A 56,029-nucleotide genomic window follows, 5' to 3' on the forward strand; every position below is an offset into this window, starting at 1 on the left:
GCGGTCCCAGCCCGTCACCACCTCGGCCATCACATTGCCTCCCGCTTGCGCACGGTGCGCTGTTCGATGCGTTTCTCGTGGTCGCCCTGGATCAGCCGGTGCACGTAGATCCCGGGCAGATGGATCAGGTCGGGGTCGAGCGCGCCGGTCGGCACGATCTCCTCGACCTCCATCACGCAGACCCGCCCGCACATCGCCGCCGGCGGGTTGAAGTTGCGCGCGGTCTTGCGGAAGATCGCGTTGCCGCTCTCGTCCGCCTTCCAGGCCTTGACGATCGAGACATCGGCGACGATGCCACGCTCGAGGATATAGGTCACGCCGTCGAAGTCCTTGTGCTCCTTGCCCTCGGCGACCACCGTGCCGACGCCGGTCTTGGTGTAGAAGCCCGGGATCCCCGCGCCGCCGGCCCGCATCCGCTCGGCGAGCGTGCCTTGCGGGTTGAACTCGAGCTCGAGCTCGCCCGACAGATATTGCCGCATGAATTCCGCGTTCTCGCCGACATAGGACGAGATCATCTTGCGGATCTGCCGGGTGTCGAGCAGCTTGCCGAGGCCGAAGCCGTCGACGCCGCAGTTGTTCGAGGCGATGGTGAGGTCCCTGACCTCGCTTGCCACCAGCGCGTCGATCAAGAGTTCCGGAATGCCGCACAGGCCGAACCCGCCCGCCGCAATCGTCATCCCGTCGAACAGAAGCCCGTCCAGAGCCTCCGACGCCGAGCCGTAGATCTTTCTCATGAAGTCCGTCCTCCCTTTCCTCTGTCGCGGGCCGGCGGAATCCCCGCCCGGGCCCGATGATTGGCCACTGCGCGGCGCGAGAGCGCGATGCCGCGCCGGGCCAAGGCCGCGACGAGTGCCTCGTCGTCGAGTGGCGCCGCAGCCGGTTCGGCCGCGACCAGCTCGGCCAGCAGGGCACGCAGCGCCGGGGCCGGCACCCGGCCCTGCCCGCGCGAACCGGTGCGCGCGAAGAAGGCCTCCATCGGCAGCATGCCGCGCGGGGTCTGCAGCAAGAGCCCGCTGCGCACCCGGCTGATCGTGCTGTCGTGATAGCCGAGCGCGCGCGCCACCTCGGTGCAGGTCAGCGGCACGAGCGCCGCCGGCCCGGTCTCGAGAAAGGCCTGTTGCCGCGCGACAACATGGGCCGCCACCTCGAGCACCATCCGGTTGCGGCGCGAGAGCGTGCGTTCGATCCATTTCGCGGCGGCAAGCGCGCCGGGCCCCGCCCCCTGTTCCGTGACCGAAATTGCCGGCAGGGCCTCGCGGTTGAGCGCGACCCGCCAGCCGCCCCCGGCCCCGCGTTCCACGATCAGGTCGGGGGCGCGGCGCAGCTCGGGCGCATCGCCGAAATGGGCGCCGGGCTTCGGATCGAGCCGGCGCAGCTGCGCGACGAGCGCGGCGAGGTCCCCGGCGCCGACGCCGCAGCGTTCCTGCAATTTGGCCGCCTCGCCGCGCGCGAGCAGCGGCAGGTTCTCGAGCAGCCGCCGCATCGGCGCGCTCAGCGCGCCCAGATCGGCAAGCTGCAGCGTGAGGCATTCGGCAAGCGAGCGGGCGAAAAGCCCCGCGGGCTCCATCTGCTGCAGCCGGGCAAGCACCGCCTCGGCCTCGGCGGGCGTGCAGCCCGCCCGCGCCGCAAGCCCCGCGATCGGCGCGCCGAGCCAGCCGCTCGGCTCGAGCGCCTCGGCGAACACGGCGGCGATTGCCGCCTCGCGCGGGGTGCGGAACAGCAGGCCGATCTGGCGCGCAACATGGCCATGCAACCCGGGCGCGGGGGCAGCGAACCGTTCCGCCTCGCCGCCGTCGCCGCCCGCCTGCGGCCGCCAGATCGGCAGCGCCCGGCCCGGGCGGGCGCCGGGGTCTGGGCCTGAGTAGGTGTCGGGGTCGGGGCGGGCATCGGGAACGGCGGTCTCGGGGTCGGGCAGGGCGACCTGCAGGCAGGGATTTTCGGCCGCAGCCGCGACCAGCATGCCGCACAGCCCGGCACTGTCCATCTGCAGATACTCGAGCGCCTGCCGCATCGCCTGCGACATCTGCACTGACATCTTCTGTCCGAGCCCGAGCCCCGTCACTGCGCGCATCTGCCCCTCCCCCACCATCGGGCAGAGTAGCGCGTGCCGGCCGCGCGGCAATCGCGCACGTCAGCCATGGCGGCGGATCTCGCCCAGAAAACGCGGCTGGATCGTGAAGGCCTCGGAGGCGAGGCCCTGCCGCGGGGTCAGCGGCACCCGCTCGGCCAGCCAGCTGCGGGTGGGCAGCCCCGGACAGATCGCGGCGCGGCGCAGCGCCTCGCGGTCGCCCGGGCTTGCGGCGAGACGGGCGCGGATTTCGGCCTCATCCGCCGCGCTCAGGTCCTCGCCGATGAAGACGAGCCGGCCGCGCCGGTCGGCGAGCACGCCGCCCTCGGGCCAGGCGGGCAGGTGCACCGGCAGGCAGGCGGTGCCGTCGACGCATTGCACCACCACCGGCACCTCGAGCCCGGGCACCGCCATCAGCCCCTTCACCCGCAGCAGCCGGCCGTTCCAGCCGTCGAGGATCTGCCCGAGCGCAAGCGCAAAGCCGCGCCAGCCCGGCGCCTCGGGGAAGGTGACGACGAAGCTGCGCACCCGGCCGGAATGCGAGGGCGCGGGCCCCGCCGGCAGGAGCGGCGCGGGCGGCGGCGCGCGCAGCGAGGTCACCGCGCCAAGCCAGTCGGTCGCATCGGCCGGCACCGCCTCGGCGGCATAGAGCCCGGCACCGAAGATCGCCCCGGGCTCGGCAGCGCCGGGGGCGAGCAGGATCTGCGCCGCCGCAGGGTTGAGCGCGGACAGCTCGCGCCGGACCGCGGCGGTCTCGGCCTGCCCCGCGAGCTCGGACTTCGACAGCAGCAGCCGGTCGGCAAGGCTGATCTGCACCCGTGCCTCGCGGTGGCGCGGCAGCTGCGCGCGGGCGCGCTCGCAATCGACCACGGTCAGCACCCCGTCGCAGCGGAACCGTGCCGAGACGAGGCGGTCCTCCATCAGCGCGCGCAGCACCGGCGCCGGATCGGCAAGCCCCGTCGTCTCGATCAGCACCCGCGTCACCGGCGCGATCTCGCGCCGCGACATGCGCTCGTGCAGGCGCATCAGCGCGCGCATCAGGTCGCCCTGCACGGTGCAGCACAGGCAGCCCGAATCAAGGATGACGAGGCTGTCGTCGATTCGCTCGACAAGGTGGTGGTCGATGCCGATCTCGCCCAGCTCGTTGATGAAAACCGCCGCGCCGGCCATCTCGGGCCGGGCCGTCAGCGCATTCAGAAGCGTCGTCTTGCCGGCGCCAAGAAAGCCCGTGAGCACCGTCACCGGCACCCGTCCCACTGCTTTTGCCGCAACCGCGAAGGGCGCTGACCTGCCTTTGTCCATCGGTGTTTCTCCCTCTCCCCGGTCATCAGGAAGCAGGTTTCTTGCCAGATGACCGTGCGTCAACGATGACCGGGGCTTACCGCGGCCCGGACCGCCCCGGGCGGCGCGGATGCGACGGAATGCCGGACGGTGGCGGCGCGGCCCCCGTCCGGTTTCCGGACGGCACCCCCAAGCCCACCCCGCCGCCCGCCATGCCCCTGCCCGCCCGCCTTGCCGCGACGCAGCGGCAAGACACGCCTGGCCGGCCCCCCCCGCGATCGGCCCGCCCCGGAAGGAACCCGCGCCGGGATCAAGAGAATTTCCCCATTCACGCGGGAGAATGCTAAACTGTGCGCGAGGAGAGGAGACAGGCCCGGCACCGACGGGCGCCTGCAGCGGACGTCTCGGGGAGGAGACGGGAGCTGCAGGGCCCCGCCGGCCCATGTCTCCCAGGGAGGAGATTTCAACATGCCACAGACGAGCCTGCGTCAGCGGTTCTCGTATCCGGAGAACGATGGTCAGATCATGACCTCGTGGAACCGATTCATGGAGGGGCAGGAGCCGGGATCGGATGCGCTGCGGCGCCTGATCGACGATTCCTGGCGGCGCTGTCACGGCGCGGTCGACCCGGCGCGCGACCGCGCCCCGCCCCCGGCCATGGGCGACGCGCTGCATGACCTGCTGGCCGACAGAGAGGACCTGATGCAGGCCGGCGCACCGGTGATCGCCTCGGCCCGCGACTTCCTGTTCGAGACCGGCACGGTGATGGTGCTGACCGACTGCGCCGGCAAGGTGCTGAGCGTCGAGGGCGACAATTCCCTGCGCGACCCGAGCGAGGCGATTCACCTGATGCCCGGCGCCGACTGGAGCGAGGCCGCCTGTGGCACCAATGCGATCGGCACCACGCTGCAGATCGGCCAGCCGATCCAGATCCACGCCGCCGAGCATTACTGCTCGGGGATCAAGCACTGGTCGTGCTCGGCTGCGGTGATCCGCGAGCCGGTGAGCGGCACCACGCTCGGCGCGATCGACATCTCGGGGCTGAACGAAAGCTACAGCCGGCACAGCCTCGCGCTCGCCATCGCCGCGGCGGGGCGGATCGAGAACCGCCTGGTGCAGCGCGAGCTGAAGCTGCGCTATCAGCTGCTCGACCAGTGCCTCGAACGGCTGCGCGGCCCCGGCCGCGACGGGCTGATCGTCTTCGACCGCTCGGGCCGGCCGATCAAGACCAACGAGCGGGCGGCGGCGCTGATGGCGGAACTGGCGAAGACCGGGGCGGAGGATGCGCAGTCGATCCGCAACCTGATGCTGCCCTGGAAGAAGGGCCGCGTCGCGCCCGAGAACATGCCCGGCTGGATCGACCATGACTGGATCGAGCCGGTGCTTCAGGACGGCGAGCGGCTCGGCGCGGTGCTGGTGCTGCCCGACCGCTCGGCGACAGTGCGGCGCGCCGGGCTGCGCACCGTCGCACCCCGCCCGGGCGTCGATCCCTTCGACCGGCTGTCGGGCTCGGCACCGGCCTATCTCGAGGCGATCCGCCGCGCCCGGCTTTTGGCGAAAAGCCCCGCCCCGGTGCTGCTGCTGGGCGAGACCGGGGTCGGCAAGGACGCCTTCGCCCAGGCCCTGCACGAGGCGGGCCCGCGCGCGAAGGGCCCCTTCGTCGCGATCAACTGCGGCGGCTTCTCGCGCGAGCTGCTGACCTCGGAGCTGTTCGGCTATGCCGACGGCGCCTTCACCGGCGCGCGGCGCGGCGGCATGATCGGCAAGATCGAGGCGGCCGACGGCGGCACGCTGTTCCTCGACGAAATCGGCGAGATGCCGCTCGACCTGCAACCGCATCTGCTGCGCGTGCTGGAATCGGGCGAGGTCTACCGCATCGGCGAGAACCAGCCGCGCAAGGTAAAGCTGCGGCTGATCGCGGCCACCAACCGTGACCTGAAGGCCGAGGCCGGCGCGGGCCGGTTCCGGCTGGATCTGTTCTACCGCATCGCCGTGACCTCGCTGAAGCTGCCGGCGCTGCGCGAGCGGATGTCGGACCTGCCCGGGCTTGCCGCGCATCTGATGACGCAGATCGCGGCGCGCTACGAAAGCCCGGTGCCGGCGATCGTGCCCGAGGTGTTCGACGCGCTGGCCGGCCACGACTGGCCCGGCAACATCCGCGAGCTGCGCAACGTGCTCGAGGGGATGTTCCTCGAATGCGAAGGCGGGACGCTGTGGCCCGGGGCGCTGCCGCCCGAGCTGCACCCCGCGCCGCGGCTGATCGGCATGGCCGAGGCGCTGTCGCCGCTCGACCGCGCCGAACGCGACGCGATCGCCGCCGCGATCCGGCGCCATCAGGGCAACATGACCTCGGCCGCGCGCGAGCTCGGCATCGCCAAGAGCACGCTCTATGTGCGGCTCGACAAGCTCGGGCTGAAGGACCAGATCGCGCAGCTGCGCGAGGGCTGAAACGGGAAACGGCACCCGGATTCCGGGTGCCGTCCCTGCAGCGCGCCCCCTTGGAGGAGGAATGGCAGGCGCCGCAAAGCGCATGCGGTTTCAGGCCGGCCCGCTCAGGCCGGCACTCTCAGACCGGCACGGTGCCGCGCAGGCGCGCGACGGCCTCGAGCACCGCCTCGGGCGCATGGGCAACCGGCACCTCGGCGAAAAGGAACTGCCCCGCGCCGGTTTCGGGCAGCGGCTCGCCGGCGAAGAGCGCCGCCGTCACGTCGCGCCCGGTCGCTGCCGGATCGGCGCCGATCACCGCATCGAAGCCGCCCTGCCCCGGCGCCGCACCGCGTCCGACCACCGCCCAGCGGTAATGCCGCGCGGCATTCAGGATCGGCGCGTAACGGTCGGCCGGCCCCGGTTCGGCCCCTTCCTCGAGCAGCAGCCCGCCCACCGGCCGGCTTGCCACGCAGCGGATGAAATCGGCCATGTACATCGCCGCATCCTCGACCGCGTCGGCATCGACCTCGGCCTCACGTCCGGCCGCGATCTGCGCCTCGGCAAGCCAGGCACCCGGCGCCGGCATCGCCAGCACCAGCGGCACCTGGCCCTGCAGATGCGCACCGACCGCCACCGTCACCTCGTCGAGAAGGGCCCGCGGCCCCTCTTCCTCGAGCATCCGGCGCAAGGGATAGGGGACGCGTTTCTTCGCCCCCATCTCGGCCGCAAGCTCCGGGTGGCGCGCCCGCCAGGAGCGGAACATGTCGCCGACGTCGACCACCGCCACATCGCCGCGCAGCAACCCGCGGGCCTGGGTGAACCACGACAGATACTTCGCCGCGCCCTCGGCCCAGGGGTCGCCCGCCTCGCCCAGCAGAAGCCGCCGGGCATAGCCCGACGACTCCAGCCAGACCCGCAGCGCCTTCGTGCCCGAAGCTCCGGGCAGATCTTCTGCGAGAGACTGGCTCATTGCTTCTCGTCCCCCATCGCGCCGGCTGCGGCGAGACGCGCTTCGAGTTCGGCAATGCGCACATCCTTGGGGTGCATCATGTAGTTCGGCTTCGGCTCGTCGCCGCGGCGGGTCTTGTCGGGCGAGCCCATGTAGAGGGTCTCGACATCATCGCCCCAGCAGCCGAAATAGGGCAGATGCGCCGGGGGTTTGGGCTGGTTCCAGCCCTTGACGAACTCGGCATAGGGCAGCGAGCGGGCGATGCGCGCCTTGCGCTCGTCGGCGCGCGCCTTCTCGGTCGCCTCGAAGTCGATCGCCAGCGTCGCCAGGTCGAACACCACCTTGTAGAGCCGCGCCGCCACCTCGGCCGACATCAGCCCCTCCTCGATGTCCTTCACCACGCCCACCGGGTCGCGTTCGAGCAGGTCGCCATAGCCCGCGCCCGCGCCCTGGCTGATCATGTAGAGCTCGCCCCGCTTCGAGATGTCGAAGCCCATGCCCATGTGATGGGTGGTGTAGCGCGCGCCCTCGAAGGGCTGCTCGTTCATGATCTCCTCGATCGAGTGGCGGAACTTCTCCGGCTCGTTCAGCATCACGTCATAGACGTCGACGCCCTGCACCTTCGACAGCGGATAGGTGCCGCAGGCATAGCCGCCGAAGAGGCCCTGGATCGGCGGGATCTTCGCCCCCTGCGCGGTGGTCATGAAGCCCCACTGCTCGCTGTCCTTCGTCGCCACCATCATCGTGTAGCCCTGGCCGCCGCGATACTTGCCCGGCGCGATGGCGTCGCGCGTCATCTTCTTCGAGACGAGCTGCAGGAACGGCACGTCTTCCTCGTTCACCTCCTGCTCGCCGATGTCGGCCATGGTGGCGAAGATCGGCGCCAGCGCATGTTCGCCATCGCGGTTCGAGGTCGCCCCCGCCCCCATGCCGTTCAGGTCGGCGCAGAGGTTGCCGAGCGTCTCGCCATGCTGGCTGACCCCACCCCAGATGAAGGTGTTGATCATGTTGAAGGCCGGTGCGTGGACCTTGGTGAACTTCTCCGGGCAGGAGTAGAGGAACTTCGCCACCGCGTGCTGGCCCGCGGTGAAGCCGGTGAAGATCGACATCAGCGACTGCGAGTTTGGCGCGTCATAGGAACAGTTCAGGATCGAGTGCGGATCGGTGATCACCTCGATCGGCGCCATCGCCGCCTGACCGCGCGGCAGGTCGGGCCAGATGTAGCACAGGAAGAGCTGCGACAGCATCCCCTTCAGCCCGCCGAGGATGGTGTTCGTCGCCCGGTTGGTGAACTCGGGGCTCGAGCCGCGGAAGTCGAAGGTCAGCTGGTCGCCCTTCTTCGTCAGCGTGCAGTTCACCTTGACCACGCAGTTCTCGCGCAGCGTCGAGTCCTGGATGATGTAGGTGCGCACCGACATGTCCGGCCATTCCGAGACCCGGCGCTTCACCTCGGCGCGCACGTCCTCCATGGTCAGCCGCAGGGTCGAGATCAGCGCGTCGGCGCCGTCGGTCTTCAACGTCTCCTCGATGCGCTGCTTGATGCGCAGGCAGGCGAAGAGCTTCACCTTCATGTCCTCGAGCTGCAGCTTCGGCTCGCGCACCGAGTTCTGCAGGAAGGTCAGCAGGTCGCGCTTGATCTGATAGTTCTCGACCACCTTGAAGGGCGACATCTTCAGCCCCTCGTCGGAGGGGCTTTCCGCCATCGAGGGCATGCCGCCCGGCTCGATCGCGCCGTTCTCGCCCTCGTGCACGGTCGAGGCGACCCAGCACACCAGCCGGCCTTCGTGGAAGATCGGCAGGATCATCGACTGGTCGGTGTTGTGCACGTTGCCATAGCGGCTGTCGTTGTGGATGAAGCCGTCGCCGTCGCGCACGCCCACGGTGGGCTCGTTCATCCAGTTCTTGACGATGAACTTGATCGGGTGGTGCACGACCGAGGAGAACAGCAGCACGCCGCCCGCCGAGGCGATGGCGAGGTCGCCCGAGGCCGAGTAGATGCCGGTGATGACATCGCCCCATTTCGCGCCGGGCGCCGCCCCCATCTGCTCGACCATCTCATAGCCCTCGTCGCAGCCGGCCTGCAGCCGGTCGCGGATCTTGGCGATGGTATGGCTGTCGGGGACATTGGCGATGGCGTGCTCTTCCTCGGCCGAGCGCCGCATCAGGTCATGGTTTTGCATGATCTCGGGATCAGGACCAAGGAACAGCGTGGTGTCCTCGAGGAACTTCTTGATCAGCTTCATGTCTTCGGCAGAGGGCGCCGGCCCCCCGGTGGTCATGTCTTTCATGGGAACTCCTCCTGTTGGAATGGGCCCCGGCGCTCCTCTCGCCGGGGCACGCGTTTCAGTGCTTGGTGACCGGGGCCTCGTTGCGCAGGAACCAGGTCGCGCCCTGCTTTGCCGCAACCAGCGTCCAGCCCGGATTGACGAGGAAGGTCGTCACCTCCGAGGCGACGATCGCCGGACCTGCGATCTCGACGCCGGGTTCGAGGTCCTTGCGCGCCCAGACCGGGGTCTCGAAGGCCTCGTCATGGCCGACGAAGTGACAGGTCCGGTGCCCGCTCGGGGCCGGGGGGGCCGAGCGCTCGGGCTTCGGCAGCGGCTTGATGTTCTGGAACTGCACCGTCTCGTGCTGGCGATAGCTCGACACGCGGATGGTGTTGATCCGGATCCCCGCCTCGGGCGCCTGGCTGCCCTCGCCGAAGCGCTTGCCATAGTCGGTCGAGAACTGGTTGATGACCTGCAGCACGTCGCTCGGGCTGTTGAGCTCGTGGATCGGGATCACCGCCGTGGTCTGCACCAGCTGGTTGCCATAGCGCATGTCCAGTTCCAGGTTGTGCTGGATCTGCTCGGCCGGCACGCCCTGGCGCAGCAGGTCCTGACGACCGCGTTCCTTCAGTTCGGCCACGATGCCGTTGAACCGCTCGTAATCGCTGAAGATCCGCCGGGTGTTGCTGTCGTAAAGCACCATGTAGAGCGACTTCTCGTGGATGTGGAGCTGGTGCATGTTGCCCGCCCCCACCGCCGAGAACACCGAGCTGAGCGGCGGCGCCAGGATCTTGTCGATCGACAGGTTCTGCGCGATGCCGCAGCAATGCAGCGGCCCGTTGCCGCCATAGGCGAGCATGGTGAAGTCCTTCGGATCATAACCGCGGGCGCGCAGCTCGGTGAAAAGACCGTTCGCCATGTTGGCATCGACCTTCTCGCGAATGAGCTTGGCCGCCTCGATCACCGAGACATCGAGCTCGTCGCACAGCGCATCCTCGACCGCCGCCTTCGCCCGGCGCGGGTTGAGCGGGATCGAGCCGCCGGCATAGTTCTCGGCGTCGAGATAGCCGAGCAGCAGGTCGGCGTCGGTCACCGTGGGCTTCATCCCGCCGCGGTCGTAGCATGCCGGCCCCGGGTCCGAGCCCGCGCTTTCCGGGCCGCATTTCACCGTCTTGTACATCCGGTCATAGGCGGCAACCGAGCCGCCGCCTGCGCCCAGCGTCACCAGGTGCACCATCGGCACCGAGACCAGCCAGCGGTCGATCACCGGGTTGAAGTCATAGTGCTTGATGCCGCCCTCGACGACGATGCCGATGTCGTAGGAGGTGCCGCCCATGTCGGTCGCCACGACGTTGCCAAGCTCGGCCTGCAGCGACAGGTGCTCGGAGGCGCCGATGCCCGAGACCGGGCCCGAGTGGATCGTCTGCAGCGCGTCGGTCGAGTTCAGCTGCGCCATGCCGCCCGAGTTGTGGATCACCAGCATCGGCTTTTCGTAATTGTGCACGCGCAGGTTCTGCTCGAGCGCGGAAAGCGCGTGATACATCGTCGAATGCAGGTAGCCGTCGACGATCGCCGAGGTGGCGCGGACGTATTCGCCCTTCCGGCCCGCGACCTGATGCGACAGGATCACCGGGATCGCGCCGAGCAGATGCGAGGGGTATTCCTCGAGCACGATCTCCTCGATGCGCTGCTCGTGGGCGGGGTTCACCACCGAGTTCACCAGCGCCACGACGATGATCTGCGCACCGCGGTCGACAAGCTCGCGCAGCTGGCGGCGGACGTCTTCCTCGTCGAGGCCCATCACCAGCTTGCCTTCGAAGTCGAGCCGCTCGCGGATGCCGCGGATCATGTGCGCCTCGACCAGCGGGTCGGGACGCTGGGCATTCGGCAGGTCCTGCTTGCCCATGTCGTCAAGCCCCTCGCCATAGCCGCGGGCGCGGCTGAGCGGCACGGTGGCCTCGTAGCCCGCGGTGACCAGCATGCCGATCTTCGGGCCCTTGTGCTCGATCAGCGCATTGGTGCCGAGCGTGGTGGCATAGCGCACCGAGTCCACCTGCTGCAGGATGTCCTCGAGTTCAAGATCGAGAACCTTGCAGGCCTTGCCCAGCGCCTCGTTGAACCCCATCGCGAGGTTGTGGTGCGTGGTCAGTGCCTTGGTCTCGATATAGCGCCCACCCCAGACGACGAAGCAGTCGGTGAAGGTGCCGCCGATATCAACGGAAACGCGTTTCATGCTCTCTCCCTGTGCATTGGGTCCGGGGGCTGCCCTCCTCCGGCAGCCGGTCCCGGCAATGGTTGTGCCCTCCGCGCGCGCCGCGGAGGGCGGCGTCGATCAATGGGCGTGGCCGCGCCCGGGCACCACGGCGGGGCCGGCGTCCGGCAGCATCGCGGGGCCGCGCTTGGCCCATTGCGCCTTCAGCGCGGGCACATCGACCTGCATGTCCCACAGCGGCGGGTGACCCGGGGTGGCGTATTCCGTCTCGATCTGGGTGCCGCATTTCGGGCAGCAGAACTCGAGGATGCGCACCCATTCCGGATCGGGCGCGAAGGTGTAGCGGTACTTCGTCGGGTCGATCACCGGCGGATGGATCTCGCGCGGGTCGCGGTTGTGCACCAGCAGCCCTTCCTTGTAATTGCCCGCAGCCGGCGCGATCACGTGATCGCAGACGCGGCATTCCCACTTCTCGGTTTCGAGGTCGATGCGCAGGTACTCGGTCATCGGCACTTTCATCGTCATGGCTTATTCCTCCCGGTCCAGAATGACGTCGCCCGCTTCCGAGACGGTCAGGGTCCAGCCCGCCGGAATGAGCGCCGTGAAGTAATCCTCCTCGAGGATCGCAGGGCCCTGGGCCCAGTCGCCCGCGGCCATGCCGCCCAGCCGGTAGACCGGCAGATCGGCGCGGCCCTGCCCGGCGGCAAGCACGCTGCGGCTTGCCGCGGCCTCGGCCCGGGTCTTGCGGGTCACCGCGACATGGCGGGTGTCGCCGTGACGCAGGCTCTTCGTCGCCACGAGTTCAAGCTCGACCGCGCCGGCCTTCGCCAGATCAGCCGGGAAGCCCTCGCCCTCGGCGAGTTCGTGGATCACCTCGCCCTCGGCGGTCTCGGACACCAGCCGTGCCGCCACGCCGTAGCTGCCCGCCTCGAACCCTTCTGCGAACATGTCGCGCGCGGCCTTCTGCATCAGCACCTCGCGCGTCGAGGTCAGCGCCGCCGTGGTGTTCTCGGGCAGCGTCACCGCATAGCGCTGCGAGACGTCGCACGAGCCGATGCCATAGGCCGAGAACACCGCCGCCATCGCCGGCATCGCGACGCGCTTGATCCCCGCCTTGTCGGCAACGCCGCAGGCCAGCAGCGGCCCGGCCCCGCCGAAGGCCATCATCACCGTGTCGGGCGAGATCTTGGTGAAGCGATGCAGCTCGGCCGCGACCTTCGCCTCGAAGGCGTCGGCCATCATCGTCACCGCGGTATCGAGATCGACGCCGAGCGGCTCGGCGATGTTGGTGCGGATCGCCGCCTCGGCGCGACCGGCATCAAGCCCCATGCCGCCGCCGAAATAGGAGGCGGGGTCGAACAGACCGGCGAGAAGGCTGGCATCGGTGATCGTCGCCTCCTTCCCGCCGCGGCCGAAGCAAGCGGGGCCGGGGAGGGCACCCACGCTTTCCGGGCCGATCACGATCTGGCCATCCTTCACCTTGAAGATCGAGCTGCCGCCGGCGCCGGCCGAGATGATCTCGCACAGCGGGAAGGAGACCGAGATCCCCTCGACATGGCCGCGACGGATCTCGGCGACCTTGCCCTCGGTGCATTGGCCGATGTCGGTGGTGGTGCCGCCGACGTCGATCGAGACCGCGTCGCGGAAGCCGTAGAGCGCGGAGAAGGCCTTCACCCCTTCCATGCCGCCACGCGGGCCGGAGGAATAGGTCTTGATCGCCACCGTCTTCGCCACGCGCGAGGCATCGCCGTCATTGCGGAAGATCAGGAGCGGGTTCTTCGTGCGGTATTCGCGCAGCCGGTTCTCGGCCTGGAACAGGAAGGCCTCCATCGACGGGTGCAGGAAGGAGTTGATCAGCGCCGACCAGGCACGGCGGTCGGGATTGCGGTCGACGGTGAGGTCCGAGGCATAGAGCACCGGCACCGCACCAAGCAGGTGACGCGGGTATTTGCGCAGCACGATCTGCTTCACCCGCTCCTCGGCCTTGAGGAAGCCCTCGCCGGTGAAGCAGATCACCAGCCGGTTCGCGCCGGCGGCAGTGAGCTGGTTGATCGTGCGCACGATCTCGACCTCGGCATCGGGGTTGTCGAGCACGGCCGGATCGACGAAACCGACGCGGTCGCCGACCAGCGCGGCCCAGACCTCGGGATCATGCGCGGCAAGCTTCGCGGGCAGGTCTTCGGCACCCGCGGCGAGGATCAGGCCAAGCTTCGGCCCCTTGCGTTCGCAGATCGCGTTGGTGCCCTGCGTCGTCGAATAGCGGATCAGGTCCACTTCCTCGAGCAGCCGCTTCACGTCGGTCGCGCCATAGACCACTTCGGAAGCCTTCTGCAGGCCCTCGAAGAAGCATTTCGACAGATCGTAGGGTGTGGTCAGGACCTTGGTCTTGGTCACGCCGTCATCCGACATGATACAGACGTCGGTGAGAGTCCCGCCGTTATCAATGTTAATCTGAAATGCCATTGCGCATTTCTCCTCCCATACCTGTTGCGACGGCGCCTCCTGCGCGCCGCGGCCTCGGCAGATGCGGGAAAGGCTCCTCCCCTTCCACGCGCCGACGGACCTGTGAGGGAAGGAAGCAGGGTTGATGCCAAGGCGCCGGCATCGCGGTGGGAAATTTGCAATTAACTGTCAGAAAAGGATTTATTCCGAAACCGGCGCATCGGGCGCGGCGTTTCCCGGACTGCTCCATCCGGGTTTCGGACACCGTCCGCCGGATCGTCGGACACCGGGGCCGCACCGGGCCGGCCCGCGCGGCGGCAGACGGGATGGCGGCGCCCCTGCCCCGGGACGCCGCCGCCCTGTTCAGAACGTCATCTGCATCGAGACATAGACCGTCCGCCCCGGCTCGTTGACCCGCGTCACCGTGGTGTCGAAGACGTTGCGCCGGCTCAGGTGCTGGGCATAGGTCTTGTCGAGGACGTTGTTGATGCCGCCGATCAGCCGGACATTCTCCCGCACCGCATAGCTGCCGAAGAGGTCAAGCGTCGCCCAGCCCGCGGTCTCGCCCGGGTCGATCTCGGCGTTGATCCGGTCCTGCCGCGTGGCCCAGTTCAGCCGCGCGCCCGCGTTCCACAGTGCCTCGTCCCAGACCGCGCTCAGGCTGCCCTCGAGCGGCGGGATCTGTGCCAGCGGCGCGTCGTCGCTGGTGTTCTGCCCGCGGGTCCAGGTCGCGTCGCCCGCGAAGGTCAGCTTGCCCATGGTGTAGCTGCCCGAGAGCTCGGCACCCGAAAGCGTCGCGCCGATGTTGCGATACTCGGTGCGGGTGCTGGTGCTGCCCATCATCGAGATCGTCACCGTGTCCTGCAAGATGAAGTCGTCGACCCGGTCATAGAAGGCCGAGGCGTTCAGCGACCAGTTCTGCCGCGCCGCCTGCACCCCGATGTCGAGCTGGGTGTGCTTTTCGGGCGCGATGTCGGGGTTGCCGACCCAGGTCGGCGTGCCCATCGAGCCGCGCGCCATCGCGCGCTCGTTGGTATCGGCCGTGCGCACCGTCCGCGAGAGCCCGACGAAGGCCTTGGTGTCGGCGTCAAAGGCGTGCTCGAAGCGGATCAGCCCGCCGAAATTGTCCTCGGTGCGCGCCTTGTCATAGGTGGTGCCGTAGACCGCCGAGTAATAGTCGTTCGGCGTCACGCCGCGCACCGCGACATCGGCCTTCGCCGCATCGGCGCGCACATGGTCGAAGCGCAGCCCCATCTTCAGCGTGTCGCGCGCGGTCAGCGCGGTCTCGGTCTGGGCGTAAAGCCCGGTCTGCGCGATCGTCACATCGGGCCAGGTCAGCGAGGACGGCGCATCGAAGTCGATCATCGCCGGCGTCATCGCCATGTAGCCCCAGGCGGTGCGGGCGTTCGACTGCGTGTCGATGCCGACCGTCGCCTTGGTGCGGCCGAACTCGAACTTGCCCTCGAGCTTGCCGCCATGGGTGTTCGAGGTCGTCGGCGACACCATCGCCATGCCGGTGGGCACGCGCAGCGAATAGTTGTCCATCGTGTGATCGACGTTCGAACGGTAGAGCGCCCCCTCGATCCGCTTCAGCGGCCCGAAGTCGAGATCGACACCGCCGCGCAGGCGCAGGGTCTCGGTCTCGGACAGCGGGCTGTCCATGCCGGCGCCGGCAAATTCCACGTCCTCGGCGCGGTCCTTCTCGATATCGAGCGCCAGGTCGAGCCCGCCCTGCTTGTAGCCAAGCGTGACGCCCGCGCCTTTCTGCGTATAGGCCGAGCGCACGTCATTGCCCGCCCCGTCGGTGTAGTCGTCGGCGGTCTTGTACTCGCCCGAGGTCTCCAGATAGAAGCCGCGCCCGAGATCGAAGGCCACGCGGCCCGCAACCTCGCGGCCGGCGCCGTTCGACGTGCCGCCCAGCGTCAGCTCGCCGCTGACCCGCTTGCCGGCCTCGAAGCCCGGCGCATCGCGTTCAAGCCGGATCGTGCCTCCGGGCGCGCCCGGACCGTTCGTCACGCTGGAATAGCCCTTTTCGACGACGATCCGGTCGGCGCGGTAGAAGGCCGCGATCGAGGACGGCGGGTCCATCCGGTTCGGACAGCCGCCATAGGTGAAGGACCCGGCGTCGATCACGTTGAGCTGGTTCTTCGACATGCCGCGCAGGATGATGTCGATGCCATGCCCGCCCATGCGCGAGCCCGAGATACCCGGGATCGAGGACAGCAGCGCGCCCCCGTCAAGCGCCGGCGGCGCCGACAGCGCGCCCGGGGCGACGGTGACCGTGGTGCCGTCCTGCTCGAGCGTCTTCGGCGCGACGATGATGGTGTCGAGCGCAAGCGGCGCGTCGGGCTTCGCCTCTTCGGCCAGGGCGGCGGGGGCAAAGGCAACGGGGGCGAGGCTGCCAAGCAGCAGCGCGGTCACGCCAAGGCGTGCCGGAAAGAAGATGTTCATGGGATTTCAGACCTTGTGGAAACGGAGCGGGAGGCCACGGCGGGGCCGCGGCATCGTCTTGCCCGGGGCGACCGGGGCGGCGTTTCAGGTCAGGACGGGGGGCGCGCGGATCGCCCGGCTGTGATCGCGCGGCGCGCTTGCCGGCAGGCGCTGCGCCGGCAGCGGCAGTGCGGCGCGCTGCAGGCGGGCCTGGAAGGCAAGCTCGGGCGCAAAGCCCTGCGGCACGGCAAGGCCGAGCACGCAGAACGGACATTTCGGGCCGGACTGCTCGCCCCCCGACGCCGCATCGCGGGTCTTGCCGGTGGCAAGATCGATGACGACCCGGCTCAGCCCGGTGCCGTCGCACAGCTCGATCAGCACCTCGTTCGCAGCAAGATCGGGCGCCGCCCCGGCCGGCAGATAGGCCGAACCGACCTGCAGGCTCAGGACCAGCGCCAGAACCACGGCAAAGATGCCGTGGAACGCCGACCCTATGCGCTGCGCTGTTCTCATGACGCGCATCTCACCTGCGCTCACGAAAACGTCAAGCCCCGTGAGGCTGCGGCATTCCGCCCGCCGAAACCGCATCCCCGGGGCCAAGCACCGTGTGACCGTGCAAGGTCGCTGAGCAAACCGTCGTGTCTTATGGGGCAGATTTTGCCGTGCAGAATGGCTGACACGACCACAGGAAAGGTGTCGGAAATGACCTCTTGGAAAGACCAAATCCCCGGAGCGTTCGCCTTCTTTGCGGGGTTCCCCGGGCGCCCCGCGCCCTTCGGCCTGCATCCGCTGGATGCCGCCCGCGCCCGGAAGCTGATAAAAAGCCTGAAGAAGGAGGGCATCTGCTTCGAAGAAGCCGTGGCGGAAATCCGGCGCCAACTGATCGCCCATGGCACCGCCGGCGCGCAGCTGGAGCGGCACATGCAGCGGGTTTACGAAGTTCTTGGCCCGCGCCTGAGGTGACGGCGGTGGGGGGCCTGGCCGCGCCCTCGCGCCGATGCACACGCGCCCTGCGCGATTGGGGTCGGGGCACGGGGCGGGTGAAGACACTGGTCAGCTACATCGATCCCGAGAATTTCCGCTCCCGCAGGCTGGCGGAACGTCTTGGCGCAAGGCTCGACCCGCAGGCTGCGCGGCCCGGACCCGATGATCTTGTGTACCGCCACTTCGGCTGATCCCCCCGCCGGACGGCCGCCCTCCTTGGCCTGATGTCCGCAGCCCGCCTCACCGCACGAAAGGCCGCTTGGCCCCGAAAATCATGAAGAGCGCTGTCAGGCCCCCCTTCCGATCTCCCGGCAGGGCCCGACCTGCGACCGCCCGTGCAACAGACCTGCGCGCCGATGCTGGGCCACGGCTGGGGAGCTGGCGGTGATCGTCACCGTGTTGCCCCGCGCGGGTCTGCCTGGTCCGGATCGCCGTTGCGCCGTGCCAGCCGCGCGGGCAGCTTCTCGCCATAGGCCGCGCCTGTCACGGCGCCGACCTCCGGCCCCATCAGGCGTTCGGCCGCAAAGCCGATCATCTCGCGCAACAGATCGGCGCCAAGAGCAGAGCGCGGACAGGCGGCGGTGCGGCGTGACGGCCGCAGCATCGCCCGAAAGCAGCCGTTCACGCATGGTGCAGCGATATTCCAGCCTGCCATCGACGCGGAGGGCCGGGAAGCCGACACCGAAAAGATCCCCTCCCCCGACCGGCATGTTGGTTCAGGGACGGGGGGGGCGAATGACCGTCCTGAGCTTCTTCAGCCTTGATCGAAATGCGGCGCGCCGAGCGGCCGATCGGCCTTACCCCTCCTCCTTCACCACAATCAGCTGCGGCACGCCATCCGAGGTGCAGCGATGCGAGCGCCAGTTTTCGTTGATCGTTGCCCGGATCTGCTGGCGCAGGTTCGAGAAGCTCTCGAACCGGACCACATCGACCGGCTGATCGAAGCGGATCTCGATCTGCCGGTGGGTCACCGGCCCCGACAGGCCGATGATCCTGCCGGTAAAGGGCTGGCCGAGATACCGGCCCCGGACCCGATCGCCAAGCGCCAGTTCGGCCGGCTCGTTGCGCTGCGCCAGCCGGGCATGGAGTGTGTTCCAGTCCTTGGCCCCATGCTGGCGGGCGATCAGCTCCAGTGCCTGTGCGTGGCTGACGGCGCTGCCCTGCGCCTGAAGGGCAGCGCGCAGGGCCTTTGCCTGAGCTTTCGCCTCATCGATGGTCATGGTCATGCCGCATCCTCCATACTGAAACCGGGCACCGGAAGCAGGGTGGCGCGCCCGATCAGAAGCGCAAGCAGCAACATGGCCGCATCCGCCACCGGAAAGGCCAGCCAGATTCCCCGCACCCCGACCCCGGCAGAGAGGCCGAGGATCAGCGCGGGCATCAGCAGCCACGGCTTGACCAATGTCAGCGCGGCCGTCCGCCGCGGCTGCCCGAGGGCCTGAAAATACATCGCCAGCACGAGGATCGGGCCGGAGATCGCGTAAAGTGCCAGCATCGGGCGGAGGATGAGCGCAACCGCCCCGATCACCCGCGGGTCCCCGCTGAACCAGCCGCCAACCGCCTGCCCGGCGAAGATCCCCGTCAGCATCACGGCAAGACACCACAGGAAAGCCGTCGCCATCGCCAGCCGCAGCGCAGCCATGGCCCGGTCCGGCCGTCCGGCGCCGGCATTGTTGCCCGCGATGCCTTGCAGGGCGAGCGCGATCGCCATCTGCGGCAGGAAAGCAAGGCCCAGAAGCCGCGTAACCCCTCCGTAGGCCGCGACGTCAAGGGCATACTCTGCCGCGTGGCCGTGCAATGCCAACATGACGAGGCTCGCGACCAGGGCGATGCCGAGGAAGCTGAGGCACAGGGGCAAGCCGAGGACGAGGACCGCCCCCCAAGCCGCGCCCCAGCTTTCGCGGCGCAGGACCCGGAGCGGCAGCAGAGCCGTGCCGCGCGCTCGGATGCCGAGCGCCAGCACCAGACCAAGCGCCTGTGCCGTGACAGTGCCAAGGGCGGAGCCCGAAATCCCGAGATCGAGCACGACGATCCCAAGCCAGTTCGCCCCGATGTTGAAAAGGTTCACGCACACAGAAAACGCCGCAATCAGCCCTGCGCGCCCCTCGTTTCTCAACGCGTCGATGTGCAGGCCAAGCAGCAGATAGATCGGCGCGCCGCAGATCAGGATCGTCAGATAGTCCCGCGCCATTCCGGCAACCCGCGCATTTCCGGCGGCCATGGCATCGGTCAGCATCGCGCCGAAACCGAACCAGAGCGCCACAAGCAGCGCCGAAACCGCCAGCGCCAGCCCATGCGCCCCGGCAAAGACCCGCCCCGCCCCGCGCCGGTCCCCGGCCCCCAGATGCCGCGCCAGCAGGCTCGCCATGCCGCCGCCGACCAGCGTTGCAAGCGCGGCCAGCAACATCGCCACCGGAAAGGCGAGGCTGACTGCCGCCAGTGCCTCCGCCCCGATGAAGCGGCCGACAAAAACGCCGTCGACCAGATTCAGGATCCCGCCCATCGACATGACCACGGCCATGGGAAGGGCGTTTGAGAGAAACAGCCGCCCGATGGGGGCCGTCAGAAATGGATTCTCATGCGAGACTGCGTGCCCGAAAGACATCGCTCACTCCTCTTCAGAGGCATTTCAGGATGGATGGGAGCCTGCATTGCCCACCGCGCGAAATGCTTCGAGGGTGAGATGTCGTCTTGTTCCGGGCTTCACCGTGACTTGCGTCCGCAGGCGGCAGGTGCCCGGCACCTGGTCCCGCAGGTAGCGCATCGGGGCGGGGCGGTCAAGCGCGTGCCATGGCAACGCCGGTGTGCTCGGGGATTGTCGGGATTTTCACCATGCCCTTTTGACAAGTTCGCAGGCCGGGCCCCCGCCCGGCGAAGGCAACGCCGACGGGAACCCCACAAGGCCTTTCCCCTCGCCCGTGCGTTCATCTGGAAGACATTTCCCGCCACTTGGTTGTCAAAATGGTGAAATTCGGCTAGGGAGAACAAGGTCGGTTCCTTCCGGCCCCGTTCCGCCTGCGCCCTCGGCGCGTTCTGGGCGGAGCATGTGAGCGATGCTTCGAGCGTCTCTCGTGACCCCATGCGCATCCTGCCACTTCATTCGGGGTCTCAATAATCCAGCGGGTCGTCGCGGGCAGCGCCGCGGCGGGTCTTCATTTGCGCTGCACAACGACGAAGGACATAATTGTCATGACGAAGTTGGAGTTTTCTCTGCTCTTTTCGCTTTGCTTCGGCGCCGGCGCCGCCCCTGCCCTGGCCGATGAGGGCTCGTGCGGGGCTGTCTCGATCGCGGAAATGAACTGGGCCTCGGCAGGGGTCGCGGCCTGGGTCGACAAGATCATCCTCGAGGAGGGCTATGGCTGCGACGTGACCCTCGTGACCGGGGACACGATGCCGACCTTTGCCTCGATGAATGAAAAGGGCGAACCCGACATCGCCCCGGAACTCTGGGCGAACGCCGTGAAGCTGGCGCTCGATGCGGCGGTCGCGGAAGACCGGATGGTGATCAGTGCAAACATCCTGACGGATGGCGGCGTCGAAGGCTGGTGGATCCCGCAATACCTTGCCGACGCCCATCCCGAGATCCGGACCGTCGAGGATGCGCTCAAGCATCCCGAGCTGTTCCCCGACCCCGAGGATCCGTCGAAAGGCGCCCTTTTCAACTGCCCGTCGGGGTGGAATTGCCAGGTCTCGACCGAGAACCTCTATCGCGCCTATGGTGCCGAGGCGAAGGGCTTCGAGCTGGTCGACACCGGCTCGGCCGCGGGGCTCGACGGCTCGATTGCCAATGCCTATGAACGCAAGCAGGGCTGGTTCGGCTATTACTGGGCGCCGACGGCGATCCTCGGCAAATACCCGATGGCGCGGCTTGAGGCCGGGGTGCCGAACGACAAGGCCGCGTGGGATGCCTGCACCTCGCAACCCGATTGCCCGGATCCGAAGCCGAACGCCTACCCGACCTCGGACGTCTTCACCGTGGTGACCAAGGCGTTTTCCGAAAAGAACGCCGTGGCGATGGACTACCTGAAGGCCCGCAGCTGGTCGAATGACCTGGTCGGCAAATTCCTTGCCTGGCAGACCGACAACCAGGGCACCAACGAGGATACGGCCTATCATTTCCTCGAGACCTATCCGGATGTCTGGAAGGCCTGGGTCTCCCCCGAGGTGGCCGCAAAGGTCGAGGCGACGCTCTAAGCACGCCAGACCGGCAGCTGCGCGCGCGGGCATGACCGCGCGCGCCTTCCCGTGCGGGGCGCGCGCCTCGCCGACATGAGACCAAAGGACATGATTAATGGCATCATCCTGCTGGGGCCTGCCTGAAGCCCTGTGCGATTTCCCCTCCCTGTCGAGCAAAAGCCTGCGCCTGATGCGCAAGACAATCGACGACGGGTTCCGCGACCTCGTGCGCCAGTTCTCCGACCAGATCGACGCCGCAACGCGACCATTGCAATGGTTTCTCAACACGCTCGAGAGCATCTTCACCGGGACGCCCTGGTTCGTGATGCTCGCGCTGATCCTCGCTGCCGTCTGGTTCGCCTCGCGCAGTGTGAAGATCGCCCTCGGCACCGGCGCCGCGCTGCTCGCGATCGGCTTTTTCGGGCTGTGGGAAGACACCATGACCACCTTGGCGATGGTGACCGTGGCGACGCTGATCTCGATCGTGCTCGGGTTGCCGATCGGCATTGTCGCGGCACGCTCCGACCGGGCACAGCGGATGATCATGCCGCTCCTCGACGTGATGCAGACCCTGCCGAGCTTTGTCTACCTGATCCCGGTCGTGGTGATCTTCGGCATCGGCAAGGTGCCCGGGCTGATTGCCGTGGTGATCTACGCCACGCCGCCGATGATCCGGCTGACCAACCTCGGGATCCGGCTCGTCGACAAGGAGGTGATCGAGGCCGCGGACGCCTTCGGTTCCTCGCCCCGGCAGAAGCTGTGGAATGTGCAGTTGCCGCTGGCGCTGCCGACGCTGATGACCGGCGTCAACCAGACCATCATGATGTCGCTCGCGATGGTTGTCGTGGCCTCGATGGTGGGCGTTGGCGGGCTGGGCAAGAACGTGCTTCAGGCGATCAACAACCAGTTCTTCACCATGGGCTTCCTGAACGGCTTTGCCCTCGTCGCCATCGCCATCTCCTTCGACCGGGCCTCGCAGGCCTTCGGCAAGAGACTTCAGAAACATGCGGAGGTGCTCGATGACTGAGACCGACCAGACCCAGACGCTCACCCCCGACGAGGAAGAGACCGTCCCGGGGATCTCGATCCGCAACCTCTACAAGATCTTCGGACCGGATCCGGCACGTTACGTCGCGGCGGTCCGCGACGGCATGACCAAGGCCGAGCTCAACCGCAAGCACCACCACTCGCTCGGCCTGCGCGACATCACCACCGACCTGCCGGCGGGCAAGATCTCGGTCATCATGGGGCTCTCGGGCTCGGGGAAGTCGACGCTGCTGCGCCATATCAACGGCCTCATTGCACCGACGGCGGGCGAAGTGCTGATTGATGGCGAAGACGTCGCGAAGATGTCGCCCGAGGCGCTGCGCGCGTTCCGCCGCCACAAGACCGCGATGGTGTTCCAGAACTTCGCGCTGCTGCCACATCGCACGGTTCTCGAAAATGCCGTCTACGGCCTCGACATCCAGGGCGAGCCGCGCAGCAGCAGCACCGAAAAGGCGCGGCGCTGGATCGAACGGGTCGGGCTGAAGGGCTATGAGGACCGCTATCCCACACAGCTGTCCGGCGGCATGCGGCAACGGGTCGGGCTTGCCCGCGCGCTGACCAACGACGCGCCGATCCTGCTGATGGACGAGGCCTTCTCGGCCCTCGATCCGCTGATCCGGATGGACATGCAGTCAGTTCTGCTCGACATCCAGCAGGAGGTCTCGAAGACCATCGTCTTCATCACCCACGACCTCGACGAGGCGTTGCGGCTTGGCGACAAGATCGTGATCCTGCGCGCGGGCGAGATCTCGCAGCAGGGCACCGGCGAGGAGATCGTGCTGCATCCGGCGAACGATTACGTGCGCGCCTTCGTGAAGGAGGTGAACCGCGGCCGGGTGGTGCGGCTGCGGTCGGTGACGCGCCCGAAGCCTGCCGGCGAGGACTGGCCCACGTTGCGGCTGCCCGGCACAACGACGCTTGAAGAGGCCGCGCACCAGCTGCTTGATGCCCCCGGCAGTCTGGCCACGGTCCTGGCGCGCAACGGCAGCGAGCGGGGTGTGGTCTCCATGGACGATGTCATGCGGGGGATGCTCGCTCAGGTCTGAGCGTCGCTGCCACCGTGCCAACGCCCGCCAGGATCTCAAGCAGGGTGACTGGCGGGCGAGTTCAATCACAGAGCTGGGCGCCCGCGATGCTTTGTCAGGTTCCGCCAGCGGCTGCCTTGCTCGCGAGAAAGGTGAGGCGCATCGGTTTCTCGGGCCCGATGAGGGCAAGGAACACGACCCCGTTTCCGACGACCAGGCCCCGGTCGGAAAGCGGAGCCGCCGCGGCGCCGAAGATCTGCGGCAGCAGTGGAACATAGGTGATTGCGATCTGCGCCCCAACCACCGTCAGGACGCACCCCCAGACCACTGTGCAGCCCAGTCGGTGCCCGCACGCACCTCCAGCGCAGCAAAGATCCGTGCCGAGTAATTCCACCTCGCTTATGCTGAAGGTCTCTGGCCGGAACAGCATCGGCACCATCTGGTTCGGGCCAGAAAACGCTTAAGGCAGAAGGCCGGTAACGCGTTGATCCTTCCTTCCCCTGACTGCCCGCCAGATCTGCTCAGGCCAGCGCAGGGGGCTGTCGAGGAGGGGCGCGACGGCGAAGGCGAGGATCAGCCAGGGCGGGCTGTTGCCCTTGACCACCACGCGCCCGAGGCTGCCCGCGCGCACGGCATTGGCATCGGCCGATTGCACGACGTCGCGGCCGGCACTGGCGGCGCGGATCGCCTGATCGCGCTGCGTGCTGGTGCCAAGGGTCTGCGCCGCGGCGCGCGCCGTCCTCATCGAAATCGCGGCGATCAGCGCCGGACCGATCCGCCGCATCGCGCTGGATGCGCTCGAGAAGATGAAGACAGACTGACAGGGCGACGCCAGACGCTCACACAAGCCGAGGTGAGGCGCGCGATCAAGGCCGCGACAGCGGCCGGAATGGCGGTCGCCCGTTGTGAGATCCCCCCTGACAGGGCCATCGTCATCAGCGCAGAAGCTGCTGCGCAGGTGCAGACAGATCCTCTGGCGGCATGGAGGGCAAAAAAGGATGCGCGTGCTGCGGCAGAGCAAGACCGGCGCACATTTGGCAATCCCGGTCACGGCCGGGCTCCGCACTGTCCCGGATGCCGAGAAGACGCGCCGCGGCTCGGCGCTGACAATCTGCACCACATCGCGTGGCCAGCCCCGGACGCTGGACGGATACAAGACCAGCTTCGCGAAGACCGCGGCGGGCATCGAAGGGCGGACATTCCACGACACGCGCGACACCGCCGTGCTGCGACTGGCACGCGCCGGATGCGGCAGTCCGGAGATCTACTCGATCACCGGACATGGCCCGAAATCGGCCGAGGCGATCGTGGCGAAGCACGACCTGAGCCGCGATTCGAGACCGGCAATTTCGGCCGTGGAGACGCTGGAAAAGCACAAGGCGAGACCGCAAGCTGTAAACGGCTCTGACAAGCCGCCCGAGTGATCCAGCGACGTCTCTTCACAATAAGGGGGAAGTGTTGGTGGCGAGGGGGGGACTCGAACCCCCGACCCCGTGATTATGAGTCACGTGCTCTAACCTGCTGAGCTACCTAGCCACGCTGTGGCGCGTAGCTATGCGATGACGCGCGGAGCGTCAAGGGGCTTGCGCGCAAAATCTGCGCCCGCCCCGCGCGGCGGGCATCGGCAGGCCCCTGCCCCGCCCCCGGCACCGCCGACAGGCCTTCGGCGGTGGATTTCGGCCCGGAAACCCCCTAGCCTCGGCGGGCAGAACCCCGATCCCCGAGCACGAGACCCGCAGTGACCACAGCCAGCCCCGGCGTCGCCTTCTATTCGATCGGAGAGAACTGTCTTGGCCACGGCGTCTTGCAGCGCCACGGCGTCGCGCCGCTGCTGACCACGCCGTTCAGCCACACGCGGTCGAACATCGACTATGCGACGCAGCTCGTCGAAACCGATTTCGTCGACATGCTGACGCCGCGGTTCCTGCACCACGAGCAGCGCTACAAGACGCGGATGCCGGTCCATTCGCTCTATACCTGCGAGGCCGGACTCTATGAGAAATCCGTCTGCAACGGCTTCGAATTCTCGCATCATGACGTGATCGACGATGCCGAGAACCGCGCAAGCTACCTACGCAAGGCGCAGCGGTTTCTCGACGGGCTGAGCGGCACCGGCCCGGCGTGTTTCCTCTATCACTACCGGCTGCACCGCACTCAGGACATCGCGCGGGTGGCGGCCAAGCTGCGACGGTTTCAGGAGCTGTGCCGTGCCCGCTCCGGCCGGCCGATCTCGGTCACGATGTTCACCCAGCGCCTCGTCGGCAGCGACGACCAGCGCCGGGTGGAGTTCCTGCGGCCCGACGGCATCCCCGTGGCGGTCCTGCACACCCGGCACAAATGGTGCGGCACCGATCCCGAGCAGTTCTGGGGCCGGGTCGACGACGATCTCTTCGCGCGGATGATCGGCGCCTTCGAGTTTCACGCGGCAACGGCCGGGACCTTCTGACCCCGGCCCGGCGCTCGCCGTCAGTAGACCGTCACCGGCGTGCCGACGGGAACCGACTGGAACAGATCGATGACATGGTCATTGACCATCCGCAGGCAGCCGTTCGACACCGCATGGCCGATCGAGCTCGGCTCGGTGGTGCCGTGGATGCGGATCGCCGTGTCGCGGCCGTCCTGATAAAGATACATCGCCCGTGCGCCGAGCGGGTTTCCCGGCCCCCCGGGCATCCCGTTTTCGGCATATTTCGCGTAATGGTCGGGCGAGCGCTTGACCATCTCGGGCGTCGGCTTCCAGCTCGGCCACTCGACCTTGCGCCCGACATAGGCGGTGCCGCGGAATTTCAGCTCGTCCTTGCCCACGGCGACGCCGTAGCGCATCGCCTTGCCCGGCGCGATGACGTGATAAAGGAAGAACTTGTCCGAGACGATGATGATCGAGCCCACCGCCAGCTCGGGGCGCACATTCACCTCGGTCGGGTAAAAGCGCTTCGCGATCGGCCATTGCGGCGCCGGCTTCTCCGGCGGCAGCACTTCGACCGGGTTCGAGGCGGAAGAGCCGGTGGCGGTGGTCTGCGCGGCCAGGGCAGTGCCCGCGAAGGGCAGCGCGGCGAGGGTGGTCAGAAGGGTGCGGCGAAGCATCGCGGTCTCCGTTTATCGTTCGGGCAAGGCTATCAGGGCGCCCTGCCCCCCTCAACGGAAAAGGAAAAGGGCAGGTTCCCCCGCCCCTCTCCGAAATCGGTCCGGTGCGGGGCTTACTTGCCCTCGAAGGCGCAGCCGGTCTTGAAGCCGAGCTTCGCGAAGATCTTCGCCGCCGGGCAGAAGCCGGTGAAGGCCGATTGCAGCAGGTTCAGGCCGATGAAGACAGTGAACCACAGGAAGTAATGCGAGACATACCAGGTCAGCAGCACGCTGATCAGGACCATCACGCCGGCAAAGGCGAAGATCGTGCGGTCGAGGTTCATGGGGGGACTCCGTGACGGGGGTGGATCGGTTGGAAGGCGCTTTCGCCTCAGCTAGCATCGCCATGACACAAATTCAAGTTCAGGAATGTTTCTTGACGAGTTGACCCGGGCCGGGGGGCGCTCCAAGTGGAGCACAGGAGGTGATCCATGTCCAAAACGACTTTCACCATCGACGGGATGCACTGCGGCGCCTGCACCGGCCGGGTCGAGCGCACGCTGAGCGCCGAGCCGGGCGTGAAAAGCGCCGCGGCGAACCTGATGGCGCGCTCGGCCCGGGTCGAGTTCGAGGCCCCGGCCACCCCCGCTTCGCTCGCCGCGGCGCTGGCGAAGGCGGGCTATCCGGTCAACCGCGCCGAGGCGAAGCTCGACATCACCGGCATGACCTGCGCGAGCTGCGTCAGCCATGTCGAGCACGCGCTGACCGCACTGCCCGGGGTGATCGAGGCCTCGGTCAATCTGGCCACACAGACCGCGCAGGTGGGCTATGCCCAGGGCGCTGTCGCCCCCTCCGAGATGGTGAAGGCGGTCGAGGGCGCGGGCTATGGCGCGCACGTCGCCACCGCCGATGCCCCCGCCGCGCCGGTCGCCGAACGGCAGGCGGCCGAGGCCGCAAAGCTGAAGCGGCAGGTGCTGCTCTCGGCCGCACTCACCCTGCCGGTCTTCGTGCTGGCCATGGGCTCGCATCTGGTTCCGGGCTTTCACATGGCGGTGATGCACACGATCGGCGAGCGCGCGAGCTGGTGGATCCAGCTTGTCCTCACCGCGCTGGTGCTGGCCTTCCCGGGCCGGGTGTTCCTGCGCATCGGCATCCCGGCGCTGTTGCGCGGCGCGCCCGAGATGAACTCGCTCGTCGCCATGGGGGCGCTCGCGGCGTTCCTGTATTCCGCGGTGGTGACGCTCGCCCCCGATCTTCTGCCCGCCTCGGCCCGCGAGGTCTATTTCGAGGCGGCGGCGGTGATCGTCACGCTGATCCTCGTCGGCCGCTGGCTCGAGGCGCGGGCGAAGGGACGCGCCGGCGAGGCGATCTCGCGCCTCGTCGCACTGCGCCCGGCCACGGCCCGGGTCGCGCGCGAAAGCGGCACCGTCGAGCTGCCGGTCGAGGAGCTGGCGCCGGGCGACATCGTGCTGCTGGCCCCGGGCGAGCGCGTCGCGGTTGACGGGCTGGTGACCGAGGGCCACGGCTGGATCGACGAATCGATGCTGACCGGCGAGCCCGCCCCGGTCGAGAAGACCCCGGGCGCCGAGATCACCGGCGGCACGGTGAACGGGCAGGCGGCGCTCGCCTTCCGCGTCACCGCGACCGGCACCGACACCGTGCTCGCGCGCATCATCGCGCTGGTCGAAGAGGCGCAGGGCCAGAAGCTGCCGGTGCAGGCGCTGGTCGACAAGGTGACGCGGGTCTTCGTGCCGGCGGTGATGGGGCTGTCGCTGCTGACCTTCGCGCTCTGGATGCTGGCAGGTCAGGGCTTCACCCATGCCCTCGTCGCGGCGATCTCGGTGATGATCATCGCCTGCCCCTGCGCGATGGGGCTGGCGACGCCGGTCTCGATCCTTGTCGGCACCGGGCGGGGCGCGGAGCTTGGCCTGCTGTTCCGCCGCGGCGACGCGCTGCAGCGCCTGTCCGAGGTGAAGACCCTCGCCTTCGACAAGACCGGCACGCTGACCCTTGGCCACCCCGAGCTGACCGACCTGATCCCGGTCGCGGGCCTCACCGCCGAGGACGCGCTTGCCACCGCCGCGGCGCCCGAGGTGCGCTCGGAGCATCCGCTCGCCCGCGCAATCGTGGCGGCCGCCGCGGCCCGCGGCCTGCCCCTGCCGCGCGCCCGCAAGGTCGAGGCGCTGCCCGGCCGCGGCCTCACGGCCGAGGTCGATGGCCACGCGGTTCTCCTCGGCAATGCCCGCGCGATGACCGAGGCGGGCATCGACATCGGCCCGCTCGCGGCGCAGGCGCTGGCCCTTGCCGGCGAGGGCAAGACCCCCGTCTACCTTGCCCGCGACGGCGCGGCGATGGCGCTTCTGGCCGTTGCCGACCCGATCAAGGAGCACGCGGCCGAGGCGGTCTCGGCGCTGCAGACGGCGGGCGTCGAGGTGGCCCTCGTCACCGGCGACGCGAAACCCACGGCCGAGGCGGTGGCGCGGCGGCTCGGCATCACCCGGGTGGTGGCCGAGGTCCTGCCCGAGGGCAAGGTCGCGGCGGTGAACGCGCTTGGCAGCACCGGCGCCGTGGCCTTCGTCGGCGACGGCATCAACGACGCGCCGGCACTTGCCGCGGCCGATGTGGGGCTCGCGATCGGCACCGGCACCGATGTCGCGATCGAGGCGGCCGAGGTGGTGCTGATGGGCGACGACCCGCGCGGCGCGGCCCGCGCGCTCAGGCTCTCGCGCGCGGTGATGCGCAACATCCGCGAGAACCTGTTCTGGGCCTTCGCCTATAACGTCGCGCTGATCCCGGTGGCCATGGGCGTGCTGCGCCCCTTCGGCGGGCCGGGCCTGTCGCCGATGCTGGCGGCAGGCGCGATGGCCTTCTCCTCGGTCTTCGTGGTGACGAACGCGCTGCGCCTGCGCCGCGCCCGGTTCTGAACGGGAGGGGGGCGGTCACCGCCCCCCGCCTGCGCTCACAGCTCGCCGGTCAGGAACTGCGCCCGGCCATGGCCGAAGGACCAGTCCTCGTCGCCGTTCTCGGTGAAGGAGATCATCACGTCACTCGGCGCGATGCCGCATTTTGCCTGCAGATCGGCGCAGAGGTTCTCATAGAAGGCCACCTTCGCCTCGCGCCCGCGCGGCCGCGACACCACATGCAGCAGCACGAATTTCTCGGTGCGCGGAATGCCCAGCCCGGTATCGAGCGCCTTCAGATGGCTCGGCGCGTGCTCGGTCAGAATCTGATAGCGGTCGCCCTGCGGCACCTTGAAGGTGCGCACCATCGCCTCGTGGGCGGTGTCGAGCAGCAGCTCGATCTCGTCCGGCGTGCGGCCCTTGATGACGTGGTATTGCATGAGAGGCATTCGGTCTTGCTCCTGTTGGGTCTTGCTTTCCCCCCGTTGCGGAACCCATGCCTCCCCGCCATGGCAGGCCCGCCCGGCGGGCGCACCCGCGCCCGGGCTACGCCCCTGCCCCGGCGCTGTCGAGCCGGCCGCGCCGCTCAGACCGAAATCGTTGCCGCGACGGCACGGCGCCAGCGCGCATAGGCCGCCGCGCGCGGCGCCTCGGCCATCGCCGGCTCGAAGCGGCGCTCGAGCGCCCAGTGCCGGCCGGCCTCCTCGGGCCCCGGGCACAGCCCCGTCTGCCAGCCCGCCAGCCAGGCCGCGCCAAGCGCCGTGGTCTCGGTCACCGCGGGCCGGTCGACCGGGGCGCCGAGAATGTCGGCCAGGAACTGCATCGTCCAGTCCGAGCGCGCCATGCCGCCATCGACGCGCAGCACGCCAAGGTCCAGCGCGCCGGCGTCCGCCCGCATTGCCTCCCACAGGTCGCGGGTCTGATAGCCCACTGATTGCAGTGCGGCGCGGGCGATCTCGGCCCGGCCGGTGCCGCGGCTGAGGCCGAAGATCGCGCCCTGCGCCTCGGGCCGCCACCAGGGCGCGCCAAGGCCGGTGAAGGCGGGCACCATCAGCACCTGTTGCGCGGGGTCGGCGGTTTCCGCCAGCGCCTGCGTCTCGGCCGCGCTGTCAATCAGCTTCAGCCCGTCGCGCAGCCATTGCACCACCGCGCCCGCGACGAAGATCGAACCCTCGAGCGCGAAATGCGTGCGCCCGGCAAAGCGGCTCGCCACCGTGGTCAGCAGCCGGTGCCCCGAGGCAATGCGCGCGGCACCAGTGGTCAGCAGCGCAAAGCAGCCGGTGCCATAGGTCGATTTCATCATCCCCGGCGCGAAGCAGGCCTGCCCCATCGCCGCCGCCTGCTGGTCGCCCGCCACACCGCGGATCGGCAGCGCCCGGCCGAACAGCGCGGGATCAGTCGCGCCGAACTCGTCGGCGCAGTCGCGCACCTCGGGCAAGAGCGCCATCGGCACGCCGAACATCCGGCACAGATCGGCGTCCCACTCGCCGCGCTCGATGTCATAAAGCATCGTGCGCGCGGCATTGGTGGCGTCGGTCGCATGCACCCGCCCGCCGGTCAGCCGCCAGATCAGGAAGGCATCGACGGTGCCGAAGGCCAGCGCCCCCGCCTCGGCCCGCGCCCGCGCACCGGGCACCGCATCCAGAAGCCAGCCGATCTTCGTGGCCGAGAAATAGGGATCAAGCAGCAGCCCGGTCTTTGCCGTCACCTCGGCCTCGGCGCCCGCGTCGCGCAGCGCGGTGCAGGCCGGGGCGGTGCGGCGGTCCTGCCAGACAAGCGCATTGGCGATCGGCGCGCCGCTCGCGCGGTCCCAGATCACCGTCGTCTCACGCTGGTTGGTGATGCCGATCGCCACCACCGCCTCGCTCATCGCGGCGCGCGCGCAAGACAGCGTGGTCGCCCAGATCTCCTCGGGGTCGTGCTCGACCTCGCCCGGGCGCGGGTAGATCTGCGCGAATTCGCGCTGCACGGTGGCAACCGGGCTCAGCCCGCCCGTGCCCGTCACCGCGAAACGGATCGCGCGCGACGAGGTGGTGCCCTGATCGAGGGCCAGAATCTCGCTCATTCTCTCCTCCCGGCCTCTCCTCAGGCCTCCGTCGTCCCCGCCGCCGCGCGGATCTGCGCCAGCATCCCCGCCACCGCCTGCACCTGCGCCGGGCCCAGCCGCAGGCCAAGCTTGCTGCGCCGCCACAGCACGTCCTCGGCCGTCACCGCCCATTCCCGGGCGACGAGCCAGCGCAGCTCGGCCTCGGTCAGGGTGGCGCCCAGATCGGCACCCAGATCCTCGGCCGTGCGTGCATCCCCGAGCCAGACCCGCGCCTCGGTGCCATAGCTGCGCACCAGCCGCGCCGCCCAAGGCGCGCTCAGGAACGGATAGTCGCGCAGCAGCCCCTCAGCGAGCGCCGGCCGGCCGTCGATCGGGAAGTCGCCGCCGGGCAGCGCCGCGCCGGCGGTCCAGGGGCCGGTCGCCGCGGGGAAGAAGGGCGCAAGCTTTGCCAGCGCCGCCTCCGCCAGCCGCCGATAGGTGGTGATCTTGCCGCCGAAGATGTTCAGCAGCGGCGCCCCCTCGGCATCGAGGCGCAGCACATAGTCGCGCGTCGCCGCGGTGGCCGAGCTCGCCCCGTCGTCATAAAGCGGGCGCACCCCGGAATAGGTCCAGACCACATCGGCGGGGGTCACGGGTCTGGCGAAATACTCGGACACGAAGGCGCAGAGATAGGTGATCTCTTCCTCGGTGCACTGCGCCGCGCCCGGGGCGCCGCGGTAATCCTGATCGGTGGTGCCGATCAGGGTGAAGTCCTCCTCGTAGGGGATGGCGAAACAGATCCGCCCGTCGCGCCCCTGGAAGAAATAGGCGCGGTCGTGATCGAAGAGGCGCCGCGTCACGATATGCGAGCCGCGCACCAGCCGCACGCCCTCGGTCGAGGGCACGTGGATGGTGTCGCGGATCACCTCACCGACCCAGGGCCCGGCGGCATTCACCAGCGCCCGCGCCCAGAAGCTGCCAGCGGCGGTGACGACGCGCCACAGATCGCCCTCGCGATGCGCCCCGGTCACCCGGCTGCGGGTGCGGATCTCGGCGCCGCGCGCCGCGGCATCGCGTGCGTTCAGCACGACAAGCCGCGCATCATCGACCCAGCCATCCGAGTATTCATAGGCCTTGGCAAAGCCCGGCCGCAGCGGCGCGCCGGCCGGATCGCGGCGCAGATCGAGCGCGCGGGTACCCGGCAGCGTGCGCCGGCCGCCGAGGTGGTCGTACAGGAACAGCCCCGCCCGGATCATCGCTGCCGGCCGCTTGCCCTTCAGCCAGGGCAGGAACAGCCCCACCAGCCGGCCCACCGGCGTGTCGGTCGGAAAGCGCATCGACGGGTCGATCGGCAGCACGAAGCGCATCGGGTGGCTGATGTGGGGGCTCGCAGCCAGCAGCACCTCGCGCTCGGCGAGCGCCTCGTGCACGAGGCGAATCTCGAGATATTCGAGATAGCGCAGACCGCCGTGAAACAGCTTGGTCGAGGCCGAAGAGGTGGCCTGTGCGAGGTCCGCCTGCTCGAAAAGCAGAACCGAGAGGCCGCGACCGGCCGCATCGCGGGCGATGCCGCAGCCGTTCACGCCACCCCCGATAATGCACAGATCGACGGGATTTTCCTGCGTTGCTAAGGACATGGCACCTCCTGGGCTGATCCGAGTGGGCCCGAGGACGGGGCGGATGTCAAAGCCTTTCGGCGAGATCCCGCTTATCGGCGCGCCGGGGCTTTGCTGCGCGCTAGGCGGCTTTCTCACGTGATTGTATCAATGTTGTAATCAAATGAGGAATGGAGCAGTTCCCGATGATGATCCGCCGCAGCCTTCTGCTGACGTTGCCCCTGGTTCTTGCCCTCGCCGCTTGCGGCACAGACCCCCGCGCGTCCTCGAAGGGCATGTCCCCGGATCAGCTGCCGCTGCAGCCCGGCGAAAGCACCGAACTGCGCGGCCTCATCAACAAATACGCCGATCATTACGAGGTGCCGCGCACGCTGGTGCATCGCATTGTGCAGCGCGAAAGCGGCTACAACCCGACGGCGCGCAACGGCTCCTACATGGGGCTGATGCAGATCGACCCGCGCACCGCCTCGACCATGGGCTTCGCCGGCTCGTCGCGCGAGCTGCTCGATGCCGAGACGAACCTGAAATACGCGGTGAAATACCTGCGCGGCGCCTGGCTCTGTGCCGATGGCAACGAGAAGGAAGCCGTGGGCTGGTATGCGCGCGGCTACTACTACGAGGCGAAGCGCCGCGGCATCCTGAAAGACGCCGGCCTGCGCGGCTGATCCCGCTCCCCCGACGCGCCCCGCTGCGGGGCAGGAAGGCCGCCCCCGGGCGGCCTCATTCGTTTTCGCGCAGCACCCGCGCCGGGCGGGCCGCCAGCGGGCGCAGCGCAAAGACCAGCCCGGCGATCAGCACCGCGCCGATGCCGCCCAGCGCGATCGCCGCCGCAGGCCCCGGCGCGAAGCGATAGCTTGCCTCCATCACGAAATGCAGCACCGCCCAGCCGGCCAGCGCGCCGACCGCGACGGCGATGATCCCGGCGGCGGCGCCGGCGAGCGCCGCACGCAGCGCGAACGAGCGCAGGATCATCCCGCGCGTGGCGCCGAGCGTCTTCAGAAGCGCCGCCTCGCGTGCCCGCGCGCCCTCGCCCGCCGCCGCCGCGCCGATCAGCACGGTGAAGCCCGTCGCCAGCGTGACCGAGGCCGCCAGCGCCACCGCGCGCGCGATGGTGCCAAGCGCCTCGCTCACCCGCGCGATCGCGTCGCGCACCCGGATCGCGGTGATGTTCGGGAAGGCACGCGCCAGATCGCGCAGGATCGCCGCCTCGCTCGCCTCGGGGGCGTAGATCGTGGCAAGGTCGGTGTGCGGCGCGCCTGCCAGTGCCGCGGGGTTCAGCGTCAGCACGAAGCCGATGCCGGCAGTCGAGAAATCGACATCGCGCAGCGAGGTGATCGTCGCCTCGATGTCGCGGCCAAGGATGTTCACGGTGATCCGGTCGCCGAGTTTCAGGCCGAGTTCCGCCGCCTCCTTCGCGGCAAAGCTTGCCTGCGGCGGGCCGGCATAGCCCTCGGGCCACCAGCTGCCCGCCGTCAGCCGCTCGCGCGGGGTGTCGGCGAAAGTCACACCGCGATCGCCGCGCAGCACCCAGTGATCGCCCGCCACCTCGCGCGCGGGGCGGCCGTTGATCCGGGTGATCACGCCGCGCAGCATCGGCGCGGTGTCGACGCGGCTCACCTCGGGGAAGGTGCGCAGCCGGGCGAGCAGCGGGTCAAGCTGATCGGGCTGGATGTCGATGATGAAATAGGCCGGCGCCACCTGCGGCAGGTCGCGCGCGATGGCGCCGCGAAGCCCGGCGTCGATCTGTCCCACGGCCGACAGCACCGACAGCCCGAGACCGAGCGACAGCACCACGGCCACCGCCTCGGAGCGCGGCCCGCCGATCGCGGCCAGCGCCGCGTGCAGCGCGGGGCGGCCCTGCGCCAGCCGGATCGCCGCGCGGGCAAGCCGGCGCAGGCCAAGCGCCGCAAGCGCCAGCAGGCCAAGCGCGCCAGCCACCCCGGCAAAGGCCGAAAGCGTCAGCCCGACCTCGCCCGACAGCGTGGCCGCCGCCCCGACCAGCGCGGCAACAAGCGCCCCGATCAGCGCAAGCGATCCCGCGGGCGGCAGGCTGCGGCCGCGTCCGGTGCTGCGATAAAGCGTCGCCGCGCGCAGCGCCGACATCCGCCCGAGCGGCCAGAGCGCGAAGATCGCCGCGGTCAGCGCGCCATAAAGCGCTGCCTCGAAGAGCGGGCGGGCCGAAAGCCCGACCTCGACCGGCACCGGCATTGCCCGCGCGATCGCACCCGAGGCGGCGAGCACCGCCCCTGCCCCCAGGATCAGCCCGGCCGCGATCCCCGCCGCGCCCAGCACCGCAAGCTGGATCAGGAAGGCGGCGCGGATCGTGCCCGAGGTCGCGCCCAGCGCGCGCAGCGTGGCGATGGTCTCGGCCTTGCGCTCGATCCAGGCCGAGACGGTGGCCGAGATGCCGACGCCACCGACGGCAAGCCCGGCCAGCCCGACGAGGACGAGGAAGGTCGCCAGCCGGTCGGTGAAGCGCTCGGCCCCCGGCGCGGCGCGGCGGCTGTCGCTCCAGCGCATCCCCGCCCCCTCGAACCGGGCCAGCGCCGCGGTCTTCAGCGTGGCAAGCGTCGCGCCCGTAGGCAGGGTGACGCGGTATTGGGTTTCGTAAAGCGATCCCGGCGCGAGCAGCGGCCCGGCCTCGATCGCGGCGAGCGAGACGATGCTGCGCGGCCCGAAGGCGATGCCGGCGCCGGTGCTGTCGGGCTCGCGCAGGATCCGCGCCATCATCACGAACGCCTGTCCGCCCAGGGTGAAGCGGTCGCCCGGCTTCAGCCCCAGCCGGTCGGCCAGCACCGGGTCGAGGAAGGCGCCCGGCACGCCGCCCTCGCCGGCCAGTGCCGAGGCCGGCAGCGGCGGGTCGAGGACCAGCGTCCCGGTCAAGGGATAGGCGCCATCGACCGCCTTCACCTGCGTGAGCGCGTAGTCATCGCCCGCGCTCAGCATCGAGCGGAACTCGACCAGCTCGGACACCCGCGCGGCATGGGCAACGATCCAGTCGCGCTCCTCCGCCGTGGCGCGGCGATAGGTGAAGTCGTATTGCGCATCGCCGCCCAGCAGCACCGCGCCCTGATCGGCCAGTCCCGCCCGGATCGCACCGCGCACCAGCCCAACGGCGGCAATCGCCGCGACGCCGAGCATCAGGCACAGCAGGAAGACGCGAAAGCCGCGAAGCCCGCCGCGCAGCTCGCGCCGGGCGATGCGCCAGGCAAGGCTCATGCGCGCACCACCCGCCCGTCGGCAATCTGCACCACCCGGTCGCAGCGCGCGGCAAGCTCGGGCGCATGGGTGACAAGGACGAGCGTCGCCCCGTGCCGGTCGCGCAGGCCGAAAAGCAGGTCCATGATCGCCGCCCCGTTTGCGGCATCGAGGTTGCCGGTGGGTTCGTCGGCCAGCAGGATCGCCGGGCGCGGCACCACGGCACGGGCCAGCGCCACGCGCTGCTGCTCGCCGCCCGACATCTCGGAAGGGTAATGGCCGCGCCGATGCGCAAGGCCCACGGCGGCAAGCTCGGCCTCGGCGCGCGCGCGGGCGTCGCCCACCCCGGCGATCTCGAGCGGCAGCGCGACGTTTTCCAGCGCGGTCATCGTCGGCACCAGATGGAAGGACTGGAACACGATCCCCATCGTGCCACGGCGAAAGCGGGCGAGCGCGTCCTCGTCCATCGCCGTCAGGTCCTGCCCGAGCGCCGTGACCCGGCCGCCGCTTGCCCGTTCCAGCCCGCCCATCAGCATCAGCAGCGAGGACTTGCCCGAGCCCGAGGGGCCGGTCAGTCCGACGCTTTCGCCCCGGTTGATGTTCAGCGAAATGCCGCGCAGGATCTCGACCGGGCCGGCATTGCCGTCAAGGGTGAGCCGGGCGTCGTCGAGCGAAAGGACCGTGTCCGTCATGAGAAACCATTTTTCCGTGCCTGTCTTCGGATATGGGCTGCGCGCGCGGCTGTGCAAGCTGGCGGCGGCGGCTTTCCTTGCTCTCGCCCTGCCTGCCGCAGCCGAAGCGCCCGAGGTGCTGGCCTTCGGCGACAGTCTCACCCAGGGCTACGGGCTGATGCCGGGCGAGGGGCTGGTGCCGCAGCTGCAGGACTGGCTTGCCGCGCAGGGAACCGCGGTGCAGGTGGTGAACGCCGGCGTCTCGGGCGACACCACCGCCGGCGGGCGGGCGCGGATCGACTGGTCGCTGACGCCCGGCATTGACGCGGTGATCGTGGAGCTTGGCGGCAATGACCTGCTGCGCGGCCTGCCGCCCGCCGCGGCGCGCGCGAACCTTGACGCGATCCTGTCTGCCGTGACGGCGCGCGGGCTGCCGGTGCTGCTGGTCGGGCTGCCCGCGCCCGGCAATTACGGCCCCGCCTACAAGGCCGAGTTCGACGCGATCTGGCCGGAGCTCGCGGCGAAATATCACGCGCTGCTGCTGCCCGACCTGCTCGCGCCGATTGCCGCGCTGCCGCCCGAAGAGCGCGCCGCGCGCGGGCTGATGCAGGGCGACAACATCCACCCCTCGGCTGCGGGGGTGACGCTGGTGGTGGCAACCCTCGGGCCGAAGGTGCTCGAACTGCTCGCAAAGGCGCAGCCGAAGCCCGCGCCCTGAGCTCAGACCGGGCGGCGGTCCATCCACCACAGCATGCCAGCGCCCAGCACACCGAGCCCCGCCCCCAGCCCGGCCACAAGCCCATAGCCGCCAAGCGTGGTGCCGATCGCGAAGGTGGCGGCGCAGATCCCGTCGCCCGCCAGTTTCTGCAAGGCCATCAGCGAGGCGCCGGCACCCGGGCGGTCGCTGAGCAACTCCTGCAGATAGGCCATCGGCTGGGTCAGCACGATCGCGCCCCCCGCGGCACCCGGCAGCATCAGCAACCAGACGAAGGGGGTGCCGGCCAGAAGCGGGATGCCGGCAAGGTGGACGGCATAGAGCGCCATCCCCACCCAGATCAGGCTGCGCGCCTCGACCCGGCCGAGGATGCGCGGCAAGGCCAGCATGAAGGGCACCTCGAGCCCGGCCATGATCCCGGCGTAAAGCGCCGTCGCCCCGGCGCCGCGCCCCGGCACCATCTCGAACACAAGGCCGATGACGACGAGGTAGAGCGTCACCGCGCCATGGATCGTGCCGAGCGCGAGCACCCGCGCCAGCACCCGCCCGCCGGCGATCTCGCCCAGCGACTGGCGGAAGGTGAGGCCGGATGGGGTGTCGCTCCAGCGCGTCGCGCCGTCGCGCGGCCAGAACAGCACGGTGAGGGCGAGGATCGCGACCGAGAGCCCGAAGCAGACCGGATAGACCGCGGTGAGCGGCGTGCCGGCGCGGAAGGCCACCGCCCAGACCGGCAGCACCACCACCCATGGCACGGCGAAAAGCGCGCGCAGCGTGCTTTGCACGGCGCGGCGGTCCTGTTCCGGGTGGGTGGTGGCGGCAAGCCGGGCGAGCGCGAAGAGCTGGCCGAAGAACGAGCCCGACAGCGGCAGGAGAAGCGCATGGGCAAACGCGAAGCCCGGCGCGCTCGGCGCAAGGATCACAAGCCCGGTGCCGAGCGTCAGGAACACCCCGCTGACGAGCGCAATGCCGCGCCGGTTCGCACGCTGGTCGGCAAGGATGCCGAAGACCACCGAGGACGAGACGGCGAGCCCCGAGGCCACCACCAGAAGCAGCGAAAAGGCGCTGTCGCTCAGATGGAAGACGGTGACCGCCAGCGCCGAGACATAGGGCGCCATCGTCGCGGCATGGGCGCCATAAAGCAGCAGCAGCGCCGCGGCGAGCAGCAGCGCGGGGTCGCGCAGGATCGGTCGGAACGGGGCAAGAAACGGCATCGTCACCTCGGGCAATGCCGCCTCATGCGCCGGGGCGCGGCGCGATGCAAGGGGGCGCCGGGGGCGCCCCGCGGCTCAGGGCAGCATCTTGCCGGGGTTCAGGATGCCCTTCGGATCGAGCGCCGCCTTGATCGCCGCCATCACGCTCAGCGCGACCGGGTCCTTGTGCGCGGCGAGCGTCGCGCGCTTCGACAGCCCCACCCCGTGCTCGGCCGAGAAGCTGCCGCCAAGCGCCACCGCCTCGCTGGCGATCGCGGCGCGGATCGCGGCCAGATGGCTCGCCTCCTCGCGGCCCGGATAGACCGAGTAATGGATGTTGCCGTCGCCCAGATGCGCCACCAGAAACACCTCGGCCTCGGGGTCGAGCGTGGCGAGCCGCTCCTCCATCCGGGTCAGGAACAGCTGCAGCCGGTCGAGCGGCAGCGCCACGTCGGTGTCGACCATCACCGGCTGCACGAAGGTGATCTCGGCCGCGGATTCGCGCATCGTCCAGAGCCGGCGGCGCTGCGCCTCCGAGGTCGCCACCACCGCCTCGGTGAGCGAGCCGTCCTCGAGCGCGCTCTCGAGCAGGGTCTCGAGCCGCTCGACCGGGTCCTCGCCGGCGATGGTGGTCGCGATCTCGACCATCACGTTCACCGCACAGGGTTCGAACGGGCAGGCAAGCTCGGGTTTCAGCCGGCCGAGACGCTCCATGTAATGGGCGGGCATGAACTCGAAGGCCTCGACGGCGCCGCCGCTGCCGGCCTGCAGCCGGTGCAAGAGCGCCAGCGCGCCCGCGAGCGTGTCCATGCCCAGAAGCGCGGTCGCATGGGCGACGGGCGCGGGGGCGAGCTTCAGCACCGCCGCAGTGATCACGCCGAGCGTGCCCTCGGCCCCGATCATCAGATCGCGCAGGTCATAGCCGCTGTTGTCCTTGTGCAGCCCGGTCAGCAGGTTCATCACCCGCCCGTCGGCCAGCACCACCTCGATGCCCAGGCACAGCGCCCGCGCATTGCCATAGCGCAGCACGTTCGAGCCGCCGGCATTGGTCGAGAGGAACCCTCCCACCATCGCCGAACCCTTCGCCCCGAAGGTCAGCGGAAACACCAGCCCGTGCCGTGCCGCCTCGTCGTGCAGCGTCTCGAGGATCACCCCCGCCTCGGCGGTGATCGTGCGCGCGGTGGGGTTCACCTCGCGCAGCCGGTTCATCCGCGCAAGCGACAGCATCAGCGCGCCCTCGGCCGCGGCGCCGCCGTTCAGCCCGGTGTTGCCGCCCACCGGCACCACCGGCGTGCCGGTCTCGCTCGCCAGCCGCAGCACCGCCGCGACCTCCTCGGTCGAGCCCGGGCGCAGCACCGCGAGCGGGCTCCAGTGGTAATGCCCGGTCCAGTCGTCGCGGTAGCCCGCGGTATCGTCGCCGGTCAGCACATGAGCGGGGCCAAGCAGGTCACGCAGGCGGTCAAGAAGGGTCATATGGGTCTCCCGTGGATGCGGCGGCCGCCGCCCCGGGACGTTCGGACGCAGGTCGCGCCAACGCCCCCGGAGGCAACCGTCATCGCGGCCGGCTCAGCGCCAGTCGAAAAAGCCTTTCGGCGCCTGCGCGAGCAGCCGGCGCGCCAGATCGGCGCCAAGCGCGGCGCCCTCGGCAAGCGCGCCATGCGCCTCGCCCGAGATCGCCTCCGAACCGTCCGGGCGCAGGATCTCGCCGCGCAGCCAGAGCCGGTCGTCGAGGATCTCGGCAAGACCCGCGATCGGGGTCTCGCACGAGCCGTCGAGCGTGGCGAGGAAGCTGCGCTCGGCCGCCAGCCGCAGCCCGGTCGGGCCGTCGTGGATCGCGGCGAGCAGATCGGCGCAGCGGCTGTCGGCGGCGCGCCGCTCGATCCCGATCGCGCCCTGCGCGACGGCGGGCAGCATCTCGTCGGGGCCGATCGCCGAGCGCGCCACCTCGGCCTTGCCCAGACGGTTCAGCCCGGCCATGGCAAGGAAGGTGGCATCCGCCACCCCGTCCTCAAGCTTCTTCAGCCGGGTCTGCACGTTGCCGCGGAACTCGACCAGCTTCAGATCGGGCCGGCGGTTCGCCAGCTGCGCGCGCCGGCGCAGGCTCGACGAGCCGACGACCGCGCCCTCGGGCAGGTCGGTGAGGCTTGCATAGCGGGTCGAGACGAAGGCGTCGCGGGTGTCCTCGCGCGGCAGGAAGCAGTCGAGCAGCAGGCCCTCGGGCTGTGCCGTCGGCATGTCCTTCATCGAATGCACCGCGATGTCGATCGCACCCGAGACGAGCGCCTCCTCGATCTCCTTGGTGAACAGCCCCTTGCCGCCAAGCGCCTTGAGCGGCTGGTCGGCCGCGATCAGCGCGGCATTGTCGCCGGTGGTGCGGATCACCACGATCTCGAAGGCCTCCGGCGGCAGGCCATGCGCCGCGCTCAGCCGCGCGCGGGTCTCATAGGCCTGCGCGAGCGCGAGCGGCGAGCCGCGGGTGCCGATCTTCAGCGGGTCCGTTGCGGAGGGCATCTGTTTCATGGCCAACGGCATAGCCGCGACCGATTGCCCGTGCAAGCGGGGCGAGTGCGCGCAATGCTTGACAATCGGCCGCAGCCCGCGATGAAGAGGGGCAAAGGAGATCCCGATGAGCGACAAGACGATCCTGCGCGCGCTGCGTGGCGAGGTGCTGCCCACCCCTCCGGTCTGGATGATGCGGCAGGCGGGCCGCTACCTGCCCGAATATCGCGCGACCCGGGCGCAGGCGGGGGATTTCCTCTCGCTGTGCTACAATTCGGAGCTGGCAGCCGAGGTCACGCTGCAGCCGATCCGCCGCTATGGGTTCGACGCGGCGATCCTGTTCGCCGACATCCTGCTTCTGCCGCAGGCGCTTGGCGTCGATCTGTGGTTCGAGACCGGCGAGGGGCCGCGGATGTCGACCACCACGACGCCCGCCGAGCTGGCCGCGCTGAAGGGCTGCGACGACATCCATGACACGCTCGCCCCGATCTACGAGACGGTGCGGATCCTGCGCCGCGAGCTGCCGTCGGAAACGACGCTGATCGGCTTTGCCGGCGCGCCCTGGACCGTCGCGACCTACATGATCGCCGGCCGCGGCACCCGCGACCAGGGCCCGGCGCATGCGCTGAAGGCCACCGACCGCGCCACCTTCGCCGGCATCATCGACCGGCTGACCGAGGCGACGGTCGAGTATCTGGCAAAACAGGTCGAGGCCGGGGCCGAGGTGGTCAAGCTGTTCGACAGCTGGGCGGGCAGCCTGAAGGGCCAGGATTTCGAGGATTTCGCCGTGGCCCCCACGGCGCGGATCATTGCGGAGCTCAAGGCGCGCTTCCCGGGCCTGCCGGTGATCGCCTTCCCGCGCGAGGCCGGCGAGGGCTATGTGGGCTTTGCGAAGAAGACCGGCGCCGATTGCGTCGCGATCGACAATTCGGTCTCGGCCGAGTGGGCGGCGGCGAAGGTGCAGACGGACGGCTGCGTGCAGGGCAACCTTGATCCGAAGCACATGGTGACCGGCGGCGACGCACTGGTCGAGGCGACGCGCGACGTGGTGCGCGCCTTCTCGAAGGGGCCGCATATCTTCAACCTCGGCCATGGCATCACCCCCGACGCCGATCCCGAGAATGTCGCGCTGATGGTCGAGACGATCCGCAAGGGTTAGGCCGCAAGGCCTGCGGCGCCAGACCGGCCAGGCCGGTTCGCGGCCCCGGCCAAGGCGAGTATTTGTGCCAAGAAAAAGGGGCCGCGAGGCCCCTTTTTTGTCAGTCCTGGATCATTTCCCGCGCGGGGTTTTCGGCCCGGGCTTGCCGCCCGGCTTGCCGGCGAACTTGCCCGCGGGCTTGCCCCCCGCCTTGGCGAATTTCGGCTTCGGCCGGAATCCCTCCTTCGCGGCGGCGCCATGGCCGCCCTCGCGCGCCCAAGGCGCGGCGGGCTTGCTGCGGGCCTTCGCTGCGGCCCCCTCGCCTTCGGGGCGGTCATAGGAGCGGGCCGGACGCGGCGCGGCCTCGCCCTCGGCGCGGTCATACTTGCGCGCGGGTTTCGGCGCGCCCTCGCCCCAGCCCTGCCCCTTGCGGTGCGGCTTGCGCGGGGCGTGGTCATCCTCGCCCTTCGACCAGCGTGCCGGACGCGGCGCCGGACGGTCGAGCCCTTCGGGCGTCTCGGCGAGCGGCGTGACGGTGCACTTGTCCTCCATCACCATCGACGGCGCGAGCGCGCCCTCGAAGCGGCCGGCGGCATCGGCGTGGATCTGCACGAAGGTGTGGTCCTGCATCACCCGGATCATGCCGATGTCGCGCCGGGTCAGGTCGCCCGCACGGCACAGCATCGGCAAAAGCCACTTCGGATCGACCCACTGGTCATGCCCCATGGTCAGGCGGAACCAGCGCGAATTGCCGAATTCCTCGCGCGCACGCGGCTTCGGCCCGTCGAGCGTGACCGACACCAGATCCTCGGGCGCCGAGCGCGCGGCGCGGAAGTTGCGCAGCACCGCCGCGGCCAGCGCGCGCGGTTCGAAGGTCTCGAGCAGGCGCTCGATGCCGTCGAGTTCATCGGCCGTCGGCGGATCGGTCAGCACCGCCTGCTGCAGCATCCGCTCCTCGTCGCGGGCAAAGATCTCTTCCGGGCCGGGGGCGCCGTCCCAGGTGGCGTTCACCCCCGCCTCGCGCAGCAGCCGCTCGGCCTTGGAACGCAGGTTGAGCGGCACGATCAGCGCCGAGATCCCCTTTGCCCCGGCGCGCCCGGTGCGGCCCGAACGGTGCAGCAGCGCTTCCTTGTTCTGCGGCAGGTCGGCATGCACCACCAGCTCGAGCCCCGGCAGGTCGATGCCGCGCGCGGCGACGTCGGTGGCGATGCAGACCCGCGCCCGGCCGTCGCGCAGCATCTGCAGCGCGCGCGAGCGTTCGTCCTGGGTCAGCTCGCCCGAGAGCGCCACCACCGAGAAGCCGCGATTGAGCAGCCGGCCGGTCAGATGGGTCACCGCGGCGCGGGTCGAGCAGAACACGATCGCGCGTTCGGGCTCGTGGAAGCGCAGCAGGTTGACGATCGCGTTCTCGCGGTCGGAGCGGTCGACGGCCAGGGCGCGATAGTCGATGTCGGCGTGCTGGCTGCGCGCGGCGATGGTCGAGATCCGCTCGGCGTCGCGCTGGAAGGTGGCGGCGAGGCGGGCGATCTCGGCCGGCACGGTGGCCGAGAACATCAGGGTGCGGCGGGTCTCGGGCGCGGTCTTGAGGATGAACTCGAGATCCTCGCGGAAGCCGAGGTCGAGCATCTCGTCGGCCTCGTCGAGGGTGACGACCTTCAGCTCGCTCAGATCGAGCGCGCCGCGGCGGATGTGGTCGCAGATCCGGCCCGGGGTGCCGACGACGATATGGGCGCCGCGTTCGAGCGCACGACGCTCGGCGCGCGCATCCATGCCGCCGACGGCGCCGGCGATCACCGCCCCCGCCCGGGCGTAGAGCCAGGCGAGCTCGCGGCTGACCTGCTGCGCAAGTTCGCGCGTCGGTGCCACGACCAGGGCGCGCGGCAGATCGGCATAGGGCGGGATGCCCTCGGCGCCGATCAGCTCGGAGGCCATGGCGAGGCCGAAGGCCACGGTCTTGCCCGAGCCGGTCTGAGCCGAGACCAGCAGGTCACGCCCGGACAGCCCCGGATCGGATACCGCCTCCTGCACGGGGGTGAGGGCGGCATAGCCCTTCTCGGCCAACGCCTCTTGCAGCGTGGCGGGAAGGTGATCGAACTGGGTCATGTCAGGGGCTTTCGCAACGGCGGAAAGCGCGGCTTCTAGCCCCTTTCCCCCAAGAAGGAAAGCCTTTTCGGCAAGGGCCCCCCGGGGCGCGCCAGGCTCAGCCGAGGCCGGGCTCTTCGCGGGCCGTGCGGCTGCGCCCCATCACCTGCGCATTGAAGCGCGCGATGTCGGCGGCAAAGCGCTGCCGCTCGGGCTCGCTCCAGTCGGCCAGCATCTCCTCGAGGCGGCTCAGCCGCAGCGCCTGCATCTCGGCGCAGCGCGCCAGCCCCGCCGCCGTCGCCTCGATCAGCGCGCTGCGGCCGTCAAGCGGGTTCGGGCGCCTCGCGATCAGCCCGCCCTTTTCGAGCGCCGCCAGCTGCCGCGTCACCGTGGAATGATCGAGCGCGAGCATTGCCGCCAGATCGCCGCTCGGCCGCGCCCCCTCGCGCAGCGCGAGAAGCAGCAGGTATTGCGCCCGTTCCAGCGGATATTTGCGCGAGCGATAGAGCCCCTCGAGTGCCCGCACGAGAACCGCAAGGTCATGTTCGATCGCCTGCGTGCCGGGCGAGGCCCCGCCGTCCTGCGCCAGATCGGTCCGGTCCATGCACGCCTCCACTTTACTTGCATCATACAACTTGTGTATCATGCAATCAGTTTACCCGGCCCGCCTGCCCCCGGCAAGCCTGCCCCTCCCCTGATGCGAGCTTTCCATGTCCCATCCGTCCACCGGCGCCGCCGCGCCATCGCGCTTTCTCGACCAGCCGACCGCGGTCTGGGCCACCGCTTTCGCCTGCGTCGTCGGCTTCATGTCGATCGGTCTGGTCGACCCGATCCTGACCTCGATCGCCGCCGGGCTGAACGCGGGACCGGCGCAGGTGTCGCTGCTCTTCACCTCCTATTTCCTCGTCACCTCGGTGATGATGCTGGTGACGGGCTTCGTCTCGAGCCGGATCGGCGCGCGGGCGACGCTGATCCTCGGTGCCGGGCTGATCGTGATCTTCGCGGCGCTTGCGGGCACCTCGGGCTCGGTGCGCGAGCTTGTCGCCTTCCGCGCCGGCTGGGGGCTGGGCAATGCCTTCTTCGTGGTCACCGCACTGTCCGTTCTGGTCGCGGTGACGCGCGGCGGCACCGGGCGGGCGGTGCTGATCTACGAGGCGGCGATGGGGCTTGGCCTGTCGGTCGGGCCACTCCTTGGCGCGGCGCTTGGCGCGCAGTCCTGGCGCTGGCCCTTCTTCGGCACGGCGACGCTGATGGCGGTGGGGCTGGTCTCGGTGCTGGCCTTCCTGCCCTCGCTGCCGCGGCCGGCGCAGAAGACGGCGCTGAGCGCCCCGATCCGCGCGCTTGGCCACCCCGGGCTGTTCACCGTGTCGCTGGCCGCCTTCTTCTATTATTTCGCCTTCTTCGCGGTGCTGGCCTTCGCGCCTTTCGTGCTGGACCTGTCGGCCCATGCGGTCGGTGCGATCTTCTTCGGCTGGGGGCTGATGCTGGCGCTGTTCTCGGTCTTCGTGGCGCCGCGGGTCGAGGCGCGCTTCGGCCTTGTGCCGGTGGTCGCGGTGGCGCTCGCGGCGCTTGCCGTGCTGCTCGTCGTGATGGGATCGGGCAACAAGCCCGCGATCGCCGCGGCGGTGATCCTGTCGGGGGCGATCATGGGCGTGTGCAACACGCTCTTCACCGAGCTCGCGCTCGAGGTCTCCGACGTGCCGCGGCCGGTCGCCTCGGCGGGCTACAACTTCCTGCGCTGGTTCGCGGGGGTGGTCGCACCCTGGGCGGTGCCGACGATCGCGGAACATGGTTCGGTGCTGGCGGCCTTCTCGGTCGCGGCGCTGGCGGCGCTGCTGGCGCCCGCGACGCTGTGGCTGCGCCGCGGCTCGATCGCGCATCACAAGGCGGCCCCGGCCACGGCCCCGGCGCCGGGGCTGGTCGTCGCCGCGGTCGATGGCAGCGATGCCGACGCGCGGGTGATCGAGCGCGCCGTGGCGCTGGCGAAGGCCGCGGGCGGGCGGGCGGTGCTCGCGCTCCATGTCCGGGTCAGCGAAGTGCTTGACGGCGCCGAGGCCGAGACCGAACCCCGCCCGCAGGCCGAGGCGATCGTCGCGCGCGCCCGCGCCCGGATCGCGGCGGCGGGCATCGCGGCGCAGGGCGAGGTGCTGCATGCGACGCCCGGCCAGGCGGTGCGCGCCGCGCTTGCCCATGCCGCGGCCGGCGGCGCCACGCATTTTGTGATCGGCGCGCCGCATGAGGGCGCGCTCGATGACCTGCTGCACGGCAGTTTCGCCCGCGCGGCCGAAGCGGCGGGGCGTCAGACCGCGATCGCGGTGGAAACGGTCGACTGAGGGAAGACGGAGGGGAGAGGGGCGCTGCCCCTCAGACCCATTTCGCCAGCGGCGGCAGGCTCATCAGCACCGCATCGGCATTGTGCCCGGTCTCGAGCCCGAATTTCGTGCCGCGGTCGTAGACGAGGTTGTATTCGGCATAAAGGCCGCGGTGGATCAGCTGCGCATCACGGTCGACCTCGGAGGCGGGGGTGCCGAGGCGGCGCTCGGTCACCGGCACGAAGGCGGGCAGGAAAGCCGCGCCCACGTCCCGGGTGAAGGCGAAATCCGCGTCCCAGTCGCCGCTGTTCAGATCGTCATAGAAGATACCGCCGACGCCGCGGGCGCGGTGCCGGTGCGGGATGTAGAAATACTCGTCCGCCCAGGCCTTGAAGCGCGGGTAATAGCCCGGGTCATGCGCATCGCAGGCCGCCTGCAGCGCGGCATGGAAATGCGCCGTGTCCTCGGCATATTCGATGCAGGGGTTCAGATCGGCGCCGCCGCCGAACCACCACGCGCCCGGCGTCCAGAACATCCGGGTGTTCATGTGCACCGCCGGCGTGTGCGGGTTGCGCATGTGGGCGACAAGCGAGATCCCCGAGGCCCAGAACCGCGGGTCCGTCTCCATCCCCGGCACGCCGCGCGCCGCCATCGCCTTTTGCGCCCGCGGCGCGAGCGTGCCCCAGACCGTCGAGATGTTCACGCCGACCTTCTCGAAGACACGCCCGCCGCGCAGCACCGACATCTTGCCGCCGCCCTGGTCCTCGCCCGCGGCGCCGGTGCGGGTGGTGGGCGTCACCTCGAAGCGGCCGGCGGGCAGGTCGCCCGCGCCCGCGCCCCCGTCCTCGAGCGCCTCGAGCGCCTCGAAAGCCGCGACGATGCGGTCGCGCAGGGTCGAGAACCAGGCACTGGCGGCGGCCTTGCGGGGCTCGAATGTGTCGGTCATGGCGATCTCCCTTTTTGCGCCGTCCTAGCAGGCAAGGCGCGAGGGGGGAATTGCGTTTTCCGCGCCGGAGGAGAAGAATGCGCCATCAGCCGGAGACCCGCCATGCGCAAGACCGCCGCCCTTTTCGCCCTGCTCGTCCTTGCCGCCTGCGGCACGCCGCAGGAGCAGTGCATCAACCGCGCCACGCGCGAGACCCGCACCCTGCAGTCGCTGCTGGCCGAGACCGAGGGCAACCTCGCCCGCGGCTATGCCTGGGAAGAATACGAGGTGCCGACGACGCGGTGGGAAGTGTGCGGCTATGACACCTACACCCGGCGCGACGGTCGGGTGATCCAGAAGCCGCGGATGTGCCTCGAGGATGACACGATCACCCGGCGCCGGCAGGTGGTGATCGACCCGGTCACGGAAACCCGCAAGCGCGACAACCTGCGCGCCAAGATCCGCGCCCTTGCACCGCAGATGAACGCGGAAATCACCGCCTGCCGGGCCGCCTATCCGGAAGAGCCGAAGTAATCCCGCCCGACAATCCCGCCCGGGCGTGCCGCTCAGTAGACCGGCACGCGCACCGTGTCGGCGATGCCACGGCCGCCGTCGACGGTGACGATCTGGCCGGTGACGAAGCCCGCCCCCGACGAGGCGAGGTATTGCACCGTTTCCGCCAGTTCGGTCGGCGGCGCGATGCGGCCAAGCGGCGTGCCTGCGGTGATCGCCTCGCGCCAGTCGGCGTTCTCGCGCAGCGCCGCATGCAGCGAGGCGCTCATCATCGAGGCGAAGGCGACGCCGTTCACCCGGATCCGGTGCGGCGCGAGCGCGAGTGCGAGCCCGCGCGTCGCCTGATCCTGCGCCGCACAGGCGATGGAATAGGCCAGCAGCTCGGGCTGGGTGCGCTGCGCGGCGAGGGTCGAGACGTTGACGATGCAGCCGACCTCGCCGGTGGTGCGCCCGTCCTTCTCGGCCAGCGCGATCATCCGCTTCGCAGTGAGCTGCGACAGCCGCAGCCCCGCCTTCATGTTGTGCCGCAGCATCGATTCCAGCACCTCGGCGTCGGGCTCGAGCGGGTCGCAGGGGGTGAAACTGCGCGCGGCATTGACCAGAATGTCGATCCGTTCGAAGGCGTCGATGGTGGCCGAGAGCAGGTTGGCGATGGTCAGCTTCTCGCACAGATCGCCGGCAAAGACCCGTGCCGGGCCCTCCGCCTTGGCGCTGTCGCCGAACTCGGCCATCAGCTTCGTCTCGTCGATGTCGGCGCACATCACCTGCGCGCCGCGGTCGAGGAAATGGCGCGCGATGGCAAGGCCGATGCCGTTGGCGGCGCCGGTGATGATCGCGGTCTTTCCGGTGATGGCCAGAGACATGGCAGCTCCCTTCGGAGTGGTTTTCGCCCCTGTTAGCGCATTTCAGCGCCGGGGGCGAGAGAGACGGCGACGTGGTGACGCCACGGCGGGCGCCGGCGGGCGGGCGGCGCTCTGCACGATCGGCCGTTCGGCGCGGATCAGACGGAAGGCGCCGTCGGGGCCACCGGGCGGCACGATCTCGGTCACCTCGTGGAAGGCGGCACGCAGCGCCTCCTCGTAGGGCAGGTGGCGGTTCGACACCATCCACAGCGTGCCCGAGAGCGACAGCATCGAGGCGGCGGCCCGGATGAAGGCCTGCCCAAGCGCCGGATCGGCGGCGCGCGAGCTGTGGAAGGGCGGGTTCATCACCGCCGCGGTATAGCGCGCCTCGGGCTTGAAGACGGTGGCATCGGCCCAGACGAAATGCGCCCGCGGATCGGTGATGTTGAGCCGCGCGCAATCAAGCGCGGCATGTTCCGCCTCGATCAGATCGAGGCTCTCGACCCCCTTGCGCGCCAGCACCTGCGCCGCAAGCCAGCCCCAGCCGGCGCCGATATCGGCCATCCGGGCGGGCAGCGTCTCGGGCAGCGCGGCCGCCAGCAGCGCCGAGCCGCGGTCGACGCCGTCGGCCGAGAACACGCCGGGCTGGGTGACGAAGCCCGGCACCACTTCGGTGCGGTGCCCCTTCCAGTCATCGAGCGCGCCATGCGCCGCCTCGAGCCGGAAGATCTTGCCATGCGCCTTGGCGATCGGCTCGCCCACCGGCAGCCGCGCGCGCAGATCGCGCAGCATCGAATCGATGCCGTCCGTCTTCAGCCCGTCGACCCAGATCGGCCCGCCCGGCACCACCACCTCGCAGGCGAGCGCGAGGATCGCCCGCGCCTCGGCCTTGGCGCGCGGCAGGAACACCACCGCGGCGGCATAGGGCCCCTCGGGGGCGGGATCGGTCGCGATGCCGCGCGCGCGCAGCGCCTCCCAATCCGGGCGGAAGCCCTGCACGGCATGCAGCCGCTCGGTCGGCAGATCGCTCAGATCGGTGGCGGCGGTCGGACGGAACAGCGCGATGCGCCCCGCCGCGGGCAGGGCATCGGGCGCGTCAAGCGCAAGGGACAGGCGGGAATGGCTCATGGCTGGCAGAGGCGCGCGCGCCTCACTCCTTTTCCATCGTGCATTGCAACGGATGCTGATGGCGGCGGGCGAAATCCATCACCTGCGCGACCTTGGTCTCGGCCACCTCGAAGCTGAACACGCCGACGACGGCGAGCCCCTTCTTGTGCACGGTCAGCATGATCTCGAAAGCTTGCGCGTGGCTCAGGCCGAAGAAGCGTTCGAGGATATGGACGACGAACTCCATCGGGGTGTAATCGTCGTTCAGGAGCAGCACCTTGTACATCGGCGGGCGCTGCGTCTTCGGTTTCGTCTTGAGGGCAACGCCGGCCTCGCCTTCGGCATCGTCCTTGCGGTCGGCCATCATCTCAAGCGGGTGGAACATTGCGCCTCGGTCTTCGGGAATCGCTCGCGGTATCGGGGGAATATAGGAAGATCATGCCACAAGGAAAGACATTGCGGGCGAGGAATCTGCCCGCGACGGGTGTCGCGACCGGGAGTGTCGCATGAAACTCACGACAATCGGCTTCGATGCCGACGACACGCTGTGGCACAACGAGCGCTTCTTCCGCCTGACCCAGGCCCGTTTCACCGCGCTTCTGGCCGGGCATGCCGATGGCGCGTGGCTGGGCGAGCGGCTGCTTGCGGCCGAGCGGCGCAACGTCGGGATCTACGGCTTCGGGGTGAAGGGCTTCACCCTCTCGATGATCGAGACCGCGATCGAGGTCAGCGACGGCGCGGTGCCGGGCGCGGTGATCGCCGAGATTCTCGCGGCCGGGCGCGAGATGCTCGCCCATCCGATCGAGCTGTTGCCCGAGGCACGCGCGGCAATCGAGGCGCTCGCCGGCCGCTACCGGCTGGTGCTGGTCACCAAGGGCGACCTGATCGACCAGGAGCGGAAACTTGCCCAGTCGGGGCTTGGCGATCTCTTCGACGCGGTCGAGATCGTGTCGGAGAAGCGCCCGGCCACCTATACCGAGGTCTTCGCCCGCCACGGCACCGGCGCAGACGCTGCGATGATGGTCGGCAACTCGTTGAAATCGGACGTGCTTCCGATGATCGCCGCGGGGGGCTGGGGGGTGCATGTGCCGCATGAGATGACCTGGGCGCTCGAGGAAGCCGAGGTGCCGCAGGGCCACCCGCGGTTTGCCGCCCTGCCCTCGCTTTCCGGGCTGCACGAACTGCTCGAGCGGATCGGCTGAGCCCCGGGAGATGACGGACAACGCCTTGATCTTGTGCGATTTCGCCCCCGCGACACCATGTCGCCGGGGGGCTGTCACGGCCGCGTTACCACCCCTCGCCGCCCGGCCCGGCACAACCACGAGATCTTGGGGCACACCTGAATGTCGCGACGAAAGCACTTGAAAATAGGCGGTTTTCAGGGCGAAAAAGCCGTGTTAGGCTGAACGCCAAAGCTCCGGAACAAAACAACGGGGCACGAGGCAGCACAAGGACAGAAACCGTGACCACGCTCGCGCGATGGGTCCGTTACGGGCTATTTGCACTCTCCCTGATCTTCCTGCCGCTGGCTGCGCTGGCCGCGCCCTTTGCCGCGATGGTGATGGATGCGCGAACCGGCGAGGTGCTCTATTCGCAGAATGCCGATACCCGTCTGCACCCTGCCTCGCTGACCAAGATGATGACGCTCTACCTGACCTTCGACGCGATCGAGCGCGGCCAGGTCAGCCTCGATTCCGTCGTCACCGTCACCGCCCATGCGGCGAGCCAGCCGCCGTCGCGGCTTGGCCTGCGCGCCGGCCAGAAGATCCAGCTGCGCTACCTGATCCGTGCCGCGGCGGTGAAATCGGCAAACGATGCGGCGGCGGCGATCGGCGATTATCTCGGCGGCGACGAGGCGGGCTTTGCCACCAAGATGAACCGCATGGCCAAGGCGCTTGGCATGAAGAACACCACCTTCCGGAATGCCAACGGCCTGACCCGCGAGGGCCACATGTCGACCGCGCGCGACATGACGCTTCTCGGGCGCCACCTGATCTACGACTTCCCGCAGTACTACAACCTGTTCTCGCGCCGCACCGCGGATGCCGGCATCGCCAAGGTGTCGAGCACCAACCGCCGCTTCCTCGATGCCTATGACGGCGCCGACGGGATCAAGACCGGCTACACCGTGCCCGCGGGCTTCAACCTCGTCGCTTCGGCGCAGCGCGGCAACAAGCGCATCATCGCCACCGTCTTCGGCGGCACCTCGACCGCGCAGCGCAACGCCAAGGTGGCCGAGCTGCTCGATCTCGGCTTCGCGCGCGCACCGGGCAAGACCACCCTCGACAAGCCGGCGCCGCCCGCCCTGATGGCGGATGCGACGGGCGTCGCCGGCCCCGAAGTCACCGGCGCCGAGGATGACACGGACGAGGGCGATGCCCCGGTCGCCGCGGCGAAGACGCTGCGTCTGGCCGCTGCGCCGCCGGCAAGCCCGCGGCCGATGGCGCGCCCGGGCACCGCGGCGCATGACAGCGAAGCGGTCGAGCTGGCGCTGGCGAAGGCGCTCGAGCCTGCGGCACCCGCGACCGCGCCGGTCGCCGCCGCCGTGGCCGAGGTCACCGATGTCGTGGCCCAGGCGGCCAGCCCGCGCCCTGCCGCCGCCCCGCGTGAAACCGTTCCGGTCGCCGCGGCGGGCTTCGTCCAGGCCGCGACGCCGCAGCCCGAGACGCTGGCGATGAACGATTTCTCCGAGGACACGCCGGCCGAGGGCGACGCCCCCGATCCGCGCGAGCCGATTTTCGTGCAGACCTCGACGCCGCAGCCCGAGACGCTGGAGATGGCCGGCCACAAGAACCCGACCGACAACACGGTGATCCTGGCCGCCCTGACGCCCCCCGCCCCCGCGCCGCAGCAGGAGCGCGAGGTGGTGGCCCGCGCCTCGAGCTCGGGCGGGCGCAACTGGGGCGTCAATGTCGGCAAGTTCCCGTCGCAATACGCCGCCGAACGCTCGCTGCTGAAGACGGCGCTGATGGAAAGCGACACGCTCGGCGATGCGCTGCGCAAGGTCGCCCGCGGCAAGACCGGCTTCGAGGCGAATTTCGTCGGCATGACCAAAGCCGGCGCCGAGCTTGCCTGCGCGCGGCTGACCGCCCGCGCCTCGGACTGCACGGTGATCGGGCCCTGAGCCCCCTGCCCCACCGCCAGACAGACGAAAGCCGGCCCGGGGGCCGGCTTTTTCATCTCTGACGGTCTTGCCGGTCAGCCTTTCGGGTGATCGTCGTATTCATCCGACAGGATGCGCTCGCTGTCGCCCTTCGGGTCCTCATACTGGCGCGTGCGCAGCGTCCAGAAGAAGGCCACGAGGCCAAAGCCACCGAGGAACAGCGAGATCGGGATCAGATAGGTCAGGACGGACATCGGCGCCTCCGCTCACTTCAGCCGCAGGGAGTTCAGCGACACCGTAATCGAGGATGCCGACATCGCCAAGGCCGCGGCAAGCGGCGTCGCCAGGCCGACCAGCGCGATCGGCACCGCGACGACGTTGTAGAGCCCCGAAAGCGCGAAGTTCTGCTTGATCCGCCGCCGTGCCTGCACCGAGATCCGCACGGCATCGGCGACGGGCGCAAGGTCCTGGCCGAGCAGCACGATGTCCGAGGCGGTGCGCGCCGCATCGAGCGCCGAGGCCGGCGAGATCGAGACATGCGCCGAGGCGAGCGCCGCGGTGTCGTTCAGCCCGTCGCCCACCATCAGCACCCGCGCGCCCTGGCCGGTCATCTCGGCGACCAGCGCCGCCTTCTCCTCGGGCCGCGCGCCCGAGTGCCATTCGGCAATGCCAAGCCGGCGGGCCAGCGCCGCGACCGCGCCCTCGACATCGCCCGAAACCAGCAGCACACGCTTTTTCTGCGCGAGCAGCGCCGTGACCGCGGCCTCGGCCCCCGGCCGCAGGCTGTCGGCAAAGCGCAGCGTGACGGGCGCCTCGGCACCGATGCGCAGATGCGTCGCGGTCACGCTGCCCGCCTCGGCCCCGACCCAGTCGGCCCGGCCAAGGCGCAGGATCGCGCCATCCAGCCGCCCCTCGACGCCATAGCCCGGCACCTCGTGCAGATCGTCAAGCGCGGCGGGAACGATGCCGCGCTCCTGCGCCGCCGCAGCCAGCGCCTTCGCCAGCGGATGCGACGAGGCCCCGGCAAGCGCCGCGGCAAGCGCGAATTGCGCGGGCGTCAGCTCGAACAGGTTCTCGGGCGTGGGCGCCCCCATGGTCAGCGTGCCGGTCTTGTCGAAGACGACGGTGTCGACCTCGGCCAGCCGTTCGAGCGCGGTGCCGTCCTTGATCAGCAGCCCCTTGCGGAAAAGCCGCCCCGAGGCCGCGGTGACCACCGCCGGCACCGCAAGGCCAAGCGCGCAGGGGCAGGTGATGATGAGCACCGCCGCGGCGATGTTGATCGCGTGGCGCACATCGCCGCCGGTGATCCACAGCCAGATCAGGAAGGACGAGAAGGCGAGCGTGTGCACGAGCGGCGAATAGGCCCGCGCCGCCCGTTCGGCGAGCGAGGTGTATTTCGTCTTCGCCGATTCGGCGGTGGCGACCAGATCCGCCATGCGGTGCAGCGAGCTGTCCTTGCCCGCCGCGGTGACGCGCAGGGTGAGCGGGCCGGTGAGGTTCACCTCGCCCGCCGAGAGCGTCACGCCGGGCCCGGCATAGACCGGCAGCGACTCGCCCGTCAGCAGCGAGCGGTCGGTCTCGGAGGTGCCCTCGGTCACCTCGCCATCGGCCGGGATCCGGCCACCCGGGCGCACCCGGATGATGTCGCCCGGCACGAGCTCGCCCACCGGCACCACGACCTCGGCGCCGTCGCGCAGCACCGTCGCGCGCGGCACCTCGAGCGCGGCCAGCTCCTCGGCCGCCGAGCGCGCCACGGCGCGGGTGCGGTAATCGAGATAGCGCCCGACGAGCAGGAAGAACGACAGCATCACCGCCGCGTCGAAATAGGCCTGATGGCCGTGATGCGCGGTTTCGTAAAGCGAGATCGACGAGGCGAGAATCAGCGCCAGCGAGATCGGCACGTCCATGTTGACGCGCCCGTGCCGCAGCCCGGCCCAGGCCGAGGCGAAGAACGGCTGCCCGGCGAAGACCACCGTCGGCAGCGCGATCGCCGCCGAGATCCAGTGGAACATGTCGCGCGTGGCATCCTCGGCCCCCGACCAGACCGAGATCGAGAGCAGCATGATGTTCATCATCGCGAAGCCCGCGACGCCGATGCGCATCAGCAGGTCGCGGCCGCGCTTGTCGGTCTCGGTCGCCGACAGCAGTCCGGGGTCGAGCTCGTAGGCCTCGTAGCCGATGCCGTCGAGCGCGGCGACGAGCGGCGCCGCCTCCACCCCGGGTTCCGCGTCGATCGAGACGCGCTTGAGCGTCAGGTTCACCCGTGCCGAACGCACGCCGGGCTGGCGCGAGAGCTCGCGTTCGACATCGGTGATGCAGACCGCGCAATGCGCGGTCGGCAGCGACAACATGATCCGCGCGCCGCGGAGGTCACCCGATTTCGCCAGCGCCTCGGCCGAGGGGGCCGCAAGGCAGGCCGGGCAGGCCGAGGCGGAAACATGCTCCGCCTCCCCCGCCGGCGGGGCGGAAGAGGCCAGACCATTGGCGGCAGGGGCGACCGTCATCGGCTTACTTGTCCACGAAGAGGTCGATGCGCTGGCGGAACTTGGTGCCGTCATGGGCGACCGCATCGAGATGGATCAGCCAGGCCCCCGGCGCCAGCTGCACCGGCGCCGAGAAGATCCCGCCGGCGAAGGACAGCTCGGGCTCGACATCCTCGCTCGACATGGTGGTGCGGCCGACGAGGGCGTGCAGGGTGGCCACCCGCGCGGGCAGCCCCCCCTTGTCGCGGATCACCAGCGACAGGACACCGCGGTCATAGGTCGGCTCGACCACCCAGCCGAGCTTTTCCTGCGCGGCGCGGTCGGCGTCGAAGGTCTGC

At 69.7% G+C, this 56,029-nt stretch carries 47 protein-coding genes, 1 tRNA gene and 2 pseudogenes (1 of these 50 cut by a window edge); 15 read left to right on the forward strand and 35 right to left on the reverse strand.

The genetic code is table 11. From position 1 onward, the window contains the following. Positions 1–29 precede the first annotated feature (29 nt). From EOW66_RS05565 to EOW66_RS05575, 3 genes are read right to left on the reverse strand one after another with little or no spacing between them, the layout of a single operon-like run. Positions 30–734 (reverse strand): CoA transferase subunit A, encoded by a 705-nt coding sequence (locus EOW66_RS05565; RefSeq protein ID WP_128154724.1) that lies wholly within the window; start codon positions 732–734, stop codon positions 30–32. Next, positions 731–2,071 (reverse strand): RNA polymerase factor sigma-54, encoded by a 1,341-nt coding sequence (locus EOW66_RS05570; protein ID WP_164881035.1) that lies wholly within the window; start codon positions 2,069–2,071, stop codon positions 731–733. Before EOW66_RS05570 ends, EOW66_RS05565 begins: the two co-directional genes overlap by 4 nt. Positions 2,072–2,131: 60 nt before the next feature. Next, on the reverse strand, positions 2,132–3,310 hold the full coding sequence (locus EOW66_RS05575) for a CobW family GTP-binding protein (protein WP_206363669.1): 1,179 nt from the start codon (positions 3,308–3,310) through the stop codon (positions 2,132–2,134). 507 nt (positions 3,311–3,817) lie between these two features. On the opposite strand from EOW66_RS05575, the gene EOW66_RS05580 reads away from it, so the two are divergent. Continuing rightward, positions 3,818–5,797 carry a sigma-54-dependent Fis family transcriptional regulator gene (locus tag EOW66_RS05580; protein WP_128155467.1) on the forward strand — a complete coding sequence of 660 codons (1,980 nt, stop codon included), beginning with the start codon at positions 3,818–3,820 and terminating at the stop codon, positions 5,795–5,797. A gap of 118 nt (positions 5,798–5,915) precedes the next feature. Here EOW66_RS05580 and EOW66_RS05585 read toward each other — a convergent pair whose 3' ends face one another. The 7 genes from EOW66_RS05585 to EOW66_RS20325 all read right to left on the reverse strand — a co-directional run bounded on the left by EOW66_RS05585 (position 5,916) and on the right by EOW66_RS20325 (position 16,589). After that, positions 5,916–6,746: a hypothetical protein gene (locus tag EOW66_RS05585; protein ID WP_128155468.1), complete on the reverse strand. Its 831-nt coding sequence runs from the start codon at positions 6,744–6,746 to the stop codon at positions 5,916–5,918. Then, on the reverse strand, positions 6,743–9,013 hold the full coding sequence (locus EOW66_RS05590; protein ID WP_128155469.1) for a hydantoinase B/oxoprolinase family protein: 2,271 nt from the start codon (positions 9,011–9,013) through the stop codon (positions 6,743–6,745). The genes EOW66_RS05585 and EOW66_RS05590 overlap by 4 nt, the downstream gene beginning before the upstream one ends. A 55-nt stretch (positions 9,014–9,068) precedes the next feature. Then, positions 9,069–11,225: a hydantoinase/oxoprolinase family protein gene (locus EOW66_RS05595; protein ID WP_128155470.1), complete on the reverse strand. Its 2,157-nt coding sequence runs from the start codon at positions 11,223–11,225 to the stop codon at positions 9,069–9,071. Positions 11,226–11,324: 99 nt separating this feature from the next. Then, positions 11,325–11,729 carry an acetone carboxylase subunit gamma gene (locus EOW66_RS05600; RefSeq protein WP_239017515.1) on the reverse strand — a complete coding sequence of 135 codons (405 nt, stop codon included), beginning with the start codon at positions 11,727–11,729 and terminating at the stop codon, positions 11,325–11,327. Between the two features lie 3 nt (positions 11,730–11,732). Then, the gene (locus EOW66_RS05605; RefSeq protein ID WP_128155471.1) at positions 11,733–13,667 is read right to left on the reverse strand and encodes a hydantoinase/oxoprolinase family protein; all 1,935 of its coding nucleotides are present in this window, start codon (positions 13,665–13,667) and stop codon (positions 11,733–11,735) included. A gap of 342 nt (positions 13,668–14,009) precedes the next feature. Next, positions 14,010–16,097 (reverse strand): TonB-dependent receptor domain-containing protein, encoded by a 2,088-nt coding sequence (locus EOW66_RS05610; RefSeq protein ID WP_128155472.1) that lies wholly within the window; start codon positions 16,095–16,097, stop codon positions 14,010–14,012. An 84-nt stretch (positions 16,098–16,181) separates the two neighbouring features. Next, a complete protein-coding gene (locus EOW66_RS20325) occupies positions 16,182–16,589 on the reverse strand; it encodes a DUF2946 family protein (RefSeq protein WP_164881036.1) in 408 nt (135 codons plus the stop codon). 156 nt (positions 16,590–16,745) lie between these two features. Between EOW66_RS20325 and EOW66_RS20330 the strand changes: the two genes are divergently transcribed. After that, positions 16,746–17,039 (forward strand): hypothetical protein, encoded by a 294-nt coding sequence (locus EOW66_RS20330; RefSeq protein ID WP_164881037.1) that lies wholly within the window; start codon positions 16,746–16,748, stop codon positions 17,037–17,039. A gap of 439 nt (positions 17,040–17,478) precedes the next feature. On the opposite strand, the pseudogene EOW66_RS05625 reads toward EOW66_RS20330, so the two are convergent. From EOW66_RS05625 to EOW66_RS05635, 3 genes and pseudogenes are all read right to left on the reverse strand, one after another. Continuing rightward, positions 17,479–17,664, reverse strand: a pseudogene (locus EOW66_RS05625) (IS256 family transposase); the annotation flags it as partial. Between the two features lie 193 nt (positions 17,665–17,857). Beyond that, positions 17,858–18,286 (reverse strand): glyoxalase superfamily protein, encoded by a 429-nt coding sequence (locus tag EOW66_RS05630; protein ID WP_206363670.1) that lies wholly within the window; start codon positions 18,284–18,286, stop codon positions 17,858–17,860. Then, positions 18,283–19,581, reverse strand: coding sequence for an MATE family efflux transporter (locus EOW66_RS05635; RefSeq protein WP_128155474.1), 1,299 nt, complete (start codon positions 19,579–19,581; stop codon positions 18,283–18,285). The genes EOW66_RS05630 and EOW66_RS05635 overlap by 4 nt, the downstream gene beginning before the upstream one ends. Before the next feature lie 668 nt (positions 19,582–20,249). Between EOW66_RS05635 and EOW66_RS05640 the strand changes: the two genes are divergently transcribed. The 3 genes from EOW66_RS05640 to EOW66_RS05650 all read left to right on the forward strand — a co-directional run bounded on the left by EOW66_RS05640 (position 20,250) and on the right by EOW66_RS05650 (position 23,329). Next, on the forward strand, positions 20,250–21,254 hold the full coding sequence (locus EOW66_RS05640; protein WP_128155475.1) for an ABC transporter substrate-binding protein: 1,005 nt from the start codon (positions 20,250–20,252) through the stop codon (positions 21,252–21,254). Between the two features lie 97 nt (positions 21,255–21,351). Next, complete coding sequence (locus EOW66_RS05645; protein ID WP_128155476.1) at positions 21,352–22,263, forward strand: ABC transporter permease; 912 nt, start codon at positions 21,352–21,354, stop codon at positions 22,261–22,263. Next, positions 22,256–23,329 carry a quaternary amine ABC transporter ATP-binding protein gene (locus EOW66_RS05650; protein WP_128155477.1) on the forward strand — a complete coding sequence of 358 codons (1,074 nt, stop codon included), beginning with the start codon at positions 22,256–22,258 and terminating at the stop codon, positions 23,327–23,329. Before EOW66_RS05645 ends, EOW66_RS05650 begins: the two co-directional genes overlap by 8 nt. Positions 23,330–23,423: 94 nt before the next feature. On the opposite strand, the gene EOW66_RS05655 is transcribed toward EOW66_RS05650, so the two are convergent. Then, on the reverse strand, positions 23,424–23,744 hold the full coding sequence (locus EOW66_RS05655) for a hypothetical protein (RefSeq protein WP_164881039.1): 321 nt from the start codon (positions 23,742–23,744) through the stop codon (positions 23,424–23,426). 24 nt (positions 23,745–23,768) lie between these two features. Beyond that, positions 23,769–24,092, reverse strand: a complete 324-nt coding sequence (locus EOW66_RS05660; protein WP_128155479.1) for a hypothetical protein — start codon at positions 24,090–24,092, stop codon at positions 23,769–23,771. A gap of 214 nt (positions 24,093–24,306) precedes the next feature. Here EOW66_RS05660 and EOW66_RS05665 point away from each other — a divergent pair, with 214 nt between their 5' ends. Beyond that, positions 24,307–24,732, forward strand: a complete 426-nt coding sequence (locus tag EOW66_RS05665) for a hypothetical protein (protein ID WP_128155480.1) — start codon at positions 24,307–24,309, stop codon at positions 24,730–24,732. Positions 24,733–24,767: 35 nt separating this feature from the next. Here EOW66_RS05665 and EOW66_RS05670 read toward each other — a convergent pair. Further along, positions 24,768–24,844 (reverse strand) — tRNA-Met (locus EOW66_RS05670). A gap of 202 nt (positions 24,845–25,046) precedes the next feature. Here EOW66_RS05670 and EOW66_RS05675 point away from each other — a divergent pair. Next, on the forward strand, positions 25,047–25,754 hold the full coding sequence (locus tag EOW66_RS05675) for a DUF1796 family putative cysteine peptidase (protein ID WP_128155481.1): 708 nt from the start codon (positions 25,047–25,049) through the stop codon (positions 25,752–25,754). Positions 25,755–25,774: 20 nt separating this feature from the next. On the opposite strand, the gene EOW66_RS05680 is transcribed toward EOW66_RS05675, so the two are convergent. After that, positions 25,775–26,392, reverse strand: a complete 618-nt coding sequence (locus EOW66_RS05680; RefSeq protein WP_128155482.1) for a L,D-transpeptidase — start codon at positions 26,390–26,392, stop codon at positions 25,775–25,777. Positions 26,393–26,505: 113 nt separating this feature from the next. After that, the gene (locus EOW66_RS05685) at positions 26,506–26,715 is read right to left on the reverse strand and encodes a YgaP family membrane protein (RefSeq protein WP_128155483.1); all 210 of its coding nucleotides are present in this window, start codon (positions 26,713–26,715) and stop codon (positions 26,506–26,508) included. Between the two features lie 147 nt (positions 26,716–26,862). Here EOW66_RS05685 and EOW66_RS05690 point away from each other — a divergent pair, with 147 nt between their 5' ends. Beyond that, on the forward strand, positions 26,863–29,295 hold the full coding sequence (locus EOW66_RS05690) for a heavy metal translocating P-type ATPase (protein WP_128155484.1): 2,433 nt from the start codon (positions 26,863–26,865) through the stop codon (positions 29,293–29,295). 35 nt (positions 29,296–29,330) lie between these two features. Here EOW66_RS05690 and EOW66_RS05695 read toward each other — a convergent pair whose 3' ends face one another. The 3 genes from EOW66_RS05695 to glpD form a co-directional block, all read right to left on the reverse strand. Continuing rightward, a complete protein-coding gene (locus EOW66_RS05695) occupies positions 29,331–29,720 on the reverse strand; it encodes a tautomerase family protein (protein WP_128155485.1) in 390 nt (129 codons plus the stop codon). Between the two features lie 137 nt (positions 29,721–29,857). Continuing rightward, positions 29,858–31,336, reverse strand: a complete 1,479-nt coding sequence (gene glpK, locus EOW66_RS05700; protein ID WP_128155486.1) for a glycerol kinase GlpK — start codon at positions 31,334–31,336, stop codon at positions 29,858–29,860. Between the two features lie 20 nt (positions 31,337–31,356). Beyond that, positions 31,357–32,934 carry a glycerol-3-phosphate dehydrogenase gene (gene glpD / locus EOW66_RS05705; RefSeq protein WP_128155487.1) on the reverse strand — a complete coding sequence of 526 codons (1,578 nt, stop codon included), beginning with the start codon at positions 32,932–32,934 and terminating at the stop codon, positions 31,357–31,359. Positions 32,935–33,098: 164 nt separating this feature from the next. Between glpD and EOW66_RS05710 the strand changes: the two genes are divergently transcribed. Beyond that, a complete protein-coding gene (locus EOW66_RS05710) occupies positions 33,099–33,578 on the forward strand; it encodes a transglycosylase SLT domain-containing protein (RefSeq protein ID WP_128155807.1) in 480 nt (159 codons plus the stop codon). A gap of 55 nt (positions 33,579–33,633) precedes the next feature. Here the strand turns inward: EOW66_RS05710 and EOW66_RS05715 are convergent, their stop codons facing one another. Together EOW66_RS05715 and EOW66_RS05720 are read right to left on the reverse strand one after the other, a co-directional pair. Next, complete coding sequence (locus EOW66_RS05715; RefSeq protein ID WP_128155488.1) at positions 33,634–36,132, reverse strand: ABC transporter permease; 2,499 nt, start codon at positions 36,130–36,132, stop codon at positions 33,634–33,636. Continuing rightward, positions 36,129–36,803, reverse strand: a complete 675-nt coding sequence (locus tag EOW66_RS05720) for an ABC transporter ATP-binding protein (RefSeq protein ID WP_128155489.1) — start codon at positions 36,801–36,803, stop codon at positions 36,129–36,131. Before EOW66_RS05720 ends, EOW66_RS05715 begins: the two co-directional genes overlap by 4 nt. On the opposite strand from EOW66_RS05720, the gene EOW66_RS05725 reads away from it, so the two are divergent. Next, positions 36,802–37,500: an arylesterase gene (locus tag EOW66_RS05725; RefSeq protein ID WP_128155490.1), complete on the forward strand. Its 699-nt coding sequence runs from the start codon at positions 36,802–36,804 to the stop codon at positions 37,498–37,500. The two genes, EOW66_RS05720 and EOW66_RS05725, sit on opposite strands and share 2 nt — an antisense overlap. A 2-nt stretch (positions 37,501–37,502) precedes the next feature. Here the strand turns inward: EOW66_RS05725 and EOW66_RS05730 are convergent. The 3 genes and pseudogenes from EOW66_RS05730 to hemC all read right to left on the reverse strand — a co-directional run. Next, positions 37,503–38,729, reverse strand: a pseudogene (locus EOW66_RS05730) (hypothetical protein); the annotation flags it as partial. A 54-nt stretch (positions 38,730–38,783) separates the two neighbouring features. Further along, on the reverse strand, positions 38,784–40,160 hold the full coding sequence (locus EOW66_RS05735; protein ID WP_128155492.1) for an FAD-binding oxidoreductase: 1,377 nt from the start codon (positions 40,158–40,160) through the stop codon (positions 38,784–38,786). 93 nt (positions 40,161–40,253) lie between these two features. Further along, complete coding sequence (gene hemC, locus EOW66_RS05740; RefSeq protein ID WP_113899668.1) at positions 40,254–41,198, reverse strand: hydroxymethylbilane synthase; 945 nt, start codon at positions 41,196–41,198, stop codon at positions 40,254–40,256. 115 nt (positions 41,199–41,313) lie between these two features. On the opposite strand from hemC, the gene hemE reads away from it, so the two are divergent. Continuing rightward, positions 41,314–42,345, forward strand: a complete 1,032-nt coding sequence (gene hemE, locus EOW66_RS05745) for a uroporphyrinogen decarboxylase (RefSeq protein WP_128155493.1) — start codon at positions 41,314–41,316, stop codon at positions 42,343–42,345. Between the two features lie 111 nt (positions 42,346–42,456). Here hemE and EOW66_RS05750 read toward each other — a convergent pair whose 3' ends face one another. Both EOW66_RS05750 and EOW66_RS05755 read right to left on the reverse strand, forming a co-directional pair. Further along, a complete protein-coding gene (locus EOW66_RS05750; RefSeq protein WP_128155494.1) occupies positions 42,457–44,427 on the reverse strand; it encodes a DEAD/DEAH box helicase in 1,971 nt (656 codons plus the stop codon). 97 nt (positions 44,428–44,524) lie between these two features. Continuing rightward, complete coding sequence (locus tag EOW66_RS05755; RefSeq protein ID WP_164881041.1) at positions 44,525–45,010, reverse strand: MarR family winged helix-turn-helix transcriptional regulator; 486 nt, start codon at positions 45,008–45,010, stop codon at positions 44,525–44,527. Between the two features lie 106 nt (positions 45,011–45,116). On the opposite strand from EOW66_RS05755, the gene EOW66_RS05760 reads away from it, so the two are divergent. After that, entirely contained in the window at positions 45,117–46,739 is a 1,623-nt protein-coding gene (locus EOW66_RS05760) for an MFS transporter (RefSeq protein WP_128155496.1), read from the forward strand. 31 nt (positions 46,740–46,770) lie between these two features. Here EOW66_RS05760 and hemF read toward each other — a convergent pair whose 3' ends face one another. Next, entirely contained in the window at positions 46,771–47,664 is an 894-nt protein-coding gene (gene hemF, locus EOW66_RS05765; RefSeq protein ID WP_128155497.1) for an oxygen-dependent coproporphyrinogen oxidase, read from the reverse strand. Between the two features lie 102 nt (positions 47,665–47,766). Between hemF and EOW66_RS05770 the strand changes: the two genes are divergently transcribed. Then, positions 47,767–48,177, forward strand: a complete 411-nt coding sequence (locus EOW66_RS05770) for a hypothetical protein (RefSeq protein ID WP_128155498.1) — start codon at positions 47,767–47,769, stop codon at positions 48,175–48,177. Positions 48,178–48,209: 32 nt separating this feature from the next. On the opposite strand, the gene EOW66_RS05775 is transcribed toward EOW66_RS05770, so the two are convergent. The 3 genes from EOW66_RS05775 to clpS are packed head-to-tail and all read right to left on the reverse strand — an operon-like array spanning position 48,210 to position 50,490. After that, on the reverse strand, positions 48,210–49,019 hold the full coding sequence (locus EOW66_RS05775) for an SDR family NAD(P)-dependent oxidoreductase (protein ID WP_128155499.1): 810 nt from the start codon (positions 49,017–49,019) through the stop codon (positions 48,210–48,212). 42 nt (positions 49,020–49,061) lie between these two features. After that, a complete protein-coding gene (locus tag EOW66_RS05780; protein WP_128155500.1) occupies positions 49,062–50,126 on the reverse strand; it encodes a methyltransferase in 1,065 nt (354 codons plus the stop codon). 22 nt (positions 50,127–50,148) lie between these two features. Then, the gene (gene clpS, locus EOW66_RS05785) at positions 50,149–50,490 is read right to left on the reverse strand and encodes an ATP-dependent Clp protease adapter ClpS (protein ID WP_113899604.1); all 342 of its coding nucleotides are present in this window, start codon (positions 50,488–50,490) and stop codon (positions 50,149–50,151) included. 121 nt (positions 50,491–50,611) lie between these two features. On the opposite strand from clpS, the gene EOW66_RS05790 reads away from it, so the two are divergent. Both EOW66_RS05790 and EOW66_RS05795 read left to right on the forward strand, forming a co-directional pair. After that, positions 50,612–51,307, forward strand: a complete 696-nt coding sequence (locus tag EOW66_RS05790) for an HAD family hydrolase (protein ID WP_128155501.1) — start codon at positions 50,612–50,614, stop codon at positions 51,305–51,307. A 260-nt stretch (positions 51,308–51,567) separates the two neighbouring features. Continuing rightward, positions 51,568–53,229: a D-alanyl-D-alanine carboxypeptidase family protein gene (locus EOW66_RS05795; RefSeq protein ID WP_239017518.1), complete on the forward strand. Its 1,662-nt coding sequence runs from the start codon at positions 51,568–51,570 to the stop codon at positions 53,227–53,229. A 74-nt stretch (positions 53,230–53,303) separates the two neighbouring features. Here EOW66_RS05795 and ccoS read toward each other — a convergent pair whose 3' ends face one another. The 3 genes in view from ccoS to EOW66_RS05810 are tightly spaced (at most 12 nt apart) and all read right to left on the reverse strand, a layout consistent with a single transcriptional unit that may run on beyond the window. Further along, positions 53,304–53,462, reverse strand: coding sequence for a cbb3-type cytochrome oxidase assembly protein CcoS (gene ccoS / locus EOW66_RS05800; protein ID WP_113899601.1), 159 nt, complete (start codon positions 53,460–53,462; stop codon positions 53,304–53,306). Between the two features lie 12 nt (positions 53,463–53,474). After that, complete coding sequence (locus EOW66_RS05805) at positions 53,475–55,712, reverse strand: heavy metal translocating P-type ATPase (protein WP_128155502.1); 2,238 nt, start codon at positions 55,710–55,712, stop codon at positions 53,475–53,477. A 4-nt stretch (positions 55,713–55,716) separates the two neighbouring features. Next, positions 55,717–56,029 carry the 3' portion of a FixH family protein gene (locus EOW66_RS05810; protein ID WP_128155503.1) on the reverse strand. It continues 143 nt past the right edge of the window, so 313 of the gene's 456 nt are visible here — the last part of the coding sequence; the start codon falls outside the window, past its right edge; the stop codon is at positions 55,717–55,719.

The organism is Paenirhodobacter huangdaonensis, from assembly GCF_004022465.1.
Classification (GTDB): Bacteria; Pseudomonadota; Alphaproteobacteria; order Rhodobacterales; family Rhodobacteraceae; genus Rhodobacter; species Rhodobacter huangdaonensis.

Excerpts from the sequence above, each read along its gene's own strand:
- EOW66_RS05565 (WP_128154724.1), bottom strand. The coding sequence starts at position 734 with ATGAGAAAGATCTACGGCTCGGCGTCGGAGGCTCTGGACGGGCTTCTG.
- EOW66_RS05570 (WP_164881035.1), bottom strand. The coding sequence starts at position 2,071 with ATGCGCGCAGTGACGGGGCTCGGGCTCGGACAGAAGATGTCAGTGCAG.
- EOW66_RS05580 (WP_128155467.1), top strand. The coding sequence starts at position 3,818 with ATGCCACAGACGAGCCTGCGTCAGCGGTTCTCGTATCCGGAGAACGAT.
- EOW66_RS05585 (WP_128155468.1), bottom strand. The coding sequence starts at position 6,746 with ATGAGCCAGTCTCTCGCAGAAGATCTGCCCGGAGCTTCGGGCACGAAG.
- EOW66_RS05590 (WP_128155469.1), bottom strand. The coding sequence starts at position 9,013 with ATGAAAGACATGACCACCGGGGGGCCGGCGCCCTCTGCCGAAGACATG.
- EOW66_RS05595 (WP_128155470.1), bottom strand. The coding sequence starts at position 11,225 with ATGAAACGCGTTTCCGTTGATATCGGCGGCACCTTCACCGACTGCTTC.
- EOW66_RS05600 (WP_239017515.1), bottom strand. The coding sequence starts at position 11,729 with ATGACGATGAAAGTGCCGATGACCGAGTACCTGCGCATCGACCTCGAA.
- EOW66_RS05605 (WP_128155471.1), bottom strand. The coding sequence starts at position 13,667 with ATGGCATTTCAGATTAACATTGATAACGGCGGGACTCTCACCGACGTC.
- EOW66_RS05610 (WP_128155472.1), bottom strand. The coding sequence starts at position 16,097 with ATGAACATCTTCTTTCCGGCACGCCTTGGCGTGACCGCGCTGCTGCTT.
- EOW66_RS20325 (WP_164881036.1), bottom strand. The coding sequence starts at position 16,589 with ATGAGAACAGCGCAGCGCATAGGGTCGGCGTTCCACGGCATCTTTGCC.
- EOW66_RS20330 (WP_164881037.1), top strand. The coding sequence starts at position 16,746 with ATGGCTGACACGACCACAGGAAAGGTGTCGGAAATGACCTCTTGGAAA.
- EOW66_RS05630 (WP_206363670.1), bottom strand. The coding sequence starts at position 18,286 with ATGACCATGACCATCGATGAGGCGAAAGCTCAGGCAAAGGCCCTGCGC.
- EOW66_RS05635 (WP_128155474.1), bottom strand. The coding sequence starts at position 19,581 with ATGGCCGTGGTCATGTCGATGGGCGGGATCCTGAATCTGGTCGACGGC.
- EOW66_RS05640 (WP_128155475.1), top strand. The coding sequence starts at position 20,250 with ATGACGAAGTTGGAGTTTTCTCTGCTCTTTTCGCTTTGCTTCGGCGCC.
- EOW66_RS05645 (WP_128155476.1), top strand. The coding sequence starts at position 21,352 with ATGGCATCATCCTGCTGGGGCCTGCCTGAAGCCCTGTGCGATTTCCCC.
- EOW66_RS05650 (WP_128155477.1), top strand. The coding sequence starts at position 22,256 with ATGACTGAGACCGACCAGACCCAGACGCTCACCCCCGACGAGGAAGAG.
- EOW66_RS05660 (WP_128155479.1), bottom strand. The coding sequence starts at position 24,092 with ATGCGGCGGATCGGTCCGGCGCTGATCGCCGCGATTTCGATGAGGACG.
- EOW66_RS05665 (WP_128155480.1), top strand. The coding sequence starts at position 24,307 with ATGCGCGTGCTGCGGCAGAGCAAGACCGGCGCACATTTGGCAATCCCG.
- EOW66_RS05680 (WP_128155482.1), bottom strand. The coding sequence starts at position 26,392 with ATGCTTCGCCGCACCCTTCTGACCACCCTCGCCGCGCTGCCCTTCGCG.
- EOW66_RS05685 (WP_128155483.1), bottom strand. The coding sequence starts at position 26,715 with ATGAACCTCGACCGCACGATCTTCGCCTTTGCCGGCGTGATGGTCCTG.
- EOW66_RS05690 (WP_128155484.1), top strand. The coding sequence starts at position 26,863 with ATGTCCAAAACGACTTTCACCATCGACGGGATGCACTGCGGCGCCTGC.
- EOW66_RS05695 (WP_128155485.1), bottom strand. The coding sequence starts at position 29,720 with ATGCCTCTCATGCAATACCACGTCATCAAGGGCCGCACGCCGGACGAG.
- glpK (WP_128155486.1), bottom strand. The coding sequence starts at position 31,336 with ATGAGCGAGATTCTGGCCCTCGATCAGGGCACCACCTCGTCGCGCGCG.
- glpD (WP_128155487.1), bottom strand. The coding sequence starts at position 32,934 with ATGTCCTTAGCAACGCAGGAAAATCCCGTCGATCTGTGCATTATCGGG.
- EOW66_RS05710 (WP_128155807.1), top strand. The coding sequence starts at position 33,099 with ATGATGATCCGCCGCAGCCTTCTGCTGACGTTGCCCCTGGTTCTTGCC.
- EOW66_RS05715 (WP_128155488.1), bottom strand. The coding sequence starts at position 36,132 with ATGAGCCTTGCCTGGCGCATCGCCCGGCGCGAGCTGCGCGGCGGGCTT.
- EOW66_RS05725 (WP_128155490.1), top strand. The coding sequence starts at position 36,802 with ATGAGAAACCATTTTTCCGTGCCTGTCTTCGGATATGGGCTGCGCGCG.
- EOW66_RS05720 (WP_128155489.1), bottom strand. The coding sequence starts at position 36,803 with ATGACGGACACGGTCCTTTCGCTCGACGACGCCCGGCTCACCCTTGAC.
- EOW66_RS05735 (WP_128155492.1), bottom strand. The coding sequence starts at position 40,160 with ATGACCCTTCTTGACCGCCTGCGTGACCTGCTTGGCCCCGCTCATGTG.
- hemC (WP_113899668.1), bottom strand. The coding sequence starts at position 41,198 with ATGCCCTCCGCAACGGACCCGCTGAAGATCGGCACCCGCGGCTCGCCG.
- hemE (WP_128155493.1), top strand. The coding sequence starts at position 41,314 with ATGAGCGACAAGACGATCCTGCGCGCGCTGCGTGGCGAGGTGCTGCCC.
- EOW66_RS05750 (WP_128155494.1), bottom strand. The coding sequence starts at position 44,427 with ATGACCCAGTTCGATCACCTTCCCGCCACGCTGCAAGAGGCGTTGGCC.
- EOW66_RS05755 (WP_164881041.1), bottom strand. The coding sequence starts at position 45,010 with ATGGACCGGACCGATCTGGCGCAGGACGGCGGGGCCTCGCCCGGCACG.
- EOW66_RS05760 (WP_128155496.1), top strand. The coding sequence starts at position 45,117 with ATGTCCCATCCGTCCACCGGCGCCGCCGCGCCATCGCGCTTTCTCGAC.
- hemF (WP_128155497.1), bottom strand. The coding sequence starts at position 47,664 with ATGACCGACACATTCGAGCCCCGCAAGGCCGCCGCCAGTGCCTGGTTC.
- EOW66_RS05770 (WP_128155498.1), top strand. The coding sequence starts at position 47,767 with ATGCGCAAGACCGCCGCCCTTTTCGCCCTGCTCGTCCTTGCCGCCTGC.
- EOW66_RS05775 (WP_128155499.1), bottom strand. The coding sequence starts at position 49,019 with ATGTCTCTGGCCATCACCGGAAAGACCGCGATCATCACCGGCGCCGCC.
- EOW66_RS05780 (WP_128155500.1), bottom strand. The coding sequence starts at position 50,126 with ATGAGCCATTCCCGCCTGTCCCTTGCGCTTGACGCGCCCGATGCCCTG.
- clpS (WP_113899604.1), bottom strand. The coding sequence starts at position 50,490 with ATGTTCCACCCGCTTGAGATGATGGCCGACCGCAAGGACGATGCCGAA.
- EOW66_RS05790 (WP_128155501.1), top strand. The coding sequence starts at position 50,612 with ATGAAACTCACGACAATCGGCTTCGATGCCGACGACACGCTGTGGCAC.
- ccoS (WP_113899601.1), bottom strand. The coding sequence starts at position 53,462 with ATGTCCGTCCTGACCTATCTGATCCCGATCTCGCTGTTCCTCGGTGGC.
- EOW66_RS05805 (WP_128155502.1), bottom strand. The coding sequence starts at position 55,712 with ATGACGGTCGCCCCTGCCGCCAATGGTCTGGCCTCTTCCGCCCCGCCG.